This is a genomic window from Martinezella sp. CNPSo 3795, from assembly GCF_057784475.1.
In genome coordinates, this window is the sequence record NZ_JBXSOQ010000001.1 from 855,880 (window position 1) to 913,550 (window position 57,671).

The following is a 57,671-nucleotide window of genomic DNA, read 5'->3' on the forward strand; positions in this document are numbered from 1 at the left end:
AACTGGAGCGCGGCCTTCTCGGTTCAGGTTGCCAGCGTCGAGGCGCCGGATCCCTATACGGTCGTCTTCAAGCTGAAGAAGCCGAATTCGCGTTTCCACGCCATCTTCACTGTTCGCTGGAACGGCGCGTGGATCATGCCCAAGCATGTCTTCGAGAAGGTCGCCGATCCCGTTCGTTATGATAATGCCAATCCCGTCTCGCTCGGCGCCTATAAGCTAAAGGCCTACGATCCGCAGGGCAAATGGTACACCTGGGAGAAGCGCGACGACTGGCAGCGCACATCGCTTGGCCGTTTCGGTGAGCCGGCCCCGAAATATGTCACCTATGTCGATCCAGGCCCGCCGGATAAGCGCACGATCGCGCAGCTCGAGCACAATCTCGATATCATTCACGACAATACGCCGGAAGGCATGTTCACGCTGAAGGAAAAGTCGAAGACCGTCGAAAGCTGGTTCCCAGGATTCCCCTTCGCGCATCCGGATCCGACGCTGCCCGCCGTGATCTTCAACAATCAGGACCCGCTGTTCCAGAATCCCGATGTCCGTTGGGCTCTTGCATTGCTCATCGATATCAAGGCCGTCGATATGGCGAGCTATCGCGGCGCCGCCACGCTCTCCGCACTCGGCGTTCCGCCGACGGCGGTCGCCATGACGGATTATCAGGCGCCGATGCAGGATTGGCTGAAGAATTTCGAGATCGATACCGGCAAGCGCAAGATCAAGCCATACGATCCGACGATCGGTCAGCAGATTGCCGATATCCTGCGCAAGCAGCCGAAATACAAGGATCAGATCCCGACCGATCCGGCCGCGATCAGCAGTGCCTTCGGCTATGGCTGGTGGAAGCCCGATCCGCAGGCCGCCGGCGAGCTATTGGAAAAGGCCGGCTTCAAGAAGGTCGGCGGCAAATGGATGACGCCTGACGGGCAGCCGTTCAAGATCCGTCTGACGGTCGAAGGCGACACTCGCTCCGTCTTTACCCGTGCGGGCACTCTCATCGCTCAGCAATGGGCAGCCTTCGGGATCGATTCCAAAGCTGCTCCATCCACCAGCGTCTGGCAGGCGGGATTGCAGCCCGGCAACTATCAGGTCGCGATTGCGTGGAGTGTCGAGACCTGGGGCGGCGATCCCGATCTGTCCTTCTTCCTCGACAGCTGGCATTCGCAGTTTGTCGCCAAGAAGGGTGAGAACCAGGCGCCGCGCAATTGGCAGCGCTGGTCCAATCCGGATCTCGACAAGATCATCGAAAACATCCGCCGCATCAGCGCCGATGATCCGAAGGGCATCGAACTTGGCAAGGACTATCTGAAGCTGGTCGCCCAGCAGATGCCGACCATTCCGCTGATGTCCTATAACGTCTTCACTTCGATGGATACCACCTATTGGAAAGGCTATCCGACCATTGCCGACCCCTATACGGACCCCGTTCCCAATTGGGCGAACTCCCGGTTGATGATGGTCAAGCTGAAGCCGGCACAGCCCTGATTTCTCCCGACCCTGATGCGGCAATCGCCGCATCAGGCACCTTTCGCCGGACACTAGGCACGTCCGGCGAATCTTTTGAATTGATGATGAAGCGCAAGCAGCGAGGAAGACGGCGGCATGACGTCCTATCCAGTTTTCGTATTGAGACGATTTGGCCAATTCCTGCTCGTTGTCTTCCTCGGCATTTCCGCGACGTTCTTCATCACTCACATGACGCCGATCGATCCTGTCGAGGAAAGCATCGGGACCATCCAGCAGATGGGCCAATCCGATCCCCGCGCTGTCGAGTTGATGCGTCAGTCGTTACGTGAGCTCTATGGCCTCGAGGGCTCTATCTGGCAGCAATATCTACATTTCTGGGGGCGTCTTGCGACCGGTGATCTCGGGCCGTCGCTGTCGGCATTCCCTACGCCGGTTTCCGCCATCATCGCGAGGGCGCTGCCCTGGACGATTGGTCTGATGACGGTTTCCGTCATCCTCACCTTCATTCTCGGCAACATGATCGGCGCGCTCGCAGGATATTATCGCAAGAGCTCGGTGCTGAAGGCCGTCAGCCTGGTTTTCATCGCCATGCAGCCGATCCCTTATTACATCCTCGCCTTCGTTCTCATCATTCTCTTCGGCTATGTCTGGCCGATTCTGCCCATCAATGGCGGCTATGAGATGAACACCAACCTGCAGCTGTCCTTTACGCTGGTGCTCGATATTCTCCGCCACTCCATCCTGCCGGCGCTGTCGCTGATCCTTGTCGGGACAGGCGGTTGGCTGATCGGCATGCGGGCGCTCGTCTCCAATATCATCACCGAGGATTATGTTGTTTTCGCCGAGCTCGGCGGCGTGCCGAAGCGCAAGATCCTGCGCTCCTACATCGCCCGCAATGCCATGGTGCCGCAATTTACCGGCCTTGCCATGTCCCTTGGCGCCGTCTTCAACGGCACGGTCATCACCGAAATCGTCTTTGGCTATCCCGGTATCGGCAATCTCCTGATTTCGGCCGTGCACGCGGGCGATTACAGTCTCGTCCTCGGGCTTAGCGCACTGTCGATCGTCGGCGTCGCCGCGGCCGTCTTCATCATCGACATATTGGGTCCGCTGATCGACCCGCGCATCAAGGTGGAGTAGGCCATGCTGACGATCGTTCGCGACCTCGCACGCCAGAATATGGAATTCCTTTGCGGCCTTCTGCTGCTTGCCGTCATCGTCGGGCTGGTGATCCTGTCCTATTTCTCGCCCTATGGCCCGGCCGATCTTTATCTGCTGCCGCCCGACATGCCGCCGGATGGGCAATACTGGCTGGGCACGACATCGCGCGGCCAGGATGTTTTCTGGCAGCTGACGACAGCGCTCCGCAACACACTCTATTTCGGCATCGGCGTCGCAATTCTCTCGCGCATCATCTCGCTTGTCGTGGGGCTGGTGGCCGGCTATGCCGGAGGTGCCGTCGATCGCGTGCTGATGGCGATCAATGACAGCATCATGGTCATTCCGCAGTTTCCGCTGCTGATCCTGTTCTACTTCGTACTCAAGGATGAAATGACCTGGACGGTGCTCATCATCGTCATGGCCTCGCTCGGCTGGTCGTACGACGCGCGCCTGATCCGCTCGGTGGCGATCAGCCTGAAGACGCGGCCTTTCACCACGCAGAGCGTCTATTCCGGCATGAGCATGCGCAAGATCCTCGTCGAGGAGCATCTGCCCTATGTACTGCCGATCGTCTTCGCCACCACGATGAACAATATGATCTGGTCGATCGGCATGGAGATTACGCTTGCGGTGCTCGGCTTTACCGATATCGAGACGCCGACCATGGGCATGATGATCTACTGGGCCAATGCGCATTCGGCGCTGATCGCCGGAACATGGTGGTGGGTTGCAGCGCCGGTTGCCGCCATCGTGGTGCTGTTCATGGCGCTCTTCCTGCTGTCGATGTCGATGAATGAATATAACGACCCCCGCAGTCGTTTGAACCGGATGGGAGGCTGAGGCATGGAGGCTGTCGTCGAGGTCAACAACCTCAAGGCCTATTACCGGGCCTTTCTTTACGGCGTCGATCGTGAAGTGCGGGCGGTTGACGATGTCAGCCTGTCGATCGGCCGCGGCGAGATCTATGGCGTTGCAGGTGAATCGAGCAGCGGCAAGACGACGCTGATCAAGACGATCGCCGGCGCCATCCGGCCGCCGCTGCGCGTCGTCTCCGGTGCCGTCAAATTCCATTTCAACAATGGGACGCAGGATATCTACGCCATGACGGCAGAGCAGCGGTCATCGCTTCGCTGGCGGCATCTCTCCTATGTCATGCAGGGATCGATGAATGTGCTCAATCCGGTGCGCCGTATCCGGCATTCGTTCACGGATTTCGCCTTCCGCCATATGAAGGCCGATCGCGCCACCTTCTTCGATCGGGTTGGCGCTCACCTTCAGCGGCTGAAGCTCGATGCGAATCTTCTTGATGCCTATCCGCACGAATTGTCGGGCGGCATGCGTCAGCGCATGACGATCGCGCTGGCGACCATCCTGACGCCGGAGTTCATTATCGCCGATGAGCCGACGACCGCGCTCGATGTCATCGTCCAGCGCGACGTGCTGCAGATGATCCGGGAGATACAGCGCGAGATGGGCTCGTCCTTCCTGTTCGTGACCCACGATATGGGCGTTCACGCCGCTGTCTCCGATCGTATCGGCATCGTCTATGCCGGCCGGCTGGTGGAGGAGGCGCCGACGCGGAAGCTTTTTCACCTGCCGCTTCATCCTTATACGCAGCATCTGGTCGCAAGCCTGCCGCGGATCGGCGATGCCTCGACGCGCCCCTCGCTCGAGGGCAGGCCGCCCAATCTGGCCATGCCGCCGGAGGGATGCCGTTTTCATCCGCGCTGCCCGAAGCGCATGGACATTTGCAGCCGCGAAGTGCCGCCTATGGTGAACGTCGAGCCGGACCGGCGCGTCGCCTGCTTCGCAGTAACGGGAGGGGCGCGATGAGCGATCTTCTTTCACTCTCGCATGTCAGCAAGATCTATCGCCAAGGGGGCATGCTCAGCCGTCGTCATATCACGGCGGTTCGCGATGTCAGTCTGAGCCTCGGAGAGGAGCCGGAAATCCTTTCGATCGTCGGCGAGTCGGGCTCTGGCAAATCCACCATCGCGTCGATGATCCTCGGCCAGACGGCGCCGACATCCGGCAGCCTGAATTTTCGCGGCAGAGCCGTCGCCGTTCATGGCCGGTCCGAGCGGCGCGCCTTCATGCGGGAGGTGCAGCCGGTCCTTCAGAATCCGTTCGAAGCGTTCAACCCACTCAAGAGGGTTGATCGATATCTTTTTGAAACGGCAAGGAATTTCGCGCCGATGGGTCCAAAGCCAAGCCGAGCCGATGTCGAGCGTATTGCCGATGAGGCGCTTGCCCATATCGGACTGACACTTGCCGAGGTGAAGGGACGGTTTCCGCATGAGCTTTCGGGCGGCCAGCTGCAGCGCACCGCCATTGCCCGCGCGCTCATACCGCAGCCCCGCCTGCTGGTGGCCGATGAGCCGGTTTCGATGGTCGATGCTTCCCTGAGAATGGCGATCGTCAATCTCTTCGGTCAGCTAAAGAGGGAGCTCGGGCTGTCGATCATCTATATCACCCATGATCTGGCGACGGCCTACTATATCAGCGACCGCATCATCATCATGAAGAAGGGCGAGATCGTAGAGCAGGGCGGCGCGCGTGCCGTCCTCGACAATCCGCAGCATCCCTATTCGCAGGCTTTGAAGGAGGCGGTCCTCTCCACCACGCCAGACGTAGAGCCGGCATCGATCGCGTGATCAGTCATTTCTAACGCGAGATCCGGGTCGAAAGAATGATGGACGATAGAGTGCGCTCGACGCCGTCGATCGTGCCGATGCCGTCGATCAGCTGATCCAGCTCGGAGATTGACGGCGCTGCGATGATAGCGATCAGATCGAACGTGCCGCTGACGGAATGAAGCGTTGTTACCTCGGGGATAGCATTCAACGATGCGGTCACCGCCGACAATGCCTTCGGTGCAATCGTGATCAGCACATGCGCCCGAATGAGGCCGGACAAATAGGTCTCCGACAGCCGCACGCCATAGCCCGCAATCACACCTTCCCGCTCTAGCCGTTCTAGCCTCGCCTGAACGGTGGTGCGCGACAGCGACAACTTCTTGGCGAGACTCGCGACAGGCATTCGGGCATTCTGGCCGAGCAAGGCGATCAGTTCGCGGTCCTTATCGGTGACCTGCATGGCGACTCCTGCATTTTGCAAATTCTATTCGTCAATTTGTATAGATTTGTACAACGAAATGCATTTTTCGTCGCTATGAATCGTTCAACTCCTACCTACACTTATAAAAATCTTATCAATGAAATGCAGGGGAGTCATATGAAAGACATAGTGGTCATCGGCGCGGGCAAGATCGGTGGGGCGATCGCTCTGATGCTGGCTCAGACGGGCGATTACACGGTCGTTGTCGCCGACCGCAGCCAGGAACAGCTCGACAAGATCGACCGTCACCCTGCGATTTCCACCGCCGCCGTCGATATTGCCGACCGCGCCGGGCTCGTTGGCGTTCTGAAGGGCAAGTTCGCCGTCCTGTCCGCAGCGCCGTTCCATCTCACCGGCTTCGTCGCGGAAGCGGCACTTGAAGCCGGCGTCCATTATCTCGACCTCACTGAAGACGTCGCGACGACCAAGAAGGTCGAGGAACTGGCTCAGGGAGCAAATACCGCCTTTATCCCGCAATGCGGCCTGGCGCCGGGCTTCATCTCGATCGTCGCCAACGATCTCGCCAAGCGGTTCGACAGCCTCGACAGCGTGCGTATGCGCGTCGGCGCGCTGCCGCAGTATCCCTCCAACGCTCTGAACTACAATCTGACCTGGAGCACGGACGGCCTCATCAACGAATATATCGAGCCCTGCGAAGCGATCGTCGAAGGCAAGCTCGTCACCGTTCCCGCCATGGAAGAGCGCGAAGAATTCTCGCTCGACGGCGTCACTTATGAAGCCTTCAACACGTCAGGTGGTCTCGGCACGCTCGCCAAGACGCTTGCTGGCCGCGTGCGGACGATGAACTACCGCACCATCCGCTATCCCGGCCATCAGGCCATCATCAAGGCGCTGCTCAACGACCTCAACCTCAAGAACCGTCGCGATGTGCTGAAGGATCTCTTCGAAAATGCGCTGCCCGCCACCATGCAGGACGTGGTCGTCGTTTTCGTCACCGTCTGCGGTTGGCGCGAGGGCCGCTACATGCAGGAAACCTATGCCAACAAGGTCTATGCAGGCATTGTTGCCGGCAAGAAGATGAGCGCCATCCAGATCACCACGGCCGCCGGCATTACCACCGTGCTTGATCTTCTCGCTCAAGGCAAGCTGCCCTCCAAGGGCTTCGTTTGCCAGGAAGAAATCGATCTCGGCGATTTCCTCGCCAATCGCTTCGGACAGGTTTACAGCCTTGAGAAAATCAGGATGAAAGAAGCCGTCTAAGCGGCTATTCCTATTGCTGTTTTGAAATGTGGCGCCTTCGGGCGCCACATGCGTTTGGCCCTTGGAAACGGCGCTGCTGAGACTAACCGATCAGTCGTTCGAGGATCTCGACGGGATGCGGGATGGCTTGATGATCAATTTTGGCGACCTGCGAACGACAAGAAAATCCAGTCGCCATGACGACGGCCCGATTGCCGTTCTCGGCGATCCTGTCCTGCCAACTCATCGCGTAAAGCTTTTCCGAGATGGCGCGATTGCGCACTTCATGCCCGAAGGTGCCGGCCATGCCGCAGCAGCCGACCTCGGCCATATCGAGCTTGATTCCCAACTTCCCGAAGAGCACGGACCATTGCTTGAGGGCAGCAGGAGCGTTCGTTTTCTCCGTGCAATGGGCAAGCAGCGTGAAACGCTCTTGCAGTGAAGTCTGCGCCGGCGGCAATCGGTCGAGGTTTGCGGCGAGCCACTCCTGAGGCAGCAGCACCGACGCCTGCAGCTTAGCTGAGGGCAGGGCGGCATATTCGCTGCGATAGGTCAGTGTCATCGATGGGTCGATGCCGACAAGTGGGATGCCCATCCGAGAGATGCAATCGAGATAATCTCGCGATTTCGCCGCCGCCTTCTCGAAGCGACCGAGATAGCCATGCACATACAGGGCTTTGCCGTTGTTCTGTGATCCGGCGAGCCACGGCTTGAAACCCATTTTCAGGGCGAGCTTGAGCGCTGCGATGACGACGGCTGGATCGAAATAGGTGGAGAAGACATCAGCAACGATGACGACCGCCTGGACTCGCTCCTCTGCGGAGAGCTTTCCCAACAGTTCCGGAGTAGCAACCTGCACGCGGAGACGAGCGGCTTCCCGTTCGAGCGATACTGCAGGCATGGCGGGAAGCGCGGTGAGACCAGCGAACCGCATCAAGGCTTGGCCGGCGGCCGATCCGGTGAGCAGATTGTAGCCTGGCTTGAAGCGCGCCATCAGCGGCAGAGTCGTCTCGATAGCAGCGACGATTGGGTCCTTTAGCGGCCTAAGGTATCGACCGTAATAGAGCTCCAGGAATTTCGAACGGAAGGCTGGGACGCTGACCTTGACGGGACATTGGCCGGCGCAGGCCTTGCAGGCGAGGCAGGTGTCCATTGCCGCCCGCACCTCATGGGAAAAGTCGTCGCGATTGGCCGGATTGAGCGAGTTGACCGCTCGCCGCAAGAGATTGCCGAAAGGATTGGCGCGGCGCAGCTCTTGCGCCTCACGTCGCGGATCGACCTGCCGCTCCGCCAGCAGGCGCAGCCATTCGCGCATCAGCGCCGCGCGGCCCTTCGGCGAATAGCGCCGGTCACCCGTCGCCTTGAAGGAGGGGCACATCGGGCTTGTCGCGTCGAAATCGAAACAGGCGCCGTTACCGTTGCAATAGGCTGCATTGTCGAAGGCGGCGCGGATATCATTGCCGATGATACGATCGAAGTCGCCGCGCAGTGACACTTCGTCGATCTTCAGCAACGGGCGGGATGAGCCGGATGCGATCTTGCCGGGATTGAGGCGATCGCCGGGGTCGAATGCGCGCTTAATGTCCTGCAGGCTCGGATAAAGCTCGCCAAAATATTCAGGGACATATTCCGAGCGAACGCCCTTGCCATGTTCGCCCCAGAGCACCCCGCCATATTTGCGGGTGAGGGCAACGACGCCGTCGCTGATCTTGCGGACGAGCGGCTGATGGTCGGTGCGGGTAAGATCAAGCGCCGGGCGGACATGCAGCACGCCGGCATCGACATGGCCGAACATGCCGTAATCCAGCCCCTCGGCATCGAGAAGGGCACGGAATTCCCTTATATAGGCGGCCAGATGTTCGGGTGGAACGGCGGTGTCCTCGACAAAGGGCACCGGCCGCACCGGCCCCTCGACATTGCCCAGCAGGCCGACGGCGCGCTTGCGCATCGACCAGATCGCCTCGACCTCTGCCTTTTTGCGAGCGATCGTATAGCCCTTATGGCGAGCTGAGGAGCCGTCATCAAGGGCGGCGGTCACGTCCGCCAGCTTGCGTTCCAACTCGTCGCTATCGTCGGCCAGCACCTCGACGATATTGATGCCGTTGGCGGCGCCAGATGCATCCTCGGGGAAGAAGCAGGCGATGCCGCTCCAGACGATATCGCCCTTGGCGAGACCCAGCACCTTCTCGTCGACCGTTTCGACCGAGGCCACCTTCAATGCCACTAGCCGCCTGGCATCTTCGAGCGCCGTGTTGAAATCATCGTAGCGGATGTTGATGAGGGCCGATCGCGCCGGGATCGGCAGCACGTTGAGTTCGGCCTCGGCGATCATGGCCAGCGTGCCTTCAGAACCGCACAGCACCGCATTGAGATCGAAGCGGCCGTCATCGCGCCAGATATGGGCGAGATCGTAGCCGGTCATGTAACGGTTGAGCTTGGGGAAGGTCGCCGCGATCAGCTCGCTTTTGTCCCGGGCGATCGCATCAACGACACGATGAATCTCACCGATCCGATCGTCACGCGCCTTGATCTCGTCCAGCTCGCTATTGCCAAGCGGACGCGACCACCAGTCGCTGCCATCGGAAAGCACCACGCGAAGGCCGAGAACGTGGTTGCTGGTCTTGCCGTAAAGACACGAGCCCTGGCCGCAGGCATCAGTGGAGATCATGCCGCCGATAGTGGCGCGGTTGGAGGTGGAAAGCTCAGGCGCGAAGAACAACCCGTATGTTTTCAGCGCCTTGTTCAATTGATCCTTGACGACACCAGCTTCGACACGGGCGATCTTTCGAACCGGATCGATCTCCAGGATTCGGTTCATGTGCCTGGAGCAGTCGACGACGACCCCAGAGGTTAGCGATTGACCGTTCGTTCCGGTGCCACCGCCGCGCGGGGCGATGACAAGATCGGAAAAGGCAGGTTCGGATATGGCTTTGGCGATGATTTTCAGATCATCCGCGCCGCGCGGATAGAGGATTGCCGTCGGCTTGACCTGATAGATGGAATTGTCGGTCGAGGCGACCGTCCTGGCACCGTCGTCCATCTCCACGTCGCCGCCAAAGCCGAGTGCTGACAGCCGACGGGTGAAGGCGCCGGTCTGATGTAGCGAACTGTCTTTCGCCGAAACTAGGCGTGGTATCATGATGCGAAGACTTCCGGCGTTTTACGCGGTGATTGGAGCACTCCCGCTTTTAAACAGAATTACGGGAATGCTCTATCTCTTTGTTTTCACGCAGTTCCGGATGGATAGCCGTTTTGTGCGTCGGCCGCAGTTGCTCTAGCGCCGGAGCGCCGCGCAGGCCCTTTCGATGCGATCAAGGGCTTCGATGAGATCGGCTTCCGATGTCGCATAGGAAATGCGGAAATAGGGCGACAATCCGAAGGCTGAGCCGGGCACGACGGCGACATGCGCTTCGTCGAGGAGATAGGCGCAAAAATCCGCATCCGTCTCGATCTTCTTTCCGGACGGTGTCGTCGTTCCAAGCACGCCGGCGCAGCCCGAGAATGTGTAGAAGGCACCTTCCGGCTTAAGGCAATCCAGGCCATCGATGGCGTTCAGCCTGTTGACCACCAGATCGCGCCGTCGCTGGAAGCTTGCCTTGCGGCCCTCGAGAAAATCCTGCGGGCCATTGAGCGCGGCAACGGCCGCCGCCTGGCTGACGGAGGAAGGGCAGGAGGTCGCCTGGCTCTGGATAACGGCCATGGCCTTGATGAGGTCCCTCGGACCACCGGCATAGCCGATGCGCCAGCCGGTCATGGCATAGGCTTTGGAAACGCCGTTGACCGTCAACGTCCGGCTTTTGAGGCTCGGCTCGAGGGCGACAGGCGTGGTGAAATGAAAGCCCTCATAGACGATATGCTCATACATATCGTCGACCATCAGCCAGACATGCGGATGGCGCTGCAGCACCTCGATCAGCGGCCGATAATCGCCCTCGGAATAAGCCGCACCTGATGGATTGGACGGCGAGTTGAGCAGCAGCCAGCGCGTCTTGGGCGTGATCGCTTGTTCGAGCTGATCGGCCCTCAGGCGAAAACCGGCCTTGGCATCGCAGGGGATCAGAACCGGCACGCCGCCGCAGATCTCGACGATATCGGAATAGGAGGTCCAATAGGGCGTCGGGATGATGACTTCATCGCCCGGATTGATCGACGTCATGAAGGCGTTGAACAGGATCTGCTTGGCACCCGTCGCCACGGTAATTTCATCGAGTGCGTAGTCGATGCCGTTCTCACGCTGAAACTTCCCGGCAATCGCCTTCTTCAGCTCCGGCGTGCCGTCGAGCGCGGTATATTTCGTTTCGCCACGATCGATGGCGGCCTTGGCGGCTTCCTTGACATTGTCGGGCGTGTCGAAATCCGGTTCGCCTGCACCGAGAATGATGACAGGCAAGCCTTCCCGCTTCATCGCATTGGCGCGCGCACCGATCTGAAGAATGGTGGAAACGCCGATGGAGGCGATCCTCGAAGCGGGCTTGAAGCCCGCCTCTTCGATTTTCGTGGCGATCGTCATGGAACTACTCGATGTCGAAGGAGACACCCTGCGCCAGCGGCAGGGCCTTGGAGTAGTTCACCGTGTTGGTCGCCCGGCGCATATAGGCCTTCCAGGCGTCCGAGCCGGATTCGCGGCCGCCGCCGGTTTCCTTCTCGCCGCCGAATGCGCCGCCGATTTCAGCGCCAGAGGTGCCGATATTGACGTTGGCGATGCCGCAATCGGAGCCGTCAGCTGCGAGGAAGCGCTCGGATTCCTGCATGTCGCGCGTGAAGATCGACGACGACAGACCGGCAGCAACGGCATTGTGCTCATCGATGACAGCGTCGAAATCGTCATAGGGCATGACATAGAGGATGGGTGCGAAGGTTTCTTCCATGACCGGGCCTGCCTGCTTCGGCATTTCCACCAGCGCCGGCTTTGCGTAATAGCCATCGGCATGGCCGACATCGATCCGCTCACCACCGGTGACCGAGCCGCCGTGGGCCTTGGCCTCGGCAATCGCCTTCTGCATGTTGTCGAATGCGGCCTTGTCGATCAGCGGGCCGACGAGAGCGGAGGAGTGTAGAGGATCGCCGACCGAGACACTCTGATAGGCCTTCTTCAACCGCGGAACGAGCTGATCGTAGACGCTTTTGTGGACGAAGAGACGGCGCAGGGTCGTGCAGCGCTGGCCGGCCGTGCCCATGGCGCCGAAAGCGATGGCGCGCAGTGCCATGTCGAGATCGGCCGACGGGCAGACGATGCCGGCATTGTTGCCGCCGAGTTCGAGAATGGCGCGGGCAAAGCGCTTGGCAAGCCGCGGCCCGACTTCACGGCCCATGCGGGTCGAGCCGGTTGCGGAAACGAGCGGCACCTTCGGATGATCGACGAGGACTTCGCCGATCGCGCGATCGCCGATCAGCACTTGCGACAAGCCTTCCGGCGCGTCGCCGAAGCGGGCGAGCGCGTGATCAAGGATCGCCTGCGAGGCAAGAGCGGTCAGCGGCGTCTTTTCCGAGGGTTTCCAGACGACGGCGTCGCCGCAGATCAGTGCCAGCGCCGCGTTCCACGACCAGACCGCGACCGGGAAGTTGAAGGCGGAGATGATGCCGACGACGCCAAGCGGATGCCAGGTTTCCATCATGCGATGGCCCGGACGTTCCGTCGCAATCGTCAGGCCGTACAGCTGGCGGGAAAGGCCGACGGCGAAGTCGCAGATGTCGATCATTTCCTGCACTTCGCCGAGGCCTTCGGAGCGGATCTTGCCGGCTTCGATGGAAACCAGACGACCGAGATCGTCCTTGGCGGCGCGCAGCTCTTCGCCGAGCAGACGCACCAGTTCGCCGCGCTTCGGTGCCGGAACAAGGCGCCAGGCGCGGAATGCGGCATGCGCCTTCTCGATTTTCTTCGCCGCTTCCTCGGCCGAAACGGTCTTGAGGCTGCCGATCTTCTCGCCGGTGACCGGGGAGTAGGAGGGCATGTCGCCCTCAGTATAAAGCGCCTTGTCGACGCCGAGCTTTTCGAGAATGGCGGCAGCTTCGGCTGCAACGGAAGGGGTCTTGGCTGCGATATTCATCTTGTGAAACTCCACTTGTCTTGATCCGGGTGGCGCGCGGCGATATCGCCGCATCACTTCACTCGGCGGCGTCTTGTTTGGAAAGGGCTCGTAGGCAAGCATCGATCGATGCCTGTTCGATGCCGGCGTAATGGTCGAATTCGTTCAGCACCTTCATGCCGAGATCGGCTTCGAAGCGTTGCTGGTTCGGGCTGGCAACGAAGTCCTGCCGCGCGCCATCGCCGAGATTGGACTGGAAGATGCCGGCGGCGCTGACGGGAAGAAAATCCTCATAGACGATCGGATCAAACTGCACGAAGCCCTGGTCGATCAGTGCTTCGATATCCCCGTGGCTCGTTGCGGCGGTCTTGCCCTTGGCCGTCAGCGAATAGGTGAAATAGCCGAGGCCTTCGGCGCGGATTGCCGCCCAGTCATCCGGGAATTCGGCAAAGCTCTCGGCAAGTGCGGCTTCATAATCGCGGGCGTTCGATCCATCGGCTGCCGGACGTACGATCTTGCGGGAGTCGTCTAACAGCTTGTCGTAAAGCGCGCGGCCCTTCGGCGTCAGCGCAATGCCGCGTTGCTCGATCTCTCCGAAGCGGGCGGTGTGCGAGCCTGCTTCCCAGATGCCGTCGGCATTGCGGAATGAGACAGGTTCCTCGAGCGCCTTGAACGAGGTCTGGCGCAGCAGGATCGGGCAGATGCGCGTCGGTGGTCCCTCGACAACGGCTTTCGGTGCAATGTCATAGTCGGGCATCAGCGCCTGCACCCGGTCGATATCCAGCGTGCGGGGGGTCAGATGATTGATGTGCGGGCCTTTGAACGACACGACATCGGCAATCAGACGATGGGCGTCATGAAGCCGATGATACATGCCGGCATCGACATTGGCCTCGTCATGCCAGCGGAAGGTCTCCAAAACCTCGTCGACGAAGCGCCGGGCGTCCTCCTTGTTCAGGCCACCTTCGCGCTCGGCCTTTTCGGTGAGCGCGATGGCGCCTTCCGTGAAGATACGGCGCTTCGCGAGAATGTCTGCGGCCGCCTTGCGAAGATCCTCATCGGCGATGAGATCGAGCCGCAGCAGTGAGGTGAAGACGCGGAAGGGATTGCGCTTCAATTCGGCGTCGCCGATCGGCCGGAAGGCGGTCGAATGAACCGGCACGCCGGCGGTCGACAGATCGTAATAGCCGACCGGATACATGCCCATGACGGCAAAGACGCGCGCCATCATCGCAAGCTCGGCTGCGGTGCCGAGCCGGATGGCGCCGTGACGTTCCTCGGAGATGCGATCGAGATAATCCGTCGCCTCCAGCCGCTCCTTCAGCTTGGGCTGTGTCGCCAACGTTTCGTCGTTGACGCGAGCGACCAGCTCCATGAGCGTGCCGTAGGCGGGAACCTCTTCGCGATACATTGCCGACATGGCGGCCGAAAAAGCGCTGCGAATATCGCTGGTCGAGATGTGATCAGGCTTCATGTGCGATCTCTTCCTGAAAGGCTATGTCATTCCTATCCAGCAGAATATCTCTTGTTCAGCGGCCGGTGTTGTGAGAGTGAATTCTAACTTGATGCGAAAATGGAATGACTATGCGCCGACGCCTCATCCCTGACATCGTCAATCTTCAGGCATTTGAATGCGCGGCGCGCCATCAGAATTTCTCGCGTGCCGCCGAAGAACTCAATCTGACGCAAAGCGCCGTCAGTCGCCAGATCAGCGATCTCGAGCAGCAGACGGGCCTGAAGCTGTTCGAGCGTGTCCGCCAACGCGTCGTGCTGTCCGAGGCCGGACTTCGGCTGTTGCCGGAGGTGAAGGATCTGCTCCTGCGTTCGGAGCGGCTGATGATCGGCGCCGTCGCCGCCGGCCAGATGAAATTATCTCTGAAGGTCGCGACCTTGCCGACCTTCGGCACACGCTGGCTCGTGCCGCGCCTCGGCCAATTTCTTGATAAACATCGCGATGTCGCCGTCACAGTGGAATCGCGCTCCAAGCCCTTCAATTTTGAGGAGGATAATTTCGATCTTGCCATTCACTACGGCCTGCCGGCATGGGCGGGAGCCGTCGCGACTTTTCTTTGCAATGAGACCGTGCTGCCCGTTGCCAGCCGCGAGCTTGCCGGTCGGCTGGGTCTGATCTCGCCGGACGAGTTGGCAGGAGCGCCACTGCTGCACCTGACGACGCGTCCGAAGCTCTGGGCGCAGTGGTTCGACCTGCAGGAGCTGCCGACGGAGAATGCCTATCCCGGTGCGCGCTTTGACCAGTTTTCCATGATCATCGCAGCCGCTATTGCCGGGCTGGGTGTGGCGCTCCTGCCGACCTATCTGATCGAGGACGAGCTCAAGGCCGGCACGCTTCTGCCGCTGTTTAATCTGCCGATGCCGACCGAGAACAGCTATTACGTGGTCATGCCGGAAAAGAAGCAGACGAACGAGACGGCGACATTGTTCCAGGACTGGCTGTTGAGCGAGGTGACGCCGCAATGATCCTCCGAAATTAATCTGCATGGACCACAAGTGCCTATCGCTCTTTTGAGTTCGCATGGCGAACCGGGCCACCTGCTACGGCTTGCAAATGACAGCGCATGCAGACAGCGCTGATACGCTAGCCTTGTCTACATTCGAGGCCGAGAATCGTGCTTAAATACAGGGAGGCAAGGCCATACACCATGGCCGCAAGGTCGTTTCCGGTCGGGTGGGGGCAATGACGACAAGCGAACAGACGGAACTAGAGGATATAGTCTTCAGAAGTCCATTGCTCATCTCGCTTCTCCGGCGCTGGGATGAGATTGCGCTGCCAGATTGCTGGCTGGTGGCGGGAGCCATTGCCCAGACCGTTTGGAATCATGCCTTCGGGCTGCCCCTGTCTCATGGGATCAATGACCTCGACATCGTTTATTTCGATGCCGATGATCTCTCTGAACAAGCGGAGGCCAGTCATGCCGCACGGGTCCGCGCGATGTTTCCCGATTTGCCGGTCTGGATCGATGTGAAGAACGAAGCCCGGGTTCATTGCTGGTACGAAGCGAAGTTCGGATACCGGATCCCGCCTTACAAATCGACCCTGGACGCCATCACCACTTTTCCGACTACGGCAACCGCCGTGGGATTGCGCTCCAATAGTCACGGTCGTCTGGATTATTGTGCTCCGTTCGGTCTTTCCGATCTGCTGAATGGCGTCGTGCGCCCCAATAAGAAGCAGATCACGCAGGCGATCTACGAGCAGAAAGTCAATCGCTGGATTGCAGTCTGGCCGAGGTTGACGATTGTTGGCTGGGACGGCTGAGGCGTTTCGAGGCTCAGCCGCGCGATTTCCGAGCCGATGTCAGATCATGTCGAATATGGCCGATGCTACGACGACTTCCGTGCCCGCGAGGCCGACCGAACAGAAGAGCGTGGTGTCGAGAGGAGATGTTCTGCCGGCAGCATGGCCGGCGACTATGGCTGCAAGGTCGAGCATTCGCTCGTCGTGTATGGTTTCGGAAAGGAAAAATGGGGACGCATAGGCGCGCGTTTGCTCAGGAGAATCCGTGGCGATGATGCTGGCCATGTTCGCGACGTCCAGGCCGAGTTCATGTCCCTTGAGCGTCTTTGGGCCGATCGTATTGATGTGGACGCCGGCTTTTAAATCCGAAGCATCGATCACCGGCATGTCGCTGCTTGTTGCGCATAACACGATATCGGCATCGGCCACCGCTTCTGCGGCACTTGAAACCGGTTCAACGGCAATGCCGAGTTGCAATTGCATCTCCTCAGCGAAGGCGGCGCAGTTTCTTGGGTTTCGGCTAAAGACGCGGGCAGAGCCTATGTCGCGAACGGCGGCAGCGGCAATGAGCTGCGTTCGCGCCTGCGCACCGCTGCCAATGATGCCGACCGTGCGGGCGGTCACAGCGCTGAGGTGACGGATAGCTATGCCTCCTATTGCCCCTGTCCTGATCTCGCCGAGCCGTTCGCCCAGGATGATCCCCTGCAGTTCGGCGGTGTCAGCACGCCAAACAGCGACGATTTGTGAATGCTGTTCGCCGGCAAAGGTCTCGTAGGCGCGAAAGCCGGCAAGCGGCCGCTCGCCATCGATGCCGCCGACGGTAAACACGATGTCTCCACGATCGGGAAAGGAGACGTGATGGCGGGGTGGGGACACCAGCTTGCCGGCGGCCTTGGCCCGGAAGGCTGCTTCCAGGGCATCGATTGCCCCACGCATGACTGCGGCAGGGCATAAATCCTCGTCTTTCAATATCTTCATTGCGGATGGATCTCGTTAAGACAGCCACTCTGCAACCTCAAGCGCAGTCGAGGTCAATAGCAGATGTGGCCATCCTGGCGTTTCGCATTGCCCAGCTCTTGAGGCGCAGGCCATTGAGTTTGATGAAGCCCTCGGCGTCATGGTGGTCGTACGCTCCGGAGCTTTCCTCGAAGGTGACGAGGTCGGTCGAATAGAGCGAGGCTGGCGAGATGCGCGCGATCACGCTGGCTGAACCCTTGTAGAGCCTGAGTGTCACTTCGCCGCTGACATGGATTTGGCTCCGATCGATCAATGCCTGCAACATTTCCCGCTCGGGCGAATACCAAAAGCCGTTGTAGATCAGCGCGGCGTAGCGGGGCATGATCTCGTCCTTCAAATGTGCAGCGGCGCGGTCGAGCGTGATGGATTCGATCCCGCGATGGGCGGCGAGCAGGATCGTGCCACCCGGAGTTTCGTAAACGCCACGCGATTTCATCCCGACGAAACGGTTTTCGACGAGATCGATCCTGCCGATCCCATGCCTGCCGCCCAATTCATTGAGCTTTGTCAGCAGTGCCGCTGGTGCCATTGCTTCGCCGTTCACGGAGACCGCATCGCCCTTTTCAAAGCCGATGACGACGATTTCCGGCTCGTTTGGTGCCTCCAGAGGATCGACGGTGCGCTGATAGATATAGGATGGCGCGATTTCAGCCGGGTCTTCCAGGACCTTGCCTTCGGTGGAGGTGTGCAGGAGATTCGCGTCGGTCGAAAAAGGAGCCTCGCCGCGCTTATCCTTCGGCACGGGAATTTGATGCGCTTCGGCATATTCGATCAGCTGAGTGCGCGATTGGAAGGCCCACTCGCGCCATGGCGCGATGATCTTGATCGATGGATCGAGCGCATTGGCCGCCAGTTCGAAACGCACCTGATCATTGCCCTTGCCTGTGGAGCCGTGGGCAATGGCATCGGCACCCACCTCGCGTGCGATATTGATGAGATGCTTGGCGATCAGGGGGCGGGCGATGGAGGAGCCGAGGAGATATTGCCCCTCATAAAGCGCGTTTGCCCGGAACATCGGGAAAACGAAATCCCGAACGAATTCCTCGCGGACATCCTCGATCCTGATATCTGTCGCGCCCAATTGCTCGGCCTTTCGGCGGGCGGGCTCAAGCTCCTCGCCCTGGCCAAGGTTGGCGGTAAAGGTCACGACTTCGCAGCCGTAGGTTTGCTGCAGCCATTTCAGGATGATGGATGTGTCCAGTCCTCCCGAATAGGCGAGCACGACTTTCTTGAGCTTTTTCGACATCTGCTTCCGTCTCCATGTTGACGGCTGGAACGATAGGCCAATCCTCGCGCAATGAGCTTGCGAAGAGTTCAATAATACGAGAGAGTTTGGCATATTATGCCACTCAATCGGCAGTAGGAGCTATGTTGTGTCAACGACTTTGGACGAGATCGACCGGCGTATCCTCAGGGTGCTGCAGCGCGACGGACGCATTTCCAATGTGGACCTCGCGAGGGAAGTGGGGCTCTCGCCGTCACCCTGTCTTCGCCGCGTGCGATTGCTGGAGGATGCAGGCATCATCGATCGCTATGTGGCCGTTCTCGACCCGGCAAAGGTGGGTGCGGGCCTCACCGTGTTCGCCCGCGTCTGGTTCAAGACGCAGGATGCGCAAGTCACCCTCCAATTTGCGGAGGCGGTCAGGCGGTTTCCTGAAGTCATGGAATGTTATCTGACGACGGGCGAATGCGATGCCGTCCTGCGCATCGTCACGACTGATCTGCACAGCTATTGGCGGTTTCAGGCTGACCACTTGACGCGCATCCCGAGCGTATTGAACGTCAAGACCGATGTGCCAATGGAAACGCTGAAGCGAAGCTTTGAATTGCCTTTGGCCTCGTAGCATTGCAGCCAACTGTCGGCCAATTATGGCGGCGGCGAAGTGCCGTTCAGCGTGCCTAGCCGGTTCCTGTCTGCTCGCACCCTGGCGGGCATATCGAACCCGCAAGATAATTGATGTTTGGAGAGCGAAATGAGCATATTCGAAACGGCGATGCAGGCGACACGCCCGGTTCTCGCCAGCCGTTTTCCGGGCTATTCCTTTGCCTTTGTCTCAGGGTCGATCATACGAGGCGAGGGAAGAAAGGGCTCCGACATCGATCTGGTCGTGGTCTTTGATCAGCTCGAAACCGCTTGGCGCGAGACCTTTGTCGAGGGCGACTTTCCGTTCGAAGTGTTTGTTCACGACCCGGAGACGCTCAGCTGGTTTTTCGAGAGCGATATTGCGCGTGGCTATCCCGTTATCATTCATATGGTTGCGACAGGCCAGATTCTCGGGCCAAATCCTGACAAGGGACAGGTCTGGAAGGACTATGCTACCGGCATCCTCCATAACGGCCCACCGAAGCTGGAAGGTGAGAAGCTGAATGCTTTGAAATATCAAATCACCGACCTTCTCGATGATCTGCGTGGGGAGCGGGCGGCTCCGGAGGTAGGCGCGATTACCGCGCAACTCTATCAGCCTTTGGCCGACCTTATGCTGCGGGGACGAGGAAGATGGTCGGGCAGGGGCAAATGGATTCCCCGCCTGCTTCGAGAGATGGATCGGGACCTGGCCGATAGGTTCGACGATGTCTTCGGGCGTGCTTCAGCCGGAGAGGTGGAGGCATTGTGCGGTCTCACACGTAGCGAACTGGATCGGCATGGCGGCCCGTTTTTCGCAGGTGACAAGCGCATCGCGTCGCAACAGGCAAGACGCGAGAGCCTTATGCCGCGCGGTTGATTGTTATGCCTGATCCAAAAATTTTAAGCTTGAAATTCTTCATGGCAACGCTAACACATTCCTATCGGGTCGCTGCGGATTTTGCAGGATAGACGCGAGGTGAACTCGGGAGGAAGCCACCATGAAGACCCATCCGCTGAAGGGGCCGAACCGGCTGAAGCTCGGTGTTTTCTCGACCAACGCGGATGGTGGGCTTGCCATCACCGACGTGCCGGAGCGCTGGACGGCAGGCTGGCAGGATAATCTGACCGCAGCACAGATCGCCGATCGGGCGGGGCTCGAATTCTTTCTGCCGATTGCCCGCTGGCGCGGTTTCGGCGGCAAGAACCGCGTGCGTGAATGGTCGTTCGAGACCTTCACCTGGGCTGCTGCGCTCTCGGCCGCGACCGAGCAGATCGGCCTTTTCATGACGGTGCACGTGCCGCTCGTCCATCCCCTTTATGCTGCCAAGTCGCTTGCGACCGTCGATCATATCAGCCAAGGGCGCGCGGGGCTGAACATTGTCTGCGGCTGGAACCCGAAAGAATTCGGCATGTTCGGCGTGCCGCTGGTCGAAAAGGGCTACGACCAGGCCGCTGAATGGCTCGAAATTGTCGAAAGGCTCTATGCCACTGATGAGCCCATCGATTATGCCGGCACCTATTACAATCTGAAAGAAGCTGTCAGCCGCCCTGCTAGCCTGCAGGCGCCACGGCCGGTGACGATGAATGCGGCCTTCGGCGGCCCCGGCCGAGACTTTGCCGCGGCGCATTGCGACTATCTCTTCACCACCTTCACCGATATCGGTGACGCCGGAAAGCATGTGACTGATATCGCTGCACGGGCGGAAGGTAAAGGCAGGCAGGTCGGCGTTTATACGGTTTGTCACGTCGTCTGCCGCGAGACACAGACGGAGGCAGACGACTATTACACCCGTTATGCCGTGACTATGGCCGATCAGGCTGCCGTCGATCAACACATGGCCGGCAAGAAGGAGTTCTCGCAGTCCCATGATCGCGAGTCCTATGACCGCTACCGCCAGCGCTTTGCCGGTGGAGCAGGCAGCTATCCGCTGATCGGCACGCCGCAGCGCATTGCCGAAGAGATGATCGCCATTGCCGAGCAAGGCTATGCCGGTATAGCCTTGTCCTTCGTCAACTATACGCAGGAACTGCCCTATTTCTGCGATCGGGTGCTTCCGATTCTGGCGAAGGCTGGGCTCCGGGCGGGGTGAACCACCGGTTCGATGCTTCGCGCCGCGGCCGCTCGCAAGAATGTGATCATCCTTCAATGATGACTTGGCTATCCGGCAGGGGCTGATTTTCCAGGCCGTTTGCGGTGATGTCGCTTTCATGCTGCGGCGTTGCAGGTGCGACATGTGTGCAACGCAGCAAAAAACGTGACGTCAAGGGGTTTACAAGCGTGGCCCTGGATGGGATTCTTTTAGACGAAGGGTGCTGCTTGATTGGAAGTGGCGTCATTCCCTTCAACCGGATGCCGCTAGTCTTGGCTCCGATGTGCCGCAATTTTGCCGGCGCTTAACCGAACAAAATCAATCTGAAGCCGGAATGCGGGTGTTTCCGTGCCCGGCTGTTGCCTTGGTGCGCCCTGAAAATTACGAGGTCGGGGGCATAGAGAATGCGGGCTTTAACATGGGCTTCAAGTCAAAACGCGTCCTTCGCGGCGTTCTTGGTCTTCTTGCGAGTGTCAGCTTGCCGCAGGTCACTAAAGCCAGCGATCTGATGATCTGGTCGCCGGTCAAGGTCGCACCCAGAACATACAAGACCACTCTCGGTTTCCGGCTGCCGATGGCCTGGGATGTCAGCGCTGGCATGGATCTCGGACTTGGCAGCGCGGCCACCGGCGCCATCCTGCGCAGCAGCAGCCTGGCAACCCTATGGGGTACGGCAATCGACGATCACAAGCGCTTTTCGACCACATGGCGCCGAGAGGTGTCATTGAGGGTCGACGCGCTCAACAGCACCGGAACGCTTTGCCTCGAACGCTCGCGGAGCTGGACGGTGTCGGAAAACCTGGACATGAGCACTTCGAGGTCGCTGAACGTAAATTATGCGGGCACGCGGAATGCGGCAAACTCCATTACCGCGACACAAGCCGTGACTGTTGCGGTTCCGTGGACGGGGACGTCTCTATCTGCGATCGGCAATCTGAAGGACGTCGGCAGCGTCTTTTCCAGCACGGTCTCGTTTCGGCAGCCTTTGGCGCCGAACCTCAATTTCTCGGCCTCCTTCGCCGATGCGCAGACTTTGACGCCGGCTGGTAATGTGCGGCTGGACTACCGTATCAAATGGTAGATTCACGGGTTTCTAATTCGGCCCTTTCCTATCGCGGCAGGGAACAAATGTCTCTCGCGGAAGTTTAGAACGGGCAGGACATCGATCTTGCTCGAGGTGTCATGACCTCGCGAAGCCTGCCGCTGGTTCGACTCCCTGCCGGCGGCAGGCTTAGCGTTCGAGCAGTGACCTCAGTCGGCAGGCCCTGTCGCCTCCGTTGGTGATTTGATCGTTATGTCGGGCTCGGCAAGCCTGGCCTTGAGCTTCGAGACCACATCGTGCCGGACATCGGACCACGACGTGGTGATCGCCCAATATTCGATGTTGAGCACGGCTTGATCGACGGCCAGTTCATCGAGAAAAACCTTCGGTGCCGGTGTGGTCTTGATGCGTTGATCCGCTTTCAGGATGTCGAGGATCGTTTTGCGGGCAAGATTGATGTCAATTTTCTCACCCATGGCAACGGACAATTGCTGGCGGCGGTCCGGCTCGCGGCTGTGGTTGATAATGGGCGTGTTCCAGAGCGTCGAGTTCGGTGCCATCAGATAGAGGCCGTCCGCCGTCCTCATCTCCGTGGCGAAGAGCCCGATTTCCTTGATGTAGCCTTTGACGTTCGTCGCCTCGATATATTCGCCGACCCGGAATGGCCGCAGGATCAGCAGCATGATGCCGGCGGCGATATTTTGAAGCGTGCCTTGCAATGCCAGGCCGATCGCCAGGCCGGCAGCACCGAGAGCGGCAATGATGGAGGCGGTCTGAACGCCGAACTGGCCAAGGACGGTGATGAAGACAAGGATGAGCAAGCTGTAGTGCAGGACATTCTGGAAGAAGCTCGCGAGCGTTTCGTCTATGCCGCGAATACGCGAGATGACGCGGTAGGCCGAGCGGCTGATAATGCCCGCAAGAAGCCAGCCACCGATCAGAAGAATGATCGCGCCGAGTAGCGAAAATCCATATTGAACCGCGAGCGCCGAGGCCTGGTCGAGTGCCGTGCGAGTGGCGACGACGATATTGGTCGTTTGATCGTCCATGTCAAAACTCCATCTTTCCCAGAGAGCCAAATGAGAAGTCGCGTTTTTTGTTCCTGGCAATCGGGCGCATGAAACCCAACGGTTTCAATGGATTATGCGGGTCGGTCTCCATGCGGGAGCGTCAGGCGCCGTGCTTTGCCTGATGCGGACCAATGGTGGCAGCTGCGGCGTAGTGAGCCTTCTTCTGCTCGTACATGCCGAGATCCGCGCGCTTGATCATGGCTTCCATGGTTTCGCCGGGCAGGCTCGTGGCAATGCCGATGGAGACGCTGAGCGGCGCGCTGGAATAGAACTGATTGTTGATCTTCAGCAGTTCGTTGATCGTCTCGACCATCGCGGCAGCCGCGATTTCATCGGCGCCTGGCATGAGAACTGCAAATTCGTCGCCGCCGATGCGGGCGGCGTGGTTCGGCAGGGAGACGACGCTGTTCAGCACCTCGCCCATACGGCGCAGCAGAGCATCGCCAGCATCGTGGCCGCTCTCATCATTGGACTCCTTGAGTCCGTTCAGATCGAGAATGATGGCCGATACTGGCCGAAGCGATTTGCGCTCCAGCCTGTTGAGCTCCTCCATATAGAAGGCGCGGTTGAAAAGCCGGGTGAGCACATCGTGCTTGCCGAGATATTCGAGATAGGCTTCCGCCTTCTTGCGCGCGGTAATGTCGGTGAGTGCCACCTGCACCAGCGACCAGTCTTCCTCGTAACCGGGAAAAACCGAAAACTGCAGGAGGACGTGACGCTCCGATCCGTCGAGCGCATAGTTCAGCACTTCACGCTGATGGAAGAGGCGACCGTTCCACAACTCCACCAATTGCCCGCGAAAATGCTTCTCCATATCATCGCGGAACACTTCGCCGATCCGCTGATGCAGGGTCTGGCGGTCCGGTGCGCAGAATAGATCGAGCGTTGCCTGATTGACGTCGAGCACGCTGATCTCACTCATGCATTGCTGGACGAACTCCGGATGCACGTCGAGAAATACCTGAAAGTCGACGATGCCTCGGTGGCGGATGTCATCGAGCAGGATCTTGATGCGGCTGAAATCCTCGACCCACAGGGAAACCGGCGAATGCTCGAACATGCCCTCGGCATAGCGGCGCTGCCGCTCTTCCTGCCGTCTCGCCTCCTCGCGGGCCGTCACGTCTTCCGTCGTCAGCAGCAGCCGGCTCCACGAGGTCTCGTGGCCCGGCAGGATGACGCCGCGTAGCTGGATGTCGAGCCTTTTGCCGCCGAGGGAATAGTTGATTGCGGTGCCGGAAAACTCGGTCTTGCCTTCCCAGAGCGCCACAAGCTCATTCACATGGCTTTGCAGCATCTCGTCGCGAAAGACCCGCGAAAGGCTTTCGACGAGCGTCTCGAAGGATGGCGCCTCGAAGAGCTCCAGCGTCCTGGCATTGACGGCAAGAAGCTTGATCTTTTGCGAGCAGGATGCGACGCGCTGCACGTCGGCCAACAGATAGGAACGCAGGTCCGTCACGCCCTCCGCACGCCAGACCTCGAACTGCTCCTTGACGCCGCTGAAATCCTCCAGCCACATGGCGACGGGGGCAAGCTCGAAAACGGTGCTGCTGAAGTCCTGGGCGTTCATCATGATTCCCTGCGCCGGCAGTAAAAGTCGGTATGCGAAATAAAAGGCCGGCAGTTCGCCAAGTTCTGCTTAGCGAGCATTGGTAAACCTTGTGTTGATATCAGGTAGCGGGTCAAGCCGGACAATCACTGTCCGCTTCTTTTCAACTCATTCTTGTCAAAACTGTGCCCCAAATGGCTCTCTGGCGCGATTGCTATCGGATTGATTCGATGTATTGGGGGCAGTCATGTCTTCAAAAAACGCTCGAAGGCTTCGAGGGTCTTTTCGCTGACATGGTGTTCGATGCCCTCGGCATCATTCCTTGCCGTATCAGGATCGACGCCGAGGCGGCAAAGAACGGCCTCGACGATCTCATGGCGCCGGCGGGTTGCCACCGCCAGGCGGTGCCCTTCTTCAGTCAGGAACACGCCACGATAGGGGCGCTGCGTGATCAAGTTTTCCTCGGCGAGCCGCTTGAGCATTTTTGCAACCGTCGGCTGCGTTACTCCCAGTCTTTGCGCAATATCGGTCTGGCGCGCTTCGCCAGCATGCTCTATCAGATCGGCGATGAGCTCGACGTAATCCTCCATCAATTCAGTACGTCGATCGTCGCGGCTTTTCTGAAAGGCCTCGGCATGCGTCTCGATCTCGGTCGAAGAAAGACGGCTTTCCGGGGCGGCAGGCAATTTCGTCAAGGCGGCTCATCTCCCTCTTGATTAAGAGTCGTGTAATGATGTTTAGCCTCGACTATAAATAATTCAAAGACGTTATGAAACCCCGGCGGCCGATCCCGGCCAGCCGTGAAATCGAAATTCCCGTGTCTCAATTGGCTCGTCGCGCCACGCCTTCAGGCGCGCAACAGCGGCAGCAGTTGCTCACCTTGCCGCTTTATTTCCGAGAGGTATGGTGTGTCCGAAAGAACGAAATGCGTAATGCCGAGGTCGCGATACTTGCGCAGGGAGCGGGCGACATCCTCTGGCGAGCCGACCAGCCAGGTAGTGCCGGCGCCACCGCCGCCGAACCTGCCCGGCGCGGTATAGAGATTGTCGTCAAGCACGTCGCCGCGCGCGGCGAGATCGAACAGCCGTTTCTGGCCCACTGCGATCGATTGCCGGTGATCATTCCAGCCGACACCCTTATTCTCAGCCATCTCCGCGACTTTCGCCTCGGCGTCGGTCCAGGCCTGCTCCGTCGTGTCGCGCACCAGCGTCGTAATGCGCAGCCCGAATTCCAGTGGCGGCAGATCGCGATCAAGGTCTCTGCTTAATGCCTTAAGCCGGCTTATTCGCTCAGCAATGTCGGCGAGTGGCTCGCCCCAGAAAAGCTGAACATCTGCCTCCGTGGCGGAAACGCGTTCTGCAGCATCCGAAGCGCCGCCGAAATAGAGCCTGGGATGCAGACGTTCACCGCGCGGCTCGATGCGCGGCGCAGCCGTGGATTCGCTGACGCGAAAGTGTTCTCCCTCATAGGTGACATTCTCTTCGGTCCAGAGCCTGCGGCTGAGCCGCATGAATTCCTTGGTGCGACCATAGCGGTGCGCTTGATCGCCCTCGCTGTCGCCATAGGCGGCAAGATTGTCCTTGCCGGAAACGATGTTGATGCGCACCCGGCCGCCGCTCAGCTGATCCAGCGTGGCAGCAGCTGAAGCGAAGTGCGCTGGGCGCCAGTAGCCGGGGCGGATTGCGATGAGCGGCTCGAAGCTGGTGGTGCGCGCCGCAAGTGCGGCCGCGACGGTAAAGGTGTCGGGTCGGCCCCAGCCGGTGCCGATCAATGCGCCCTTCCAGCCGTGATCCTCCAGCGCCTTGGCATGGCTCGTGAGCGTTTCCAGGCTGTTGTGGTTCTCGACGGCGGAGTCGCCGCGGTGACCCGGCTTGACGTCGTTCGGGATGTACCAGAGAAATTCGCTGTTATCGCTCATGCCTGCGCCTGTCGGTCTCTCTGAATTGATTGATACGGGATTTGTGGCGAGGAGAGCCGTGGTGATCCTCGGCTCATCTCCCTTGAGTCTAAAGCTTGCCCTTCCACGGGACGAGCACGGCTTCAAGAATGCGGACGGCGGTCGAGAAGGCAAAGGCGCAGACCGCAATGATGCCGATGCCGACGAAGACGACGTCGGTGGCAAGGAACTGCGACGCCGACATGATCATGAAGCCGATGCCGCGGGTCGAAGCGATGAGTTCGGCCGCCACCAGCGTTCCCCAGCCAATGCCGAGGGCGATCCGGATGCCCGTCAGGATTTCCGGCAGCGCCGAAGGCAGGACGACGTTGAAGAAAAGCTGCAGCCGGTTCGCGCCGAGGGACCGTGCGGCATTGACCCGCTCCAGCGGCAGCGAACGCACGCCGGCTTGGGCGGACAGGCAGATCGGCGCGAACATGGCGAGCACGAGAAGGGTGATCTTCGAGGTCTCGCCGATCCCAAGCCATATGATCATCAGCGGCAGATAGGAAAGGGGCGGCAGCGGCCAATAGAATTCGATCGGCGTATCGAGAATTCCCTTTGCCCAGCGGTTGAGCCCCATCAGCAGACCGACAGGAATGCCGACCCCGATCGCGATGGCTGCGGCGACGACGATGCGGAACAGGCTTGCCAATACATGTTCGGAAAGTGAAGCGCCGGCATAACCATCGCGGTAGACGACGCCGATCTGCGTCAGCACTTCATCGGGGCGAGGCAGGAAGAGGTGTGACACCAGACCGAGCTTTGCGACGAGCCACCACAATGCGAGGCAGACGATCGCAGTCGCGATGCTGATGGCGATGGTGGGTTTCTCGCCAACGCCGAAACTCGGGACGCGAACCAGCTTCGGTTGCGCTTCCCTTTGAGGAACGGTAATCGGGCGCGTTTCGATGATGTCACTCATGCCACGCTCCTGATGTTCTCGGCGCTGTGGAGAATAGCGCGAATTTCTTCCCGAAGGCTGCTGAATTCAGGCGACGAGACGATCGCCTTCGTATCGCCGCTGGCGGCAAAGCGATGTACGAAATCGAGTTCGAAACGCGCAACGACACGCCCGGGCCTCGGAGACATGACGAGAACCTCGGTTCCGAGAAAAAGCGCCTCCTCGATCGAATGGGTGATGAAGAAGATGCGCTTGTCGGTTCTAGCCCAGACGGAAACCAGCAGCTCCTGCATCTGCTCGCGCGTCAGGCTGTCGAGAGCGCCGAATGGTTCGTCCATCAGCAGGATATCGGGATCGGTGGCAAGTGCCCGGGCAATGCCGACGCGCTGGCGCATGCCGCCCGACAACTCATAGGGCAGAGCATTGGCAAAGTCGGTCAAACCGACAAGCCGTAGCAGTTCCGATGCGCGATCCCGGCGTTCCCGTTTACCCAGTCCGGCAAATTGCAGGCCGAGAGCCACATTGTCGATCACGGATTTCCATGGCAGCAGCGAATCCTTCTGGAAGACGACGCCGCGATCGGCGCCGGGACCGGAAACAGGCCTGCCGTCGAGCGTGATCTTTCCCTCTGAAAGCGGCAGGAAACCGGCGATCGCATTGAGCAGGGTGGATTTGCCGCAACCGGATGCGCCGAGTGCGACCACGATGCCGCGTTCGGGAATGTCGAAGGAAACGCGGTCAAGCGCGTGAACGGTTCTGCCGTCACGCGCTGCAAAGAAGACGCTTGCATGGTCGACTTGAAGCATGGGCTCTCTCGATATTGCGACGCCGGCGCGACAAGCGCGCCGACGCCAGGGAGGATCAGTTGCTTGCGCTGACGAGCGCGTCGGCGGTGACGAATGCGCCGTAATTCGGCAGGACTTCGGAGACTTTCCCCTGGCTCTTCAGGAAGGCTGCCGTGTCCTTGAGGATTTTTGCCGCGCCGGATTGATCGCCGCCACCGAGCCAGGCCGCCGATGCCTGCACGTCGGGTGTCAGCAGAGTGAGGTTCTTGAGCGCTGCCGCCTGCTGCTCTGCAGTACCGCCCAGAAGCTTGGCGAGCGCCTTGGCGTTGTCGCTGTCCGGTCCCCAGGCGGCCTTGTCGGCGGCAAACGAGGCGTAGTATTTGTTGATCACCGAGGCATAGGCCTTCAGGAATTGCGGATTGTCTGCTGCGAATTTCGAGGTTGCGACCCAGGCGGAAAATGTTGGAGCGCCCTTGTCGGCGACGTCCTTGGACGTCACCAGCACCTTGCCGTTCTTCTTCAGTTCGGTGAGTGCCGGGTCCCAGACGAAGCCGCCGTCGATATCACCGCGATTGTAGCTTGCGACGATTTCAGGCTGCGGGACAGCAAAGACCTGTACGTCCTTTTCGCTCAGGCCAAGGGACTTGATCAGGGCGAGCAGCTGATAATGGTCAGTGGAAACGGGTGCCGCCGCGAGTTTCTTGCCCTTCAGATCGGCGAGTGTGTTGATGCCGGAGCCATTGCGCACCACCAGAGCTTCATCGACGCCCGAGATGGACGAGAGGTAAAAGGCCTTCACCTCGAGTCCGCGTGAAGCAGCAGCGGCAAACGGGCTCGAGCCGACATAACCGATCTGGACGTCGCCGGATGCGATGGCGGCGAAGATCTCTGCTCCCGAATTGAACTTGCGGAAGTCGATCTCATAGCCCGTCTCCTTTGCGAAATCGCCATTGGCGATCGCGACAGAGGAGGGCAGGGCATCCGTCTGATAGGCGACGACGACCTTCTTGTCGGCAGCGGCCGCGCCGGCCGCCATGGAAATGCTGGCGAGACCCAAGACGGCCACAGCGATCAGTGTGTTGAATTTCATGACTAGTCCCCTTGGCCGGATCAGATTTTCCGGCGGTTCCCTGAATGGAATGCACAGAGCCTAGCGAAATCGGGGGCAGGATCGATAGAAATAGCAAACTATTTTTATAGACTATAATAGGAATTGTTTGTCTAAATGGACGAAGACGACAAGACTAGCATCTTTCCGCCGGAGCGAAGCCGACATGGATATCGACGCTCAGGAACGCGTCAAAATCCTGAACTCTGCTCGAGAGCGGTCATTCCCATAGCAAAGCGAAAGCCTGCCGGCCTAACTGGTGCTTTCGCGCTCGTTGAGATCGATCTGGCCTTTTTCCGCCAGGATCGGCAGGGCGATATTATGCTGCGCCTCATTCATTTCCTGCACCGTGACGAGCGTTCCTCCCCGTTCGAGGGCGGCTGCATAGGCGGCACGTTGCTCCTCGTGAAAGAAGATGCCCGTCAACGCATCCAAAAAGCCCATGTGATCGGTCGGTGAGGTGTCTGGCCGGTTGCCCGGTGTCATGGTGATCGCGTCCTTCGGGATACCGGCTTCCATCAACGCCTGGGCTGCAGCTTCCGCGTCATATTCGTCGTCGAAGAATGCGGTTAATGCAAAGGAGCCGGTTTTACGTTCGCTATTCATGGCGGGTTCTCCGTTCTCGTGGTCTCATTGTCTTAACGAGCACCATGGGAGGGGGTTCCCACGTGATGAGCATCCCGCATGGAACAAACAGAAGGACGATTAGTTGATCGTCATAGAATCTGGAACCATAGCGAGCCCCCAATGCTCGATAGATTTCCTTCGGCCGGCGCAGGCCCGTCGCTCAGCTATGAGCATGCCGATGCAGAGACACTTGATGAGCTGCATGAGGATGCTCGATCCTGCACACGCTGCGATCTCTATCGCAACGCCACTCATCTCGTGTTCGGCGAAGGGCCGGCCCAGGCCGACATCGTGCTGGTCGGTGAACAGCCGGGCGACAAGGAGGATGTGGCCGGCCGGCCTTTTGTCGGACCGGCCGGCCGGCTTCTTGATGAATGCCTTGAGGAAGCGGGCGTGGATCGGGACCGTTGTTATGTCACCAACGCCGTGAAGCATTTCAAATATCAGATGCGCGGCAAGAAACGACTGCATGCCAGGCCCAATGCCGGCGAGGTGCAGCGCTGTGCCTGGTGGCTGGGAGCAGAACTCGAATTGCTAAAGCCGAAGCTGGTCGTCGCACTTGGGGCGACGGCTGTATCCTCGCTACTCGGCTCGAAAGTCAGGGTCATGCGCGACCGCGGCCAGATCCTGCATCCGTCGGGAAAACTCGATGTCCTGGTGACCATTCATCCCTCGGCGCTTCTGCGGATCAGGGAGGCGGAAGAGAGGGAAAAGAACAAGCTCACCTTCATTCGGGATCTCAAAAAGATCCGGAGTTTTGTGCGGCACTGACCATTTTCTCCAGACACAACCCGCAGAACAGCAAGCAAAGGTCATGTTATGGCTGACAATCAACCTAATATTGCGGAAACCAAGCCGGATCGGCTGAAACAGCAACCTGTTGATGACGCCGGCCGCGAAAATGATGCACCGGCTGAAAAGCGCGCATCCTTCATTCGCCGTCATGCCCTCTCCATTCTGCTCGGCATCGTCGTGTTGCTCGCACTGATCGTAGCCGCATGGTTCGTCTGGAAGATCTATTTCTATCCCTATGAGTCGACGGATGATGCCTTTGTCGATGCGCGCAGCTTTTCGGTTGCTGCCAAAGTATCCGGCTATGTTGCCGAGGTTCCGGTGACCGATAACCAGTCCGTCAAAGCCGGCGATGTCATCTTGATGATCGATCCGCGTGACTATCAGATCGCGCTCGATCAGGCGAACGGGCAGGTAGAGGTGGCAAAGGCCTCGGTCGACAGCGCCGGCGCGCAGATCGAGGCGGCGAGCGCCGCCGTCGACGTCGCCAGGGCGCAACAGAATTCCGCCACCGCCGCTCTGCAATTTGCACAGCAGGAATCCAATCGCCAGCAGCAACTGGTCAAGACCGGCTCCGGCAGCGTGCAGGCCGTGCAACAGGCTACGGCAACCCTGCAGCAGGATCAGGCAAGTCTTGCCCAGATGCAGGCGAATATTACCTCGGCGCTGAAGAACAAAGCCGTTGCCGAAGCGCAGAAATCCAGTGCGCTCGCAAGCCTCAAGCAGGCGCAGGCACAGGCCGAAGAAGCGCAGCAGAACCTTAGTTACACGACGATCACGGCGGCTCAGCCGGGGCGCATCGTACGTCTTGCCGGCGCCAAGGGGCAGTATGTGGAGGCAGGGCAGGCAATCTCGACATTCGTTCCCGATGAGGTCTGGATCACGGCGAACTTCAAGGAGACGCAGCTCACCGACATGCGGCCGGGCCAGCCGGTGGACATCACGATCGATGCCTATCCCAATCACACGCTCCACGGAAAGGTGGCCTCGGTTCAGCCGGGCTCTGGCACTGCCTTTTCGCTGTTGCCAGCAGAAAACGCGACCGGCAATTACGTCAAGGTCACGCAGCGCGTGCCGGTCAAGATTATCGTCGACAGATGGCCCGATGATGTTGCAATCGGCCCCGGCATGTCCGTGGTGCCGACAGTGACGGTACACCCGAGGAGCTGAGCGAGATGAGCGGTGCAGGCGCAGCGGCGGGCGGAAGAGAAGCATCATCCGCGCAAGTCACGAATCCCTGGCTGATAGCCATGGTGGTGTCGCTGGCAACCTTCATGGAAGTGCTCGACACCACGATTGCCAACGTGGCGCTGCGCTACATTTCAGGCGGCCTTGCCGTCAGCTCCGACGAAGCCTCCTGGGTGGTCACGACCTATCTCGTTTCCAACGCCATCGTGCTGGTTGCCAGCAGCTATTTCGCCGAACGGTTCGGACGCCGTCGGTTCTATCTCCTATGCCTGGTGACATTCACGATCGCTTCCGTTCTGTGCGGTCTATCGTGGAATCTCCAGGCGCTGTTGATTTTCCGCGTTATACAGGGTTTTGCCGGCGGCGGCATGGTGCCGACCTCACAGGCGATCCTTGCCGATGCCTTCCCGCCGGCAAAACGTGGTCAGGCTTTTGCGCTCTTCGGTGTCGCCGTGGTCGTCGCGCCGGTCATCGGACCGACCTTAGGCGGTTATCTCTCCGACAACCTCTCCTGGCACTGGTGCTTCCTCATCAATGGTCCCGTCGGCATATTCGCCTTCGTGCTCGTCTATGTGCTGTTGAAGGAGACTCCGAAAACGAGGAATATGCGCGAGGAATTCCGCCGGAAGGGCGTGCGTTTCGATCTCATCGGCTTTCTGCTGGTGGCAACCTTTCTCGGCTCTCTGGAACTCATCCTGGATCGGGGGCAGACCGATGACTGGTTCGGCTCCGACTTCATCATCGTCATGGTAGTCATATGCATTCTCGCCTTCCTGGCGGCCATACCGTGGGTTCTGACTAAGGCTAACCCGATCATCGACGGGTGGCTGCTCGGCACCCGGCAATTCGGTTCCTGTTTCATCGTGATGATGGCAACCGGCGCAATCCTGATTGCGACGACGCAGTTCATCCCTGAGGTCGTGCAGCAGAACTACGGATATACGGCGACCTGGGCTGGGCTCGCACTTTCGCCAGGCGGGCTTGTGACCATGGTCATGATGTTCGTTGCCGGCCGGGTGAATTCCTTGGTTCAGCCGAAGTATCTGATCGCCATAGGTGCGGCGATCATTGCGATGTCCATGTGGCAGCTGACGCGGCTCTATCCCGGCCTGAACTTCGGCTTCTTCGTCTGGTCTCGTCTCTATATCGGGCTCGGCCTGCCGCTGATCTTCATCCCCATCACCTCTGCCTCCTACTACGGTTTGAGGCCTGAACAGACCAATCAGGCGTCGGCCATGATCAATGCTGCGCGCAACATCGGCGGCTCCATCGGCGTTTGTATCGCGTCAAATGTCCTGGCGCATCGGGAGCAGTGGCACCAGAGCCGCCTGGTGGAGCATGTCACGCCTCCCTCACCGGCCTATCAGGAGACACTGCGAACCATGACGCGTTATTTTGCCGAGAAAGGTGCAACCATGGCGGATGCCCAGGCGCAGGCGACGGCCTGGATAGGGCAGCAGGTGCAGACCCAGGCGAGCTTCCTCGCCTATATCGATGTATTCCATGTGCTGATGCTGGTCGTGCTCTGCGCCATTCCGCTTGCGCTGATCCTGAGCAATGTCGATCTCAAGGAGGGTGGCGGCGGCGGCATACATTGAGTACTGTAACGATCGATCCTCCCGCAGGTGGACGGTTGGCTCATTAGGTCATTCGCCGCAACAATGCGATGAGGGCGTCAGTGTTGTCATGGGTCTCAAGCGAGAGCAAATGCTTGTCCGCGAGCTCAGCAATCGCCAAGGCGACTTCACGCTCCGACCATCCCGCCAGGATCGCGGCACTCAGCAACTCTCGAAAAGCGGCTTGCAGCGCGTCCTGGCAGCGGATGTCCCGGTCGGGATCATCATCGGTCACGAATGGTCGTGCGATATCGGGCATAGGTAAAAGGTGAACTGATTTGCGGGTTTTGGCAATCTATTGCGTTCAATCGCTCTCGATTGCGCCCTCTTTGCGTCGTGAGAGGCGTAACAGCCGGTCAAAATGAACGGTGATCCGCGGGGTTTAACGGCTCGACGCTGTGCTCTCCTCTGAGCAGGCGTAGTCTCAACAGGCGTTCGATCTCGTCATTGGAACCTGCATCTGCACCCATCCACCGATTTTGGTCGCTGCTGATTTTTTCCGCATCCGGGGAAAGAAAAAGAAAGCTGTTTCTTAAATAACTTAAAATCTATGTTTTTTATAGACTATAGCGCTCCATGATCGGCATTGGGCGCAAACATGGATGAACGGCATGACTTATCTTCTCAGTCTTCTTGACAAGAGCCCGATCGAACAGGGGCTTAGCGCCACCGATGCGCTCGGCGCCACGGCTCGCTTGGCCATCCGGGCCGAGGAACTCGGCTATCATCGCTTCTGGGTTGCCGAGCATCACAATATGGCGAATCTCGCAAGTTCGGCTCCGGAAGTCCTGATCGCTCATCTTCTTGCCCGGACTTCGAGGATCCGTGTCGGTTCCGGCGGCGTCATGCTGCAGCATTACAGCGCCTATAAGGTCGCAGAAACTTTCAATCTCCTGGCGTCGCTGGCGCCGGGACGCGTCGATCTGGGTGTAGGCAAGGCGCCGGGCGGTTTCCCGCTCTCCACCCGCGCATTGCAGCGTGCCTTCGATCCTGAGAAGAAGCCGGACTTCGCCGAGCAGCTTTCCGACATCAACACCTATCTCGCGGCCGACCCTCATTCCGTTGGCGCGCTGGCGACGCCTTTTCCGCCGCGTGCGCCGGAGCGCTTCCTCCTTGGCGCCAGCGTGGAGAGCGCGAAGCTCGCCGCGGAGAAGGGCTGGCGGCTGGTGTTTGCCGGCCATCTGAACGGCGATCCGGAAAATCTGCGCAATACCTTCGAGGCCTACGGGAATGCGACGGGCGGCAAGGTGCCGATCCTGGCGCTCGCAGCCTTTGCTGCCGAAAGCGAAGCCCATGCCCGTGAGCGCGTTGGGCAACTGCGCATCGTCAAGCTCTTCCTGCCCAACGGCCAGAGCGTCAATGTCGGCACGCAGGAGCAGGCGGCGGAATTTGCGCGGCAGGCCGGCTTCTCGGAGTTCCGGACCGAAGAGAAGGTGCCGAGCGTGTTGCATGGCACGGCGGCGCAGATCCGCGGCGAGCTCGACGCGCTTCATCGCCGCTACGGCGTCGAGGAGTTCGTGCTCGACACGCCGGCGCTGACGGCGGCCGAACGCCTCAACTCCATAGAATTGCTCGCCAAAGAGCGCCTTTCCCTTGTTGCCTGAACGGCCTGTCCCAGGAGGATCATCATGGCTCAAAAACACGTTACCTTCGGTATCATGCTGCAAGGCCCTGGCGGCCACATGAATGCCTGGAAGCATCCGAGCGTTCCGGCCGATGCCAGCACCAATCTGAACTTCTTCGTCAAGACAGCCCGCAAGGCCGAAGAGGCCGGTATCGCCTTCGCTTTCGTCGCGGACGGACTCTATATCAACGAGCAGTCGATCCCGCATTTCCTCAATCGCTTCGAGCCGCTGACCATCCTGTCGGCACTTGCCGCCTTTACGACGAAGCTCGGCCTCGTGGGCACGGTTTCGACATCCTATAGCGATCCCTTCACCATCGCCCGGCAATTTGCCTCGCTCGATCTCATCAGCGGGGGCCGCGCCGGCTGGAATGCCGTGACGTCTCCGCTCGAAGGCTCTGGCCGCAACTATAGCCGCGAACATCCCGAGCACGAGCTGCGATACGAGATTGCCGACGAGTATCTCGATGCGATCAAGGGGTTATGGGATTCCTGGGATGACGATGCCTTCGTGCGCGACCGTGAAAGCGGTGTTTATGCCGACAAATCCAAGCTACACCGCCTGAATCACAAAGGCCGGTTCTTCCGCATCGAAGGCCCTCTCAATATCGGCCGCTCCAAGCAGGGGCAGCCGGTGGTGTTCCAGGCCGGTGCCTCCGATTCCGGTATCCGGCTAGCGGGCAAGCACGCCGATGCCGTCTTCACCAATGGCGGACCGCTGGAAGACGCGAAGACCTTCTATAAGCAGGTGAAGCAGAGCGCGATCGCACATGGCCGCAGTGCCGCGGATGTCGGCATCTTCCCGGGCATCGGGCCGATCGTCGGCGCGACGCAGGAGGAGGCGGAGGCCAAGTACCAGGCGATCCGCAATCTCGTCACCATCGAGGAGGCACTGGCCTATCTCGGCCGCTTCTTCGATCACCACGATTTCAGCGCCCATCCTCTGGATGAGCCGTTCCCCGATCTCGGCGATATCGGCCGCAACAACTTCCGTGCCACGACCGACCGCATCAAGAAGACCGCGCGGGAGAAGGGGCTCACCTTGCGTGAGGTGGCGCTCGATGCTGCCACGCCGCGAACCTCCTTCATCGGCACGGCCGAGCACATCGCCAATGAGATCATCCGCTGGGTGGATGAAGAAGGCGCGGATGGCTTCATCCTCGGTTTCCCGGTGATCGGTGAAGGCTTCGACGACTTCTCCAGGCATGTCCTGCCGATCCTGACCGAGCGCGGCTATTTCGACCCGGCGTTGAAGGGGGAGACGCTGCGAGATCATCTGGGCTTGCCGTATCGCGAGAGCCGTTACGCGACAGAGGCTTCGAACATTACACCCGCAAAGGCCGTCGGCGCCTGAGCCAGGACGATCATCATGAACGCTATCATCAAGCCCGCTTTGGTCACCGATCAAATCGAAACAGGGATTGCCGCCTACCTCGACGAGATCATCGCGCTGAGACATGACCTGCATCAATATCCCGAACTCGCCTTTCAGGAGCACCGCACATCCAAGAAGGTCGCTTCGTTGCTTGCCGACTGGGGTTACGAGGTAGCAACGGGCATAGCCGGGACCGGCGTCGTCGCAACCCTTAAGCGGGGCGATGGGCAGCGCAGCCTGGGCATCCGTGCCGATATGGATGCGCTGCCCATTGAAGAAGCAACCGGGCTTGACTATGCCAGCAGCAATCCCGGCGTCATGCACGCCTGCGGCCACGACGGACATACATCGATCCTGCTCGCTGCTGCTCGTTACCTTGCAGAAAGCGCCAATTTCAGCGGCACGCTGCGGTTGATCTTCCAGCCGGCCGAGGAAATTGGCGCCGGCGCGCGCAAGATGCTCTCGGAAGGACTTTTCGATCGGTTTCCGGTCGATGCGGTCTTCGGACTGCACAATTGGCCCGGCGTGCCGACGGGGCAGTTCGGTTTTGTTGCCGGCCCGGCGATGGCTTCCGTCGACAAGGCGGTCATCAACATCGTCGGAAAGGGCGGACATGGTGCCGAGCCGCATCGTGCCGTCGATCCGGTGTTGGCTTCGGCTTCATTCATTACTGCTCTGCAAAGCGTCGTCTCGCGCAATATCGATCCTCAGGAAATGGCGGTCGCAACGGTCGGCTCCATTCATGCCGGTTCGGCTTCGAACGTCATCCCGGAAAGCGTGGAGATGAAGCTGACCATGCGCGCCTACAATGAGACCGTCCGAGCCAGATTGCAGGAGCGAATTCCCGCACTGGCGCGCGCGCAGGCGGAGAGCTTCGGCGCTGTGGCTGAAGTCGATTACCGTCTCGGTTTTCCTGCACTCGTCAATCATGCCGAAGAGACAGAATTCGCCCGCAATGTTGCCATGCAGGCGCTTGGAAGTGCTGCCGTCGAGGCGGATTTCCGGCCGCGGACGGCGAGCGAAGACTTTGCTTTCCTGCTGCAGGCCAAGCCCGGGAGCTACCTCTTTGTCGGCAATGGCGACAGCGCACCGCTGCATAGCGCCCGCTACGATTTCAACGACGCCATCATCGCGCCGGCAGCCCGCTACTGGGTGCGGCTCGCCGAAGCTTTCCTCGCGAATGACAACGGGTGACGAACGACATGAGCGACACGTTTCTTTATACGACCACATTGGACCCGCGCGCCAAGCCGCTGATCGACGAGCTGATCCATGAGTACGACAGCCGGTACGGCAACTATTTCAATGCTGAAGGGGCGATTGCCGAACTCAACCGCTATCCGCCGGAGGCCTTCGCGCCGCCGCAGGGCAATTTTCTGCTCTTGCTCCGAAACGGGGAGACGATCGGCGGTGGCGCTTTCAAGCACTATGACGACCAAACCGCCGAATTCAAACGGATTTGGACGCGGCGCGATCTTCGTCGTCAGGGATTGGCGCGTAGGCTTCTGGTCGAACTGGAGGCCCAGGCGGCGCGACAGGGCTATCGTCGCATCTACCTGACGACAGGCTTTCGCCAACCCGAGGCGGTCGGTCTTTATCTCAACAACGGCTACACAGCCCTGTTCGATACCTCCGTCGATCCGGAAGTCTACAAGAGCCTGCCTTTCGAGAAGGATATCAGCCATTTGGCTCTGGCCTATATCGCCGAAACCTCGGGCTCGCAGCAACGCTTGGCGGCCGCCGGCCGGTAACGCATGGCGGATCAACGACAATCATAAGGGGTAAGCATCATGGCGCTGACGACGGATTTTGCGGGTGTCGATCGAGATACTGGAGCCGCCGAGACGAAGACTGACTATTCGCGTTACCGCATCGTGCCCGCGAGGCACCCTGGACGTACGGCGGGCACGATATTTGCCGCACTCGTCATAGCGGTCGTCCTTTATTCCACCTTCACCAATCCGCGCTGGGGCTGGGGTGTATTCGCCGAGTGGTTCTTTGCGGAGCCGGTGCTGGTTGGTCTTGGCAGGACGTTGCTGCTGACGGCGCTTGCGGCGGTGTCGGGGTCCATTCTGGGAACGGCCTTGGCGTTGGCGCGCGTATCGAAGTCGCCGCTGCTTGCAAGCCTCTCCTGGGGCTATATCTGGCTGTTGCGTTCGATCCCGATGATCGTGCTGCTGCTGGTTCTCAACAATCTCGGCTATCTCTATGAAACCATTAGCATCGGCGTTCCGTTCACCGACAAGGTTCTGTTCGATTATCCGACCACACAGCTGCTGACGCCGTTTGCCGCGGCCTTTCTCGGACTGACGCTGAACCAATCTGCTTTCTTTGCTGAAATCGTGCGTGGCGGCATTCTGTCGGTCGATCAAGGCCAGTTGGAAGCGGCTGCATCCCTCGGCCTGTCTCGTCGCCGCCAGGCGTTCCGCATCGTCCTGCCGCAGGCGATGCGCTCCATCCTGCCCACTGGTTTCAACGAGATCATCGGCCTCGCGAAGAGCACCTCCATGGTCTATGTGCTCGCCCTGCCGGAACTCTTCTACACGGTGCAGGTCATCTATCGCCGCAATCTGGAAGTCATTCCGCTCCTGATGGTGGCGACCGTCTGGTATCTCGTCATCATGACGGTGCTGTCGATCGCGCAGCATTATATCGAGCGCTATTTCTCCAAGGGTGCGGTGCGCAATCCGACGCCCTTGCCATTCCAGGCATTCTTCCGCCGCTTCCAGCGGCCACTGCCTGCCGCCGCGGCAGACACCAGATCGGACACCGCGACACTCGCCGCTTTTCGGAGCGTGACGGATCTTCGTGCTAAGGGTGGTGCTGTGCGCATCCACGGCATTTCGAAGAGCTTCGGCACGCTGAAGGTCCTGGACGATATCGAGCTCAACCTGCCGGCCGGCAGCGTCACAGCCATTATCGGCCCGTCGGGCTCGGGAAAATCGACGCTGCTGCGCGCCATCAATCATCTGGAACGCGTCGACAGCGGCTTCATTTCCGTCGACGGCGAGCTTGTCGGTTACACACAGAAGGGCGAGGTGCTCTATGAGCTCAAGGAAAAGGACATTCTGAAGCGCCGGACCGACATCGGTATGGTCTTTCAAAACTTTAACTTGTTCCCGCATCTCACTGTTTTAGAAAACATTATCGAGGCACCGATCCAGGTGCGCGGGGTGAGTCGCGACGAAGCGACTGTCTTTGCGCAGGAGCTTCTCGCCCGCGTGGGTCTCAGCGACAAGATCGACGCCTATCCCCGCCAGCTCTCCGGTGGCCAGCAGCAGCGTGTCGCCATCGCTCGCGCGCTGGCACTGCGGCCGAAGGTTCTTCTCTTCGATGAGCCAACCTCCGCACTCGATCCTGAGCTCGTCGGCGAAGTGCTCGATGTGATCAAGGAGCTTGCCCGCACCGGCACGACGCTCGTCATCGTCACCCACGAGATTGGCTTTGCCCGCGAGGTCGCCGATAGCATCGTCTTTATGGAGGGCGGCCACGTTATCGAAGCCGGCTCGCCAACGCAGATCCTCAACGATGCGAGACATCCGCGTACGCGCGCTTTTCTCGCCAAGGTTCTCTAGCAGTCGCAGGTAGGCATTTGACGCTCTGACGCAACGGGCGTCCTGATCATTGTAACAACAATAACAACTTAGAATTGAAAAAGGAGAAGGGAAATGGCATTCATTGAGAGAGCAAAATATATCGTTGCCGGCGTGCTGACGGTGGCAGCGATGAGTGGGACGCCGACGATTGCGGCCGAAAAGTTCAACCTGAGCCCGGATACCTCCAATCGCGTTCGCGCCCAGAAGGACGAGGCAGCAATCAAGGCGATTGCGCCGGGCTTCAAGTTCGTCAATCCCGGCAAGTTCACGGTCGCGATCAACCCATGGGATCCGCCGATCGCCACCTATGCGACTGACGCCAAGACCGTCGTAGGCGCTGATCCGGATATCGCGCAACTGCTTGCAGACTCCCTCGGCCTGCAGCTCGAGCTGGTGCCGGTCGCCTGGGAGGATTGGCCGCTCGGCGTCTCCTCCGGGAAATATGATGCCGTCATTTCCAACGTGACGGTCACGGAAGAGCGCAAGCTGAAGTTCGATTTCTCGACTTATCGCAGGGACGTGCTCGGCTTCTATGTGAAGGCCGACAGCAAGATCACCTCGATCAAGGAGCCCAAGGATGTCGCTGGCCTGAAGGTCATTACCGGCGCCGGTACCAACCAGGAGAAGATCATTCTGGAATGGGACCGGCAGAATGTGGCAGCCGGCCTGAAACCTATCGAGGTACAGTATTACGATGATCGCGCCGCCGCCGATCTTGCTTTGCAGTCCGGCCGTGCCGATGTCGAGTTCAATCCGAATGCGACACAGGCCTATAAGGCCGCCATCAACGGCACAAGGAAGCTTGTCGGCACCGTCTCCGGCGGTTGGCCGCTGACGGCCGAAATCGCCGTGACGACGAAAAAAGGCGCTGGCCTTGCCGATGCCGTCACGCTCGCGCTCAACGATCTGATCAAGAACGGCAAGTATGGCGAAGTGCTGAAGCGCTGGAGCCTCACTGCCGAAGCGGTCGATCAATCCAAGACCAACCCTGCGGGCCTGCCGAAGAGCGGCTCGTAATGTTGGTCGGGCGGACCGGCGTCAGTGGGGCTCACGCCGGTCCGCTCCCATCCATCTCAAATGGAGAGACAGGTTCCGTGACTATCCGCATTACGTTCAAAACTGTGATAGCAGCCGCCATGGCGCTTACCTTGACCGGTCTTACTCCGGCAATGGCAGCCGAAGATTTCGATCTGAGCCCGGAACAGCCGGGACGTCTTCACGCGGCGAAAAACGAAGCGGCGATTGCCGCTATCCCAAAGGATTTCAAGTTCGTCACACCAGGCACATTCACCGTGGCGGTCGCGCCAGGCGGCCCGCCGCTGGCGACCTACGCGACGGATGCCAAGACTGTCGTCGGTGCCGATCCCGATTATGCCTATGCCGTCGCCGATGCGCTCGGACTGAAGCTCGAGCTTGTCCCGGTCGCCTGGATTGACTGGCCGCTTGGGCTGACCTCAGGCAAATATGATGCCGTCATCTCCAACGTCGGTGTCACCGAGCAGCGCAAGGAGAAGTTCGATTTCTCCACCTATCGACAGGGCCTGCACGGTTTCTTCGTCAAGAGCGACAGCAAGATCAGTGGTATCAAGGAGCCGAAGGATGCTGCCGGGCTGCGCATCATCGTCGGGGCCGGCACGAACCAGGAGCGCATCCTGCTGAAATGGAGCGATGAGGATGTCAAAGCCGGTCTGAAGCCGATCGAGCTGCAATATTACGACGACGAGGCGGCGAGCCTTCTGGCCCTCCGCTCGGGGCGCGCCGATGTCATCGTGCAGCCGCACGCCCAGCTGGTCTACATCGCCGCTCGCGACAAGAACATCAAGCGCGTGGGCACACTGAGCGCCGGCTGGCCGGATCGCTCGGATGTCGCGATCACCACGCGCAAGGGCAGCGGTCTCGCGGCGCCACTCACCATCGCAACGAATGGACTGATCAAGGATGGCACCTACGCCAAAATCCTCGACCATTGGCACCTTGCCGAAGAAGCCTTGCCGAAGTCGGAAACCAATCCGCCGGGCCTGCCGAAATTTTGAGGAGACAGCATGAGCCGCCAAGCCCCATCGATCAGCCATATCGGCTTTCTGACGCCGGGAAACTATCCGGATGAGGATCCGCTCGCCGGCCTGGAACAGACCCTGCAATTGCTTGAATACGGAGAGCAGAAGGGTTTCAACAGCGCCTGGGTTCGCCAGCGGCATTTGGAGCCCGGTATCTCCTCAGCGAGTGCCTTTCTGGCGGCTGCAACGCAGCGCACGCGCCACATCGAGCTTGGCACCGCCGTCATTCCCATCGGCTACGAAAGTCCGTATCGGCTTGCCGAGGATCTGGCGACTGTGGATGTGCTGTCGCGCGGACGATTGAATATCGGCTTGAGCGCTGGTCGGCCGCTGCATGCGGATCTGATCGGGCCGCTTGCTTTCGATGGCGATTGGGAGAGCCACGATTTCTCCCATCAGAGGGTGCTGCGCTTTGCCGACAATCTGAGGGGCGCCTATCTCGGCAATCAGGATACGGTCATCAAGACGCCGTTCGGCCCGCAGCGTCCGCGGCTTCAGCCCTATGCGAAGGGTCTGATCGATCGCATCTGGTATGGCGGCGGCTCATTGCGGTCTGCCGAATGGGCTGGCCGCAACGGCTTCAATCTGCTGATCGGCAATGTCACCACGGGGGAGCAGACAGACGATTTCTTCGTAGCGCAATCGCGCCAGCTGGAAACCTATCGCGCGTCTGGAGGTGATTCGAGGCGGGTGGCGCTCGGCCGGGTCATTGTGCCTTTCGACAGCGCAGATGCGATTACCCGCAAACGCTACACCGACTATGCGGCTGGCCGCTATGAGCGCACGCTTACGCCTCAGGGCGAACGACGCACGCTTTTCGCCCGCGATGTCGTCGGCTCATCGGATGAGATACTGGAGCGCCTGCGCAAGGACCCGATCCTGCCCCATGTGAGCGAGTTCCGGCTGGAGCTGCCCTACGAATTTCATGATGAGGAATATCGGCAGATCATCCATGACTTCGTGACGCTGGTCGCTCCGGAGCTTGGCTGGAAGGAGACCGCGCTTCTGCGTCGATCCGCATCCTGAGGGCTACGGCCACCCCACATCCGTAATGCCCGGATCGACGGGTTCTACGCCCGTCCGATCCGGTTCGCTTCTGTCCTGAAGAGCTTGGGCTACAGCCTCTGTCAGCAGGCGAGAGAGGTCGCGGCGTCCGTTCCTTCGAGAATTCGCTCAGCAAGAAGCAGGGCTTCCTTCTGAGACGCAACGATTTCCATTCTTATGCCGAATGCCTTCGTTGCAAGGTTCGTCTGCAGCTGCATGGCGGCGCGCTTGATTGCGCTTGCCTCAATGCCAATGACTGCCTTGCAAACGGCAGCAAGCGCCGTCTTGTTCTTCTTCAGCCAAATGCCGCGGGCCTTGCGATCCTCGTGCTCTTCGGTGTGTTCGTCGCCTTCCATGATCACGACGAAAGGCATCGAGAGAGCGAGCAGGGCGTCCATCTCCCGCTCCCATTGTTTCGAATAACCTGGCTGGATAGCCACAGCGGATTGGCGCACGATCGGCCAAAGGGAAACGTCGTGAAAGGTGAAGTTGGTTGTATCGATTGTCATATCGGTCTCAGGCGATCTTATCGGTCACGGCGGCAAACAGCATCTCGGCGCCGTGTTGCGACGAGGCGATGGCGTAAGCCGCTCGCTCGCGCATATCGGTCTCGTAGTCCAGCAGGGCTGTGCAGGTGGTCTTAATCTCCTTTCCGGCTTCGGCCAGGATCTGCGCCAGCATGCGGGCATCTTCGAGAGCCGTATTGGCGCCGAGGCCACCGGCAGGGCTCATCGCGTGGATTGCATCGCCCAGAAGCGTGATGGCACCGAACGGCCAAAGGGCGTCGGGGCGTCCGCTTCTGACGGGAAGCGCTGCTACCGCTTCGGCCTTGCTCCGGCTGATGATCCGCTTCAATTCAGGATGCCAGCCGCGCATGGCGGTTCTGAGCAAGACAGGCAGATCCTGGGTATGGTCGTACGTTTCCAGTCCCAGCCTTTGGCGGGGGCCGATCAGTGCCCAGTAGAGGTAATCGGCGACCGGCGTAAGCTTGCAATCGGGCGCGAGACTGGCGGCAAGCTTCGGGAAGTGATCGCCGAACCGCATGAGATCGAAGATTGCCGTGCACCCATCGGCAAAGATCACGGTCGTTCCGTCTCCAAGCAGATCGGCGGCATCGCTCAGCGGTATTTCGCTCTTGCCGTAGACACAAATGGAGCCCGTGTCCACCGGCTCGGCATAGGGTGCCAACTGGCGTCGCACCTGCGAGTTCACACCATCTGAACCGACGAGTAGGCCGCAGGAAACCGAGGCGGCACCTTCGAAATGCACTTCGACACGCCCATCATCCATGCGGCGATACCGCGTAAGGGCATGGCCGAAATGAACGTGATCCTCAATCCCCGACAACAGGATTTCGCGAAGGGTGAGGCGATTGACACTCAGATCGCCGTCATCATCATTTTCGCCGGTATCCCAGCTCGTCGGCGTGCGGCCGGTAACGGGCAGAAGCTGAGGCGTCAGGAAGCACGCGGATCGAGGGCTCGTCGAGGCGGTCGCTCGAAAGAGGTCGAATTGAGTCTTTAGAAGGCAGGCTTCCAGCGCCTGTTGTCCATTCTGATCGATTCGGATGCGATAGCCCTGCAAGCGGCTATCAGCTGCCGGATCGCGCTCGTAGACATCAAAACGGATGCCGGCGCGCTTCAATCCCTGGGCAAGGCACAGGCCTCCAAGGCCTGCGCCGATGATGACGACATGAAAGTCCTGCATAGGCCTTCTATTCCGTTCACTATTCGACTTCGATTTTGTCAGGGAAGAATAGCGTGCCACGACCGGGACGTGGTAACGACATTCGGTCTTTAAATGTTGCAAAGCGGCCAAACGGAACATGGGCATCGAAGATATTGGCGAGCGTCTCGACGGGCCACCGCTCATCGCCTTCTGGGGATCGGATGAACCGGGCAGCGCGTTCCGCTTAGGCACTCAGGAATATGATTGGCACGCGCATGGCCGCGGGCAGCTTTTCTGCATCGAAAGCGGGCTTGTCCGTGTCGATACACCTGGTGGTTCCTGGCTATTGCCGCCGCAGCGTGCGGGCTGGATTCCGCCAGGTGTCATGCACAAAGCGGGGATCAACGGCGTGCTGAGCGGCTGGGGTATCCTGCTGACACCGGACGCCAGCGCCGGATTGCCATCGACACCCTGCGTCCTGAGCGTGAGTGAGGTTTTGCGGGCATTGGTGCGTCGCGCGGCGACATGGCACTGGGAGGAAAAGCTCTCGCCGCAGCAGCGTCGTCTGGCAGCCGTTTTGCTGGACGAGGTTCGGGCCGCACCGCGCGAAAGCCTGCATTTGCCTATGCCGGCGGACCGGCGCGCTTTGCGCATCGCGGAAGCCGTACTGCGGGAACCGGCCAGCGAGGAGACCCTTCATGCGCTGGCGCTGCGGGTGGGAGTATCCGAGCGATCGGCCAGGCGGCTGTTCAATGCCGAAACTGGCATGTCGTTTGCCAATTGGCGGCAGCAGGTGCGCTTGCTGCTTGCGCTTGAATATCTGAGTGCGGGCAAGCCGATCGCCGAGGTGGCGGACAGCCTGGGATATGCGAGCGCCAGCAGTTTCATCGCCATGTTCAGAAGGGCATTCGGCCTATCGCCGCGTCGTTACCTCTCCGTCCGGAAAACTTGATTCGCGCTTGAACGACAACAGGAAAAGGCGCCGACCTGTCGATCGGCGCCCATAGATGGCCTACGCGGCTATCCGGCGAGGCCGGAGGGCGAGCAGGCGCAGCGCATTCATGGTCACCAGTACGGTTGCGCCGGTATCGGCGAGGATCGCCGGCCAAAGTCCGGTGATGCCGACGATCGTGGTGACCAGGAACACGCCCTTCAGGCCGAGCGCGATGGTGATGTTCTGGCCGATATTGCTCATCGTCCGCTTGGAAAGATCGATCATCTCGATGACATCTCCGACGCGGCCATGCAGCACGGCGGCATCCGCCGTCTCCAGCGCAACGTCGGTGCCGCCACCCATGGCAATCCCGACATCGGCTGCTGCGAGTGCAGGCGCGTCGTTGATGCCGTCGCCAACTTTAGCGACGTGAAAGCCTTGCCGCTTCAGATCGCCGACGATCCGCTGCTTGTCTTCGGGCAGCAATTGCGCGCGAACCTCTATGCCGAGCGTCTTGCCGATCGCCTCAGCCGTGCGCTGATTGTCGCCCGTCAGCATGATCGTCTTGATGCCCGCATCGGCGAGAGCCTTGAGGCCTGCTGCCGTATCGGCGCGCGGTTCGTCGCGCATGGCGAGCAGGCCGGCTGCCGCACCCTTGGCAACGATGATGGAAACCGTCTTTCCTTCATCGTTGAGTGCGGCGATCCGGGCAGAGTGCTCCGAGGTCAATGAAGCGCGGTCAGCGGCCGCCTGCGGCGATCCGAGGAACACGTCCAAACCATCGACCGTGCCGCTGACACCCTTGCCGCCGATCGCCCTGGCGTCGATGACCTGAGGGATATCCGTTCCGGCTTCAGCCGCGCGGTCGAGGATGGCGCGGGCGAGCGGGTGGCTGGAGCCGGTTTCGAGCGCGGCTGCCAGCCGCAGCACGTCCGTATCGCTCATGCCGAGGCCGACGATATCGGTGACCTTGGGTTTGCCTTCAGTCAGCGTGCCGGTCTTGTCGAAGGCAATAGCGGTGACCTTGCCGATGTTCTCAAGCACGGCACCGCCCTTCAGAAGCAGGCCGCGGCGGGCACCGGAGGAGAGCGAAGCGGCAATTGCCGCCGGCGTTGAAATGACGAGGGCGCAGGGGCAGCCGATCAGCAGGATCGCAAGGCCCTTATAGACCCACTCGCTCCAGCTGCCGCCCAGAAGTAACGGCGGAAGAATTGCGACGAGCGCGCCGACAACGACGACCCCAGGCGTGTAGTAGCGAGAGAAGCGATCGATGAAACGCTCCGTCGGAGCCTTCGACTCCTGCGCTTCCTCAACAAGTTTGACGACGCGGGCGATGGTATTGTCCGATGCTGCCGCCGTTACCCGAACACGCAGCGCTGCATCGCCGTTGACCGTGCCCGCAAAGACGGTTGCATCCACGCCCTTGCGCACAGGCGTGCTTTCGCCTGTGACCGGCGCCTCATCGATAGCGCTTTCGCCGGAAAGAATTACGCCGTCGGCCGGAATACGGTCGCCCGGGCGAACCAGGATGATGGCACCGACGGCAAGGCTTTCGGCTTGCACTTCGCGGGCTTTGCCATTCTCTTCAAGGAGAGCGGTCTTAGGCACCAGATCGGTCAGAGACTGAATGCTGGCGCGCGCCTTGCCGGCAGCGACACCTTCCAGCAATTCACCGATCAGGAAGAGGAAGACGACGGCAGCGGCTTCTTCGCTGGCACCGATGATGACGGCGCCGATGGCCGCGATCGTCATCAGCATCTCGATCGAGAACGGTGTTCCCATCCTTGCGGCCATGAAGGCGCGCCGAGCGATCGGTACTAAGCCGACAAGCATGGCGGCAGTGAAGATCCACATATCCCAGGCCGGTATCAGCTTGCCGGCACCCCAGGCGGCGGCGAGTGCCACGCCGCTTGCGATCGTCAGGCGACCCTTGGCGGATTTCCACCATGGCCCCGTGGTCGATCCATGATCGTGACCGTGAAGACCGGCGACCGAGGCATCGTGCTCATCCGAAGCGCGGCTGTGATCGGCGTGATCAAGTCGATGCCCGGCGGCGCCATGATCATGTTTGCCGTGATCGTGGTCATGATCATGCCCCGCATGGTCGTGGCGATCGGACGTGTGCGTATGATGATCGTGCCCGCAGCCGCAGGCATGGTCGCTCTCTTCGGCCTTTGGTGCGGCGACATTGCTTTGCGGCAGCGGGAAAACTTTGTAGCCCAGTCCCGTGACCCGCTTTGCGATGTTGGGCAGCAAGTCCGGATCGCTCTGATGCTTGACCGTCATGATACCTGCGGTGACCGAGACGGAAACATCCTCGACACCCTGCAACCGGCGAACGGCCGTGTCGATTTTCGCAGCGCATGAAGCGCAATCCATGCCCTCTACGCGATAGCGGCTGTGTTGTGTTGTCGACGTCATGTTTCGGTTCCAGATTTTCTGCTGGAACCATCGGTACATCCTCTAGCAACTAGAGGGACAAGAGCAATTCTGCGAATTTTTGCGCAATCATTCGCAGGCGCTGCAATCGGTCTAGTCATATACCGTGAAGCCGCCCAGCTCCCTGCGGCGGCTGCTTACGGCATGGCGCAGGGAGACCTATAGTAGTTTCAGCAGGACCTTGCCGGTCTTGCCGGGCGCCAGCGAGGATTTCACAGCTTCCGCGATCTCCGCGATGTCATAGGCTGCTTCCACCGGCAGCTTGACCTCGCCTGAGGCGACGCGTGTGATCAATTCGCTGATCAGCCGCCGCCGCTCTTCCGCCGGCATGGCGGCGCTGACCTTGATGCCCCAGAAGCCCTTGATCGTGAGCTGCTTGAAGATGACGGCCCTAGAAGCGATCTGCATCGGCTTGCCGGCAGCGGTGCCGAAGGAAACCAACAGGCCGTTTTCGCCCAGCAGGTCTGCCAGGTCATTGCTCGCAACACCACCGACGGAATCGACTGCCGCGCGGATCGGTGCATCGCCGACCATGGCGCGCACCTTCGCCTTCCAATCTGGCGCGGCGGTCGAGACGGCATTGCCGATGCCGAATGCAGATAGTTCATCGATACCGCCGTCGCGCCGAACGAGATTGATCATGTGTATGCCGCGGCTGTGTGCCAGCATGGCCAGGGTCTTGCCGACAGCACCATTCGCTGCATTCTGGATGATCCAGTCGCCGCGCTCGACATTGAGGGATTCCAGAAGCGAAATGGCGCTGAACGGCATGGCGATCAGTTGTGCTGCGGCTTCGTCGGAGATCACGTCCGGTACCGGAACGAGGCTTGCCGCAGGTGCCGTGAATTGCTCTGCCCAGGTGCCATGGACGCCGGCTGCAACGACCCGTTTGCCGATCAGTGTCTTGTCGACACCTGCTCCCACGGCATCGACGAAGCCAACCGCTTCGCTGCCGCCGATGGCAGGCAAAACCGGCTTGTAGCCATAGGCGCCGCGCACGGTCCAGAGGTCGTGATTGTGGATGGGGGAGAGAATGGTGCGAATGCGCACGTCTCCTGCGGCGGGCTCCGGCATGGGCATGTCGGCCAGATAAAGGACCGCAGCCGGATCGCCGAAGACATCGTGGATGGCACTGCGCATTGTATTTTCCTTGCGTGTTGACATGCTGGTCCTGCTTTGGATCAAAGGCTGCCGGGGGCCGAAAGGGCTTGTTCGGTGGCAAGCATGGCCTGGTCGAGCGGTGTCCTGTCTTTTCCGAGCTTGGCGAGGATCGCTGCCCCGAGCCAAAGGCTATAGAGCGAACGAGCCGTCTTTTCCGGGATGCAGGATGGTGAAATCGAACCGTCCTCGCGCCCCTCGGTGATTGTTTTGGTGAGGCGGCGAATGAGATCCTCGACACCGCCGAGCAGGATCACGCGCATGTTGTCTGAGAGATCGGAGATCTCGGCAGCAAGCTTTACCACCAGGCACCGATCGGCGAGGCTGGTATTGCCATCGGAAAGCCAGGCATCCCAATAGTGCATCAGGCGTTGGCGGCCATTGCCCTTCCAGCCGAAGAGCGCGTCGAGCCGCTCGGCATAATCGGAGCAATATTGCTTTAGCAGGGCGCAGCCGAAGGCCTCCTTGGATGCGAAATAATAATAGAATGAGCCTTTCGGCACGGCGCTCTGTTCGAGCAGCTCCTTCAGGCCTACGCCTCCGAAACCCTTGCGCAGCACCAGTTCCCGCCCGATTGCGAGAATATGGCTCCGAGTCAGCTCTGATTTCTTCTTCGTCATCATGAGCGGTCCGTAACAAATAATCGACCGGTCGTCTATAAACCCGATGTTGTTCGCGGTCAGATCAGTGCGAGGGCCGCAAGCGAGAGGATCAAAGCCGGAAACATCACGAGAGCGCCGATCCTCAGGAAAGCCAGTGCTCCCATGTGGAGCCCTTCGCGGCGAAGAGCGGCAAGCCAGAGGATGGTGGCGAGCGACCCGGTGACGGAGAGGTTGGGTCCAAGATCGACGCCGATCAGCACCGCGCCGGCAATGGAATCAGGAACATGGGCGGCCTGCACGGCGCTACCGGCGAAAAGACCGGCCGGCAGATTGTTGACGAGGTTGGAGACGATGGCAACGGAAAGCCCGGCAGCCCCGACCGCCTGTGTCTGCGACTGAGCCGCCAGAAGTGCCAGCTTTTCAGAGAGAAGAGCGGTGAGGCCCGTGTGATTAACTGCCTCGACGATCACGAAAAGGCCCGCAACCAGAGGTATCACGCTCCAGCTTATGCCACGAACCGTTTCCAGCGGATTTTGCCGGGTGAGGGCGAGAACGATGACGGTCGTAAGCAGGCCCGCGACAAATGTCGGGATGCCGAGATCGAAATTCATCGCCGACGCCGCGATCAGAATGAGGGCGGTGACCACGAGACCCCATCCTGCCAGCTTGGCGCTGTGGGAAAGGGCGGGTTGTCCGACATCGCGGGCGATCGTGTCTTCCGCCAATGCATGCCGCTGCGTCCAATAGAGGCAGGCGAAGGTGACGATGATCGAGACGATTGATGGCAGCAGGAAGGTCTGCATCCAGCGCGACAGGGGTGGCATCTCCCCGCCGGCGAAGATGACCAGATTGGCCGGATTGGAGATCGGCAGCACGAAGCTCGCGGCATTGGCGATGAAGGCGCAGACCAGCAGATATGGCATGGGGTCCTTCACACGCGCCGCACGGCAGGCTGCGTAAACGGCCGGCGTAAGCACAACGGCGGTTGCGTCGTTCGACAGGAATACCGTCACGACCACGCCGACGACATAGACGAGCACGAACAGCCGGCGGGGAGAGCCCCTGGCATGCGAAGTGGCGATCGCCGCCACCCAATCGAAGAGCCCTTCGCGCCGTGCGAGCTCCGACAACAGCATCATGCCGATCAGGAAGAGATAGACATCAAACCCTTTGGAAATGCCTGTCCATACATCGCTTGGGCCGATGAGCCGCAGCGTAACGAGAAGTGCTGCGCCGAGCACCGCCCAGATCGCTTCCGGCCATCGGAATGGGCGTGTGACAACACCGAGGGCCGTCAGGCCGGCGATGCTCCAGGTTATGGCGGATTCGGTCATTCAGCTCGTCTTGGATTTGAGGTCGGAGCGGCTATGTAGCATCCCTGCCGAGCCGCGCAAACCGTAACCACGCCATGTTTCGATAGAATCCGGCATGATGGACCGCTCTAAGAGAGCGCTATGCCTTCCTTGCTATATCGTCATGCGATTTGTCAGCTCGCTCGACAAGGACGGAACATTCCGCATGGCGGATGACATATTCGACCGTCGAACCGAAGATGCGATCGATAATATCGGAGGTATGCGTCGCAAGAATGATCAGGTCGGCCTTCTTCTCCTTGGCGACGGTCAGCAGCGTCTTCGATGCCGTGCCCATGCGTACGTCGACGGAGGCGGTAATGCCGAGACGCCTGCACAGAGCATCGAGCTTTTCCTCAGCCTCCGTGATCACCGAAACAGCCCAATCGTCCGGGCTTTCGCGTCCGGAGGGAAAACGCTCGATAACATGCGCGACGGTCAATTCGCCGCCTGGAGATAAAAGTGCCTGAGACGTCCGCAACAGGCGTTCGGCGCGCTCGCGCGAGCCCAGCCCAATTGCGCAAATGATCTTGTCGTACATTGCATTCTCCCAAAACGTCCCGGCCGGAAGCAGTTCTTCGGCCTCGCTTGCAATCTTTCCGGTTAAACTTGCCCGGACAAGCAAACGCGTACCCAGCACATCGATAATGAGAGCATCCGTCAAGTCTCGTTGCCGGCATGATGCAAACCATACATATCTGTGGGCCCTCGGCCGATGACTGCTCGTCTCGCAGTCGGCGCAGTCCTTTCGAGCAGGTGATTCGCCAGCCTGGCGTGAAGTTTAGCGCAATAGAGGTCAAATGGTCGCGGTTTTCATCTCCGATCGCATAGCGAGCGGCCGTGGATTCGCGCTTCCCGAAATAGACGTCAGAATCGGGAAAATTGCTGCATTGCAAACAGTTTAGCCGCCGGACGATGGAGTGCCGCTATCGCAACAATCTAGAAATATCATGGGCTTCTGCGTCAATCTGACATGGCTGTGGCGAAGCCCTGCGACATCCTGCACGCTTTTGCGCAGTGCACAAATTATCTTAGAACCATGTCGCGAACAGCTTGCCATGAGATCAACCCATCGGCGAGACGGGTGCTGCTATTCTTGTCGCTGACAAGAGGCAGAAAGCCAGTCATATTGGGGCTCCGATATCGTCGATTGCGGCAAGTGCGTTCTGGGTTCGACGAAAGATTGATGGTCTGCAATGCAGTTCATTCGATCTTTATTGGTCCGCGAACCCTCCTCGATGACACTGACTGGAAAGGACGGGCTCACGTGACAGCCTCCTCCGCCACCGATGGAATGTTGGAAAGACGCAAGGTTGCGAACCCTGCGTCGCAGAGTTCGATTAACGACAAGGCGGCGAGTGAGCCGATGGCCGCAAAGTGTCCTGGCCTCCGCCTTGCATCGGTGCTGCTCTGCCTGTCTTCTCTCGGATGGATCGGTCAGGCGGCGATGCTTGCTGTAGGTGTCGGCGCGATCAGCGATGGTGGCGGTGTCGGCGAGGTCGCGGTTCCGGCCGCCGTAGTTGCGGGTATCGGCGTCCTGCGGGCATTCCTGGATGCGGTGGGCGGGCGCCTCGCATTTGTCGCTGCGCGCCGGGAACTGAGCGCGCAGCGTGCGGCGGCAACTGCAGCTCTTGCGGCATGTTCCCCCCTCGACAGCGGCAGGCCGGCCTCCGGTTTGGCGGCAAGTGTGCTGGGCGAGCAGGCGGAAGCGGTCGTTCCTTATCTCGCGCGCTTCCGTCCGATCCGCATGAGAGCAAGCCTGGTGCCGCTGGTCATGCTCCTCTGTATCCTGCCGATTTCCTGGCTGGCGGCGCTGATCCTCACGCTTTGCGCGCCGCTCATTCCGATTTTCATGGCGTTGATCGGCTGGCGCGCCAAGGCCGCCAGCGAGAGGCAGCTCGCCGAAACCGGCGGCATCAATGCCTTCCTGCTCGATCGTCTTCGCGGCCTCGCGACCATTCGCGCGCTCGATGCCGTCGACCTCACGGCCGGGCGCCTGCGCGCCGATGCGGACTCATTGCGGCTGCGTACCATGGCTGTGTTGAGGATCGCATTTCTGTCTTCGGCGGTGCTCGAATTCTTCGCCGCGCTCGGCGTTGCTGCGACGGCCGTTTATGTCGGCTTCAGCCTTTTGGGCTCGATTGAAATCGGGACCTGGGATGGTCGTCTCACATTGACACAGGGCCTCTTCATTCTGCTGCTCGCGCCTGCGTTCTTCGAGCCGTTGCGGGAGCTGTCAGCCGTTTGGCACGATCGCGCCGATGGCGAGGCAGCACTTTCGGCATTGAAAGAGCTGGCACCATCGCGCCAAACCATTCTCGGCGGCGCCGAATTGCAATCGTCCACGCCGACAAGCCAAGCCTCCGTCGAGATCGAAGCGCTGGTCTTCCGCCATACGCCGGGACGAGACGCCGCAATCGATCATTTCGATCTCTCCATCGGGGCCGGGGAGCATGTGGCACTCTGGGGTGCCAGCGGCTCGGGCAAGACCACACTTCTGTCGCTGATTGCTGGCCTTGCGCGACACGAGGGCGGCGTCATCAGGATCGGCGGCATCCCGCTGCGTGACGATACCGCAGATGCATTGCGGCATCGAATGGCGTGGATCGGGCAATCGCCTCATATCTTTGCGGGCAGCGTCATGCGCAATATTGCCTTGGGGCGCGGTGGTATCGATGCTCCCGCCGTTGCTTCGGCTCTGGAAGGTGCGGCTCTCGATCGGGTCTTTACCTCGGAGCGGATAGCTGCGGTCGGCGAGGGAGGGCTCGGTCTTTCCGGCGGCGAGGCGCTGAGGCTGATGCTTGCGCGGATGATGGTTGATGAGCGAGCCGATATCATCCTGGCGGACGAGCCAACAGCCCATCTTGACGCGCGGACTGCGGCCGCAGTCACGGATACCCTGCTCGCGCTCGCCAAGAGCCGCATCCTGATCGTCGCCACGCACGATCCCGTGCTTGCCGCGCGAATGGATCGCATCGTCCGGCTCGATGAGCGGGCGCGGAGGGTAACGGCATGAGGACGTCCCTCAAGATCCTCCTGCCGTTGGTCAAGCTGTTCTGGGTCGAGCGTGGCGCGCGCCTCGCTCTCGGCGCAGGCTTGTCCGCGCTGGCCATGCTTGCCGGCGGTGGGTTGCTGGGGTTGTCCGGCTGGTTCATCACCGCCTCGGCCTTTGCAGGCATGACGGTCGCGAGTGCCGCGGTTTTCGACGTGTTTATGCCGTCAGCCGGCATACGCCTGCTCGCCATCGGCCGGACGGCTGCCCGATACGGCGAGCGGCTTGTCACGCATGATGCGACCCTCAGGGTTCTTGCCGCCTTGCGCGAGAGGTTGTTTCGCGGCTGGGCGGAGCCTTCCGCGGCTGCGGTCATGATCCGCCGGCCGGCAAAGCTGTTGTTCCGCCTGACGAATGATGTCGATGCGCTCGATTCCCTCTATCTGCGCGTGCTTGTGCCGGCCGTTGTCGCCATTCTTGCCGCTATTGCGGTAACGATAGCGCTCTGTTTCATCGGTCCATCGTTCGGCGCCATGGCGGGGCTTTGGCTTGTCGCGCTCTGTCTTGGTCTTTCTATTGTCGCGGCGCGTCTGGCGCTGAAGCCAGGACGTCGCCGCGCCCACGCGATGGAAGCGTTGCGTGCTCGGGTTGTCGATCTTGTCGCCGGTCAGACCGATCTGGCGATGGCTGCACAGCTGCAGGCACAACAGGCGGCGATCGTCGAAGCGGATCAGCGATTGGCGAAGGCTGACAGCGCCTTGAATAGGATCGACAGTGGCGTCGCAGCCGGCTTTTCACTTGGCTCGACATTCCTGTTGACGATGACACTGCTTGTGGTTGCCCTCTTTGCCAAGCAGGGCGCGATTGGTGCGCCTGCCGCAGCCTTCGCGCTGCTCATCGCCTTCGCTGCCACGGAACCTTTTGCGGCTCTTAGACGAGGGGCGCTCGAACTCGGACGAACCCTGCTGGCTGCAAGGCGCATTGCACCTCGATTGAACTCGGCCGCCGCTTCCATGCCGCGGGTTGAACCGGTTGCCGGCTACGCCTTTCAGCTCAGCGCCGCCGCCGCCGGACACGGGGGAGCTCTTAGCCCGGTCCTGAACGATCTGTCTCTGTCGCTGCCGGTCGGCGAGCGGCTGGCGGTCGTGGGTGAAAGCGGCGTCGGCAAGTCGACATTGCTGGCCCTGCTGGCAGGCGAGATCGCTGCGACGAGCGGCGCGGTGGCTTGTCAAGCTGCTGCGACGCTAACGCAGCGCAGCGACGTGTTTCGAGACACGGTGCGAGGCAACCTGAAGCTGGCAGCGCCTCATGCGAACGACGAACGGCTGCGCGATGCTCTCGCAACCGCCGGCTTGGTCGACGACATCGATGCACTCCCTCATGGCCTTTCCACGCACCTCGGCGAAGGCGGCAGCGGCCTCTCCGGCGGCCAGCTTCGCCGGCTGGCGCTCGCAAGGCTCCTGTTGCGCGATACGCCGCTCTGGCTTCTCGATGAGCCGACGGAAGGCCTCGATGCCGCAACGGCCCGTGCCGTGCTTGCTCGGCTGGCCTCGGTGGCCGATGGGCGCAGTCTCGTCATTGCTACACATATTCGTCGTGAGGCTGCCTTGGCAGATCGGATCGTCGCTCTGAACGACGGCCGCATCGTCGCCATGGCTGTGCGCGGCACGCCGGAATTCGAAATGCTTCTCGATCGGCTGCGGCCGGACTGAGGGGCAACCAACATGCCCGCGGCGTGTCGAATGACGCCGCATTCCTGTCAGACACACCGTAGGGGGTGGGAGAAAGACTATGGAACTCGATATCGTGGCGCTGTCGCGCCTGCAGTTCGCCATGACGGCGCTGTATCACTTTCTGTTCGTGCCGTTGACGCTCGGCCTTTCCGTGCTGCTTGCCATCATGGAGACGACCTATGTTATGACCGGCCGCCAGATCTGGCGGCAAATGACGAAGTTCTGGGGGACGCTCTTCGGCATCAACTTCGTGCTCGGTGTCGCCACCGGCATCGTGATGGAATTCCAGTTCGGCATGAACTGGAGCTACTACAGCTATTATGTCGGCGACATTTTCGGCGCGCCGCTGGCGATCGAAGGATTGATGGCCTTCTTCCTCGAGGCAACTTTCGTTGGCCTGTTCTTTTTCGGCTGGGACAAGCTCTCCAAGGTCGGCCACCTGGTCGCGACCTGGGCGGTGGCGCTGGGATCGAATTTCTCGGCGCTGTGGATCCTGATCGCCAATGGCTGGATGCAGAACCCGGCAGGCTCGGCGCTGAACCCGCAGACCATGCGCATGGAGATCGTCAGTTTCTTCGATGTCGTCTTCAATCCGGTGGCGCAGGCAAAGTTCGTTCACACCGTCTCGGCGGGCTATGTCTGTGCCTCGGTCTTCGTGCTCGGCGTTTCTGCCTGGTATCTCCTGAAAGGCCGCAGCGTCGAGCTCGCGAAGCGTTCAATGACGGTTGCCGCATCCTTCGGCCTGGCTTCGGCGCTTTCGGTCGTCGTGCTTGGCGATGAAAGCGGCTATCTGACGACCGAACATCAGAAGATGAAGCTCGCGGCAATCGAAGCCATGTGGAAGACCGAACCGGCGCCGGCCGCCTTCACCGCTTTCGGCTTCCCAGATCAGGAGGCCCGCGAGACCCATTATGCCATTCACATTCCCTGGGCCATGGGCCTGATCGGGACGCGGTCGCTGACGACGGAAATCCCTGGCATCGACAAGCTCGAGGAACAGGCCAAGGACCATATTCGGGAGGGTATCAAGGCTTATGACGCGCTGATGAAGATCCGCGCAGCCAAGCCGGCAACGCCCGGCGAAGTCTCGCAGGATGTTGCCACTGCGCGCACCTCCTTCGAGGATATCGGCCACGAGCTCGGTTATGCTCTGCTGCTCAAGCGCTATGTCGACGATCCTCGCCAGGCGACGGAGGAGCAGATTGCGCAAGCGGCTCGCGACACCATTCCGAATGTGCCGACGCTCTTCTGGTCATTCCGCATCATGGTCGGCCTTGGGATGTTCTTCATCCTGCTGATGACG

At 60.2% G+C, this 57,671-nt stretch carries 50 protein-coding genes (2 of these 50 only partly in view); 27 read left to right on the forward strand and 23 right to left on the reverse strand.

Annotated features, from left to right (window positions below):
* The 5 genes from AC13QY_RS03965 to AC13QY_RS03985 all read left to right on the forward strand — a co-directional run.
* Positions 1-1,485, forward strand: the 3' portion of a protein-coding gene (locus AC13QY_RS03965) for an ABC transporter substrate-binding protein (protein WP_113353689.1). It extends 417 nt beyond the left edge of the window; only the last 1,485 of its 1,902 coding nucleotides appear in the window; its start codon lies beyond the left edge, outside the window; it ends in the stop codon at positions 1,483-1,485.
* A 117-nt stretch (positions 1,486-1,602) separates the two neighbouring features.
* Positions 1,603-2,607, forward strand: coding sequence for an ABC transporter permease (locus tag AC13QY_RS03970; protein WP_113390417.1), 1,005 nt, complete (start codon positions 1,603-1,605; stop codon positions 2,605-2,607).
* Positions 2,608-2,610: 3 nt separating this feature from the next.
* Positions 2,611-3,468: an ABC transporter permease gene (locus AC13QY_RS03975; protein WP_113353691.1), complete on the forward strand. Its 858-nt coding sequence runs from the start codon at positions 2,611-2,613 to the stop codon at positions 3,466-3,468.
* Positions 3,469-3,471: 3 nt separating this feature from the next.
* The gene (locus AC13QY_RS03980; protein ID WP_113353692.1) at positions 3,472-4,461 is read left to right on the forward strand and encodes an ABC transporter ATP-binding protein; all 990 of its coding nucleotides are present in this window, start codon (positions 3,472-3,474) and stop codon (positions 4,459-4,461) included.
* Complete coding sequence (locus tag AC13QY_RS03985) at positions 4,458-5,282, forward strand: ABC transporter ATP-binding protein (RefSeq protein ID WP_488492736.1); 825 nt, start codon at positions 4,458-4,460, stop codon at positions 5,280-5,282. Before AC13QY_RS03980 ends, AC13QY_RS03985 begins: the two co-directional genes overlap by 4 nt.
* 10 nt (positions 5,283-5,292) lie before the next feature.
* Here AC13QY_RS03985 and AC13QY_RS03990 read toward each other — a convergent pair whose 3' ends face one another.
* Positions 5,293-5,724, reverse strand: a complete 432-nt coding sequence (locus tag AC13QY_RS03990; protein WP_459461558.1) for an Lrp/AsnC family transcriptional regulator — start codon at positions 5,722-5,724, stop codon at positions 5,293-5,295.
* 138 nt (positions 5,725-5,862) lie between these two features.
* On the opposite strand from AC13QY_RS03990, the gene AC13QY_RS03995 reads away from it, so the two are divergent.
* Positions 5,863-6,966 carry a saccharopine dehydrogenase family protein gene (locus AC13QY_RS03995; RefSeq protein WP_488492737.1) on the forward strand — a complete coding sequence of 368 codons (1,104 nt, stop codon included), beginning with the start codon at positions 5,863-5,865 and terminating at the stop codon, positions 6,964-6,966.
* 82 nt (positions 6,967-7,048) lie between these two features.
* Here AC13QY_RS03995 and ydiJ read toward each other — a convergent pair whose 3' ends face one another.
* The 4 genes from ydiJ to hglS form a co-directional block, all read right to left on the reverse strand.
* Complete coding sequence (ydiJ, locus tag AC13QY_RS04000; protein WP_113353695.1) at positions 7,049-10,084, reverse strand: D-2-hydroxyglutarate dehydrogenase YdiJ; 3,036 nt, start codon at positions 10,082-10,084, stop codon at positions 7,049-7,051.
* A 135-nt stretch (positions 10,085-10,219) separates the two neighbouring features.
* Entirely contained in the window at positions 10,220-11,455 is a 1,236-nt protein-coding gene (locus AC13QY_RS04005; protein WP_113353696.1) for a pyridoxal phosphate-dependent aminotransferase, read from the reverse strand.
* A gap of 4 nt (positions 11,456-11,459) precedes the next feature.
* On the reverse strand, positions 11,460-12,992 hold the full coding sequence (gene amaB / locus AC13QY_RS04010) for an L-piperidine-6-carboxylate dehydrogenase (RefSeq protein WP_488492738.1): 1,533 nt from the start codon (positions 12,990-12,992) through the stop codon (positions 11,460-11,462).
* Between the two features lie 58 nt (positions 12,993-13,050).
* Positions 13,051-14,445: a 2-oxoadipate dioxygenase/decarboxylase HglS gene (hglS, locus tag AC13QY_RS04015; RefSeq protein WP_113353698.1), complete on the reverse strand. Its 1,395-nt coding sequence runs from the start codon at positions 14,443-14,445 to the stop codon at positions 13,051-13,053.
* Between the two features lie 104 nt (positions 14,446-14,549).
* Here hglS and AC13QY_RS04020 point away from each other — a divergent pair, with 104 nt between their 5' ends.
* Together AC13QY_RS04020 and AC13QY_RS04025 are read left to right on the forward strand one after the other, a co-directional pair.
* Complete coding sequence (locus AC13QY_RS04020; protein WP_488492739.1) at positions 14,550-15,449, forward strand: LysR family transcriptional regulator; 900 nt, start codon at positions 14,550-14,552, stop codon at positions 15,447-15,449.
* 268 nt (positions 15,450-15,717) lie between these two features.
* The gene (locus AC13QY_RS04025) at positions 15,718-16,248 is read left to right on the forward strand and encodes a nucleotidyltransferase family protein (protein ID WP_308936580.1); all 531 of its coding nucleotides are present in this window, start codon (positions 15,718-15,720) and stop codon (positions 16,246-16,248) included.
* 39 nt (positions 16,249-16,287) lie between these two features.
* On the opposite strand, the gene AC13QY_RS04030 is transcribed toward AC13QY_RS04025, so the two are convergent.
* Together AC13QY_RS04030 and AC13QY_RS04035 are read right to left on the reverse strand one after the other, a co-directional pair.
* Positions 16,288-17,205, reverse strand: coding sequence for an ornithine cyclodeaminase family protein (locus AC13QY_RS04030; RefSeq protein WP_113353701.1), 918 nt, complete (start codon positions 17,203-17,205; stop codon positions 16,288-16,290).
* Positions 17,206-17,242: 37 nt separating this feature from the next.
* Entirely contained in the window at positions 17,243-18,490 is a 1,248-nt protein-coding gene (locus AC13QY_RS04035) for an argininosuccinate synthase (RefSeq protein WP_113353702.1), read from the reverse strand.
* A 127-nt stretch (positions 18,491-18,617) separates the two neighbouring features.
* On the opposite strand from AC13QY_RS04035, the gene AC13QY_RS04040 reads away from it, so the two are divergent.
* The 4 genes from AC13QY_RS04040 (at position 18,618) to AC13QY_RS04055 (ending at position 22,261) form a co-directional block, all read left to right on the forward strand.
* Positions 18,618-19,088, forward strand: a complete 471-nt coding sequence (locus AC13QY_RS04040) for an Lrp/AsnC family transcriptional regulator (RefSeq protein WP_113353703.1) — start codon at positions 18,618-18,620, stop codon at positions 19,086-19,088.
* A 129-nt stretch (positions 19,089-19,217) separates the two neighbouring features.
* Positions 19,218-19,967 carry a nucleotidyltransferase domain-containing protein gene (locus AC13QY_RS04045; RefSeq protein WP_113353704.1) on the forward strand — a complete coding sequence of 250 codons (750 nt, stop codon included), beginning with the start codon at positions 19,218-19,220 and terminating at the stop codon, positions 19,965-19,967.
* Between the two features lie 121 nt (positions 19,968-20,088).
* Positions 20,089-21,180, forward strand: a complete 1,092-nt coding sequence (locus AC13QY_RS04050) for an LLM class flavin-dependent oxidoreductase (protein ID WP_113353705.1) — start codon at positions 20,089-20,091, stop codon at positions 21,178-21,180.
* A 418-nt stretch (positions 21,181-21,598) separates the two neighbouring features.
* Complete coding sequence (locus AC13QY_RS04055) at positions 21,599-22,261, forward strand: hypothetical protein (RefSeq protein WP_113353706.1); 663 nt, start codon at positions 21,599-21,601, stop codon at positions 22,259-22,261.
* 170 nt (positions 22,262-22,431) lie between these two features.
* Here the strand turns inward: AC13QY_RS04055 and AC13QY_RS04060 are convergent, their stop codons facing one another.
* The 8 genes from AC13QY_RS04060 to AC13QY_RS04095 all read right to left on the reverse strand — a co-directional run bounded on the left by AC13QY_RS04060 (position 22,432) and on the right by AC13QY_RS04095 (position 30,177).
* Positions 22,432-23,271, reverse strand: coding sequence for a mechanosensitive ion channel family protein (locus AC13QY_RS04060; RefSeq protein WP_113353707.1), 840 nt, complete (start codon positions 23,269-23,271; stop codon positions 22,432-22,434).
* Positions 23,272-23,392: 121 nt separating this feature from the next.
* Positions 23,393-24,862 (reverse strand): sensor domain-containing diguanylate cyclase, encoded by a 1,470-nt coding sequence (locus tag AC13QY_RS04065; protein WP_246661127.1) that lies wholly within the window; start codon positions 24,860-24,862, stop codon positions 23,393-23,395.
* 221 nt (positions 24,863-25,083) lie between these two features.
* Positions 25,084-25,533 (reverse strand): manganese-binding transcriptional regulator MntR, encoded by a 450-nt coding sequence (mntR, locus tag AC13QY_RS04070; RefSeq protein ID WP_069614474.1) that lies wholly within the window; start codon positions 25,531-25,533, stop codon positions 25,084-25,086.
* 152 nt (positions 25,534-25,685) lie between these two features.
* Positions 25,686-26,756, reverse strand: a complete 1,071-nt coding sequence (locus AC13QY_RS04075; protein WP_113353709.1) for an LLM class flavin-dependent oxidoreductase — start codon at positions 26,754-26,756, stop codon at positions 25,686-25,688.
* 88 nt (positions 26,757-26,844) lie between these two features.
* The gene (locus AC13QY_RS04080) at positions 26,845-27,699 is read right to left on the reverse strand and encodes an ABC transporter permease subunit (protein WP_113353710.1); all 855 of its coding nucleotides are present in this window, start codon (positions 27,697-27,699) and stop codon (positions 26,845-26,847) included.
* The gene (locus AC13QY_RS04085; protein ID WP_113353711.1) at positions 27,696-28,484 is read right to left on the reverse strand and encodes a taurine ABC transporter ATP-binding protein; all 789 of its coding nucleotides are present in this window, start codon (positions 28,482-28,484) and stop codon (positions 27,696-27,698) included. Before AC13QY_RS04085 ends, AC13QY_RS04080 begins: the two co-directional genes overlap by 4 nt.
* Before the next feature lie 55 nt (positions 28,485-28,539).
* A complete protein-coding gene (gene tauA, locus AC13QY_RS04090) occupies positions 28,540-29,499 on the reverse strand; it encodes a taurine ABC transporter substrate-binding protein (protein WP_442966488.1) in 960 nt (319 codons plus the stop codon).
* Between the two features lie 324 nt (positions 29,500-29,823).
* Complete coding sequence (locus AC13QY_RS04095; RefSeq protein WP_113332394.1) at positions 29,824-30,177, reverse strand: hypothetical protein; 354 nt, start codon at positions 30,175-30,177, stop codon at positions 29,824-29,826.
* 141 nt (positions 30,178-30,318) lie between these two features.
* On the opposite strand from AC13QY_RS04095, the gene AC13QY_RS04100 reads away from it, so the two are divergent.
* The 3 genes from AC13QY_RS04100 to AC13QY_RS04110 are packed head-to-tail and all read left to right on the forward strand — an operon-like array spanning position 30,319 to position 33,776.
* A complete protein-coding gene (locus tag AC13QY_RS04100; RefSeq protein ID WP_113353714.1) occupies positions 30,319-30,969 on the forward strand; it encodes a UdgX family uracil-DNA binding protein in 651 nt (216 codons plus the stop codon).
* A 48-nt stretch (positions 30,970-31,017) separates the two neighbouring features.
* Positions 31,018-32,160, forward strand: coding sequence for an HlyD family secretion protein (locus AC13QY_RS04105; protein WP_113353715.1), 1,143 nt, complete (start codon positions 31,018-31,020; stop codon positions 32,158-32,160).
* Between the two features lie 5 nt (positions 32,161-32,165).
* The gene (locus AC13QY_RS04110; RefSeq protein WP_113353716.1) at positions 32,166-33,776 is read left to right on the forward strand and encodes a DHA2 family efflux MFS transporter permease subunit; all 1,611 of its coding nucleotides are present in this window, start codon (positions 32,166-32,168) and stop codon (positions 33,774-33,776) included.
* A 43-nt stretch (positions 33,777-33,819) separates the two neighbouring features.
* On the opposite strand, the gene AC13QY_RS04115 is transcribed toward AC13QY_RS04110, so the two are convergent.
* Positions 33,820-34,029, reverse strand: coding sequence for a hypothetical protein (locus tag AC13QY_RS04115; RefSeq protein ID WP_233789861.1), 210 nt, complete (start codon positions 34,027-34,029; stop codon positions 33,820-33,822).
* A 376-nt stretch (positions 34,030-34,405) separates the two neighbouring features.
* On the opposite strand from AC13QY_RS04115, the gene AC13QY_RS04120 reads away from it, so the two are divergent.
* The 8 genes from AC13QY_RS04120 (at position 34,406) to AC13QY_RS04155 (ending at position 43,472) form a co-directional block, all read left to right on the forward strand.
* A complete protein-coding gene (locus tag AC13QY_RS04120; RefSeq protein WP_113353734.1) occupies positions 34,406-35,398 on the forward strand; it encodes an LLM class flavin-dependent oxidoreductase in 993 nt (330 codons plus the stop codon).
* A 24-nt stretch (positions 35,399-35,422) separates the two neighbouring features.
* Entirely contained in the window at positions 35,423-36,772 is a 1,350-nt protein-coding gene (locus AC13QY_RS04125) for an LLM class flavin-dependent oxidoreductase (protein WP_145634107.1), read from the forward strand.
* Between the two features lie 15 nt (positions 36,773-36,787).
* Positions 36,788-37,987, forward strand: a complete 1,200-nt coding sequence (locus tag AC13QY_RS04130) for a M20 aminoacylase family protein (RefSeq protein WP_113353719.1) — start codon at positions 36,788-36,790, stop codon at positions 37,985-37,987.
* Between the two features lie 8 nt (positions 37,988-37,995).
* Positions 37,996-38,544, forward strand: coding sequence for a GNAT family N-acetyltransferase (locus tag AC13QY_RS04135; protein WP_113353720.1), 549 nt, complete (start codon positions 37,996-37,998; stop codon positions 38,542-38,544).
* Positions 38,545-38,583: 39 nt separating this feature from the next.
* Positions 38,584-40,368, forward strand: coding sequence for an amino acid ABC transporter permease/ATP-binding protein (locus AC13QY_RS04140; protein ID WP_113353721.1), 1,785 nt, complete (start codon positions 38,584-38,586; stop codon positions 40,366-40,368).
* Between the two features lie 93 nt (positions 40,369-40,461).
* Positions 40,462-41,406 carry an ABC transporter substrate-binding protein gene (locus AC13QY_RS04145; protein WP_113353722.1) on the forward strand — a complete coding sequence of 315 codons (945 nt, stop codon included), beginning with the start codon at positions 40,462-40,464 and terminating at the stop codon, positions 41,404-41,406.
* 119 nt (positions 41,407-41,525) lie between these two features.
* On the forward strand, positions 41,526-42,422 hold the full coding sequence (locus AC13QY_RS04150) for an ABC transporter substrate-binding protein (RefSeq protein ID WP_113353723.1): 897 nt from the start codon (positions 41,526-41,528) through the stop codon (positions 42,420-42,422).
* A gap of 9 nt (positions 42,423-42,431) precedes the next feature.
* Positions 42,432-43,472 (forward strand): LLM class flavin-dependent oxidoreductase, encoded by a 1,041-nt coding sequence (locus AC13QY_RS04155; protein ID WP_113353724.1) that lies wholly within the window; start codon positions 42,432-42,434, stop codon positions 43,470-43,472.
* Between the two features lie 101 nt (positions 43,473-43,573).
* Here AC13QY_RS04155 and AC13QY_RS04160 read toward each other — a convergent pair whose 3' ends face one another.
* Both AC13QY_RS04160 and AC13QY_RS04165 read right to left on the reverse strand, forming a co-directional pair.
* Positions 43,574-43,999, reverse strand: a complete 426-nt coding sequence (locus AC13QY_RS04160) for a hypothetical protein (RefSeq protein WP_113353725.1) — start codon at positions 43,997-43,999, stop codon at positions 43,574-43,576.
* A 7-nt stretch (positions 44,000-44,006) separates the two neighbouring features.
* Entirely contained in the window at positions 44,007-45,197 is a 1,191-nt protein-coding gene (locus tag AC13QY_RS04165; RefSeq protein WP_113353726.1) for an FAD-dependent oxidoreductase, read from the reverse strand.
* 118 nt (positions 45,198-45,315) lie between these two features.
* Here AC13QY_RS04165 and AC13QY_RS04170 point away from each other — a divergent pair, with 118 nt between their 5' ends.
* Positions 45,316-46,110 (forward strand): AraC family transcriptional regulator, encoded by a 795-nt coding sequence (locus tag AC13QY_RS04170; protein ID WP_488492740.1) that lies wholly within the window; start codon positions 45,316-45,318, stop codon positions 46,108-46,110.
* A 60-nt stretch (positions 46,111-46,170) separates the two neighbouring features.
* Here the strand turns inward: AC13QY_RS04170 and AC13QY_RS04175 are convergent, their stop codons facing one another.
* The 5 genes from AC13QY_RS04175 to AC13QY_RS04195 all read right to left on the reverse strand — a co-directional run bounded on the left by AC13QY_RS04175 (position 46,171) and on the right by AC13QY_RS04195 (position 52,184).
* A complete protein-coding gene (locus AC13QY_RS04175) occupies positions 46,171-48,513 on the reverse strand; it encodes a heavy metal translocating P-type ATPase (protein ID WP_152095483.1) in 2,343 nt (780 codons plus the stop codon).
* A 177-nt stretch (positions 48,514-48,690) separates the two neighbouring features.
* Positions 48,691-49,671, reverse strand: coding sequence for a zinc-binding dehydrogenase (locus AC13QY_RS04180; RefSeq protein WP_113353729.1), 981 nt, complete (start codon positions 49,669-49,671; stop codon positions 48,691-48,693).
* A 41-nt stretch (positions 49,672-49,712) separates the two neighbouring features.
* A complete protein-coding gene (locus AC13QY_RS04185) occupies positions 49,713-50,312 on the reverse strand; it encodes a TetR/AcrR family transcriptional regulator (RefSeq protein ID WP_113332378.1) in 600 nt (199 codons plus the stop codon).
* 56 nt (positions 50,313-50,368) lie between these two features.
* The gene (locus AC13QY_RS04190; RefSeq protein ID WP_113353730.1) at positions 50,369-51,625 is read right to left on the reverse strand and encodes an arsenic transporter; all 1,257 of its coding nucleotides are present in this window, start codon (positions 51,623-51,625) and stop codon (positions 50,369-50,371) included.
* 118 nt (positions 51,626-51,743) lie between these two features.
* A complete protein-coding gene (locus AC13QY_RS04195; RefSeq protein WP_113353735.1) occupies positions 51,744-52,184 on the reverse strand; it encodes a universal stress protein in 441 nt (146 codons plus the stop codon).
* 825 nt (positions 52,185-53,009) lie between these two features.
* Here AC13QY_RS04195 and cydD point away from each other — a divergent pair.
* The 3 genes from cydD to AC13QY_RS04210 form a co-directional block, all read left to right on the forward strand.
* A complete protein-coding gene (gene cydD, locus AC13QY_RS04200) occupies positions 53,010-54,659 on the forward strand; it encodes a thiol reductant ABC exporter subunit CydD (protein WP_371864858.1) in 1,650 nt (549 codons plus the stop codon).
* Positions 54,656-56,347 (forward strand): thiol reductant ABC exporter subunit CydC, encoded by a 1,692-nt coding sequence (cydC, locus tag AC13QY_RS04205; RefSeq protein ID WP_145634115.1) that lies wholly within the window; start codon positions 54,656-54,658, stop codon positions 56,345-56,347. The genes cydD and cydC overlap by 4 nt, the downstream gene beginning before the upstream one ends.
* Before the next feature lie 79 nt (positions 56,348-56,426).
* Positions 56,427-57,671, forward strand: the 5' portion of a protein-coding gene (locus tag AC13QY_RS04210) for a cytochrome ubiquinol oxidase subunit I (protein WP_145634118.1). 351 nt of this gene lie beyond the right edge of the window; only the first 1,245 of its 1,596 coding nucleotides appear in the window; it begins with the start codon at positions 56,427-56,429; its stop codon lies beyond the right edge, outside the window.

Coding starts and splice junctions, on each gene's coding strand:
- AC13QY_RS03970 (WP_113390417.1), top strand. CDS start 1,603: ATGACGTCCTATCCAGTTTTCGTATTGAGACGATTTGGCCAATTCCTG.
- AC13QY_RS03975 (WP_113353691.1), top strand. CDS start 2,611: ATGCTGACGATCGTTCGCGACCTCGCACGCCAGAATATGGAATTCCTT.
- AC13QY_RS03980 (WP_113353692.1), top strand. CDS start 3,472: ATGGAGGCTGTCGTCGAGGTCAACAACCTCAAGGCCTATTACCGGGCC.
- AC13QY_RS03985 (WP_488492736.1), top strand. CDS start 4,458: ATGAGCGATCTTCTTTCACTCTCGCATGTCAGCAAGATCTATCGCCAA.
- AC13QY_RS03990 (WP_459461558.1), bottom strand. CDS start 5,724: ATGCAGGTCACCGATAAGGACCGCGAACTGATCGCCTTGCTCGGCCAG.
- AC13QY_RS03995 (WP_488492737.1), top strand. CDS start 5,863: ATGAAAGACATAGTGGTCATCGGCGCGGGCAAGATCGGTGGGGCGATC.
- ydiJ (WP_113353695.1), bottom strand. CDS start 10,084: ATGATACCACGCCTAGTTTCGGCGAAAGACAGTTCGCTACATCAGACC.
- AC13QY_RS04005 (WP_113353696.1), bottom strand. CDS start 11,455: ATGACGATCGCCACGAAAATCGAAGAGGCGGGCTTCAAGCCCGCTTCG.
- amaB (WP_488492738.1), bottom strand. CDS start 12,992: ATGAATATCGCAGCCAAGACCCCTTCCGTTGCAGCCGAAGCTGCCGCC.
- hglS (WP_113353698.1), bottom strand. CDS start 14,445: ATGAAGCCTGATCACATCTCGACCAGCGATATTCGCAGCGCTTTTTCG.
- AC13QY_RS04020 (WP_488492739.1), top strand. CDS start 14,550: ATGACTATGCGCCGACGCCTCATCCCTGACATCGTCAATCTTCAGGCA.
- AC13QY_RS04030 (WP_113353701.1), bottom strand. CDS start 17,205: ATGAAGATATTGAAAGACGAGGATTTATGCCCTGCCGCAGTCATGCGT.
- AC13QY_RS04035 (WP_113353702.1), bottom strand. CDS start 18,490: ATGTCGAAAAAGCTCAAGAAAGTCGTGCTCGCCTATTCGGGAGGACTG.
- AC13QY_RS04045 (WP_113353704.1), top strand. CDS start 19,218: ATGAGCATATTCGAAACGGCGATGCAGGCGACACGCCCGGTTCTCGCC.
- AC13QY_RS04050 (WP_113353705.1), top strand. CDS start 20,089: ATGAAGACCCATCCGCTGAAGGGGCCGAACCGGCTGAAGCTCGGTGTT.
- AC13QY_RS04055 (WP_113353706.1), top strand. CDS start 21,599: ATGGGCTTCAAGTCAAAACGCGTCCTTCGCGGCGTTCTTGGTCTTCTT.
- AC13QY_RS04060 (WP_113353707.1), bottom strand. CDS start 23,271: ATGGACGATCAAACGACCAATATCGTCGTCGCCACTCGCACGGCACTC.
- AC13QY_RS04065 (WP_246661127.1), bottom strand. CDS start 24,862: ATGATGAACGCCCAGGACTTCAGCAGCACCGTTTTCGAGCTTGCCCCC.
- AC13QY_RS04075 (WP_113353709.1), bottom strand. CDS start 26,756: ATGAGCGATAACAGCGAATTTCTCTGGTACATCCCGAACGACGTCAAG.
- AC13QY_RS04080 (WP_113353710.1), bottom strand. CDS start 27,699: ATGAGTGACATCATCGAAACGCGCCCGATTACCGTTCCTCAAAGGGAA.
- AC13QY_RS04085 (WP_113353711.1), bottom strand. CDS start 28,484: ATGCTTCAAGTCGACCATGCAAGCGTCTTCTTTGCAGCGCGTGACGGC.
- tauA (WP_442966488.1), bottom strand. CDS start 29,499: ATGGCGGCCGGCGCGGCCGCTGCCGACAAGAAGGTCGTCGTCGCCTAT.
- AC13QY_RS04095 (WP_113332394.1), bottom strand. CDS start 30,177: ATGAATAGCGAACGTAAAACCGGCTCCTTTGCATTAACCGCATTCTTC.
- AC13QY_RS04100 (WP_113353714.1), top strand. CDS start 30,319: ATGCTCGATAGATTTCCTTCGGCCGGCGCAGGCCCGTCGCTCAGCTAT.
- AC13QY_RS04105 (WP_113353715.1), top strand. CDS start 31,018: ATGGCTGACAATCAACCTAATATTGCGGAAACCAAGCCGGATCGGCTG.
- AC13QY_RS04110 (WP_113353716.1), top strand. CDS start 32,166: ATGAGCGGTGCAGGCGCAGCGGCGGGCGGAAGAGAAGCATCATCCGCG.
- AC13QY_RS04120 (WP_113353734.1), top strand. CDS start 34,406: ATGACTTATCTTCTCAGTCTTCTTGACAAGAGCCCGATCGAACAGGGG.
- AC13QY_RS04125 (WP_145634107.1), top strand. CDS start 35,423: ATGGCTCAAAAACACGTTACCTTCGGTATCATGCTGCAAGGCCCTGGC.
- AC13QY_RS04130 (WP_113353719.1), top strand. CDS start 36,788: ATGAACGCTATCATCAAGCCCGCTTTGGTCACCGATCAAATCGAAACA.
- AC13QY_RS04135 (WP_113353720.1), top strand. CDS start 37,996: ATGAGCGACACGTTTCTTTATACGACCACATTGGACCCGCGCGCCAAG.
- AC13QY_RS04140 (WP_113353721.1), top strand. CDS start 38,584: ATGGCGCTGACGACGGATTTTGCGGGTGTCGATCGAGATACTGGAGCC.
- AC13QY_RS04145 (WP_113353722.1), top strand. CDS start 40,462: ATGGCATTCATTGAGAGAGCAAAATATATCGTTGCCGGCGTGCTGACG.
- AC13QY_RS04150 (WP_113353723.1), top strand. CDS start 41,526: ATGGCGCTTACCTTGACCGGTCTTACTCCGGCAATGGCAGCCGAAGAT.
- AC13QY_RS04155 (WP_113353724.1), top strand. CDS start 42,432: ATGAGCCGCCAAGCCCCATCGATCAGCCATATCGGCTTTCTGACGCCG.
- AC13QY_RS04160 (WP_113353725.1), bottom strand. CDS start 43,999: ATGACAATCGATACAACCAACTTCACCTTTCACGACGTTTCCCTTTGG.
- AC13QY_RS04165 (WP_113353726.1), bottom strand. CDS start 45,197: ATGCAGGACTTTCATGTCGTCATCATCGGCGCAGGCCTTGGAGGCCTG.
- AC13QY_RS04170 (WP_488492740.1), top strand. CDS start 45,316: ATGGGCATCGAAGATATTGGCGAGCGTCTCGACGGGCCACCGCTCATC.
- AC13QY_RS04175 (WP_152095483.1), bottom strand. CDS start 48,513: ATGACGTCGACAACACAACACAGCCGCTATCGCGTAGAGGGCATGGAT.
- AC13QY_RS04180 (WP_113353729.1), bottom strand. CDS start 49,671: ATGCGCAGTGCCATCCACGATGTCTTCGGCGATCCGGCTGCGGTCCTT.
- AC13QY_RS04185 (WP_113332378.1), bottom strand. CDS start 50,312: ATGATGACGAAGAAGAAATCAGAGCTGACTCGGAGCCATATTCTCGCA.
- AC13QY_RS04190 (WP_113353730.1), bottom strand. CDS start 51,625: ATGACCGAATCCGCCATAACCTGGAGCATCGCCGGCCTGACGGCCCTC.
- AC13QY_RS04195 (WP_113353735.1), bottom strand. CDS start 52,184: ATGTACGACAAGATCATTTGCGCAATTGGGCTGGGCTCGCGCGAGCGC.
- cydD (WP_371864858.1), top strand. CDS start 53,010: ATGGCCGCAAAGTGTCCTGGCCTCCGCCTTGCATCGGTGCTGCTCTGC.
- cydC (WP_145634115.1), top strand. CDS start 54,656: ATGAGGACGTCCCTCAAGATCCTCCTGCCGTTGGTCAAGCTGTTCTGG.